Annotated in this window: 57 protein-coding genes and 1 tRNA gene (1 of these 58 cut by a window edge); 34 read left to right on the forward strand and 24 right to left on the reverse strand. The window is 63.8% G+C overall.

Going from position 1 to position 56,042, the window contains the following annotated elements; translation table 11 throughout:
• Window positions 1-71 precede the first annotated feature (71 nt).
• From M9955_18145 to M9955_18155, 3 genes are all read right to left on the reverse strand, one after another.
• Window positions 72-794 (reverse strand): sigma-70 family RNA polymerase sigma factor, encoded by a 723-nt coding sequence (locus M9955_18145; protein ID MCO5083565.1) that lies wholly within the window; start codon window positions 792-794, stop codon window positions 72-74.
• A 100-nt stretch (window positions 795-894) separates the two neighbouring features.
• Entirely contained in the window at window positions 895-1,140 is a 246-nt protein-coding gene (locus M9955_18150) for a hypothetical protein (protein ID MCO5083566.1), read from the reverse strand.
• 91 nt (window positions 1,141-1,231) lie between these two features.
• Window positions 1,232-3,604, reverse strand: a complete 2,373-nt coding sequence (locus tag M9955_18155; protein MCO5083567.1) for a hypothetical protein — start codon at window positions 3,602-3,604, stop codon at window positions 1,232-1,234.
• Here M9955_18155 and M9955_18160 point away from each other — a divergent pair.
• Entirely contained in the window at window positions 3,491-5,362 is a 1,872-nt protein-coding gene (locus M9955_18160; GenBank protein ID MCO5083568.1) for a Z1 domain-containing protein, read from the forward strand. The two genes, M9955_18155 and M9955_18160, sit on opposite strands and share 114 nt — an antisense overlap.
• A gap of 353 nt (window positions 5,363-5,715) precedes the next feature.
• Here M9955_18160 and M9955_18165 read toward each other — a convergent pair.
• A tRNA-Ser gene (locus tag M9955_18165) sits at window positions 5,716-5,806 on the reverse strand.
• A gap of 131 nt (window positions 5,807-5,937) precedes the next feature.
• On the opposite strand from M9955_18165, the gene M9955_18170 reads away from it, so the two are divergent.
• On the forward strand, window positions 5,938-6,258 hold the full coding sequence (locus tag M9955_18170; GenBank protein MCO5083569.1) for a hypothetical protein: 321 nt from the start codon (window positions 5,938-5,940) through the stop codon (window positions 6,256-6,258).
• 228 nt (window positions 6,259-6,486) lie between these two features.
• Complete coding sequence (locus tag M9955_18175; GenBank protein MCO5083570.1) at window positions 6,487-7,545, forward strand: porin; 1,059 nt, start codon at window positions 6,487-6,489, stop codon at window positions 7,543-7,545.
• Window positions 7,546-7,678: 133 nt separating this feature from the next.
• Here M9955_18175 and M9955_18180 read toward each other — a convergent pair whose 3' ends face one another.
• On the reverse strand, window positions 7,679-8,569 hold the full coding sequence (locus tag M9955_18180; protein MCO5083571.1) for an alpha/beta hydrolase: 891 nt from the start codon (window positions 8,567-8,569) through the stop codon (window positions 7,679-7,681).
• Window positions 8,570-8,698: 129 nt separating this feature from the next.
• Window positions 8,699-10,771: a lytic transglycosylase domain-containing protein gene (locus M9955_18185; GenBank protein ID MCO5083572.1), complete on the reverse strand. Its 2,073-nt coding sequence runs from the start codon at window positions 10,769-10,771 to the stop codon at window positions 8,699-8,701.
• Window positions 10,772-11,008: 237 nt separating this feature from the next.
• Between M9955_18185 and dapA the strand changes: the two genes are divergently transcribed.
• Together dapA and smpB are read left to right on the forward strand one after the other, a co-directional pair.
• On the forward strand, window positions 11,009-11,890 hold the full coding sequence (gene dapA, locus M9955_18190) for a 4-hydroxy-tetrahydrodipicolinate synthase (protein ID MCO5083573.1): 882 nt from the start codon (window positions 11,009-11,011) through the stop codon (window positions 11,888-11,890).
• A gap of 23 nt (window positions 11,891-11,913) precedes the next feature.
• Window positions 11,914-12,393 (forward strand): SsrA-binding protein SmpB, encoded by a 480-nt coding sequence (smpB, locus tag M9955_18195; protein ID MCO5083574.1) that lies wholly within the window; start codon window positions 11,914-11,916, stop codon window positions 12,391-12,393.
• A 30-nt stretch (window positions 12,394-12,423) separates the two neighbouring features.
• Here smpB and M9955_18200 read toward each other — a convergent pair whose 3' ends face one another.
• On the reverse strand, window positions 12,424-13,086 hold the full coding sequence (locus M9955_18200; GenBank protein MCO5083575.1) for a uracil-DNA glycosylase: 663 nt from the start codon (window positions 13,084-13,086) through the stop codon (window positions 12,424-12,426).
• A gap of 128 nt (window positions 13,087-13,214) precedes the next feature.
• Window positions 13,215-13,796 carry an NYN domain-containing protein gene (locus M9955_18205; protein MCO5083576.1) on the reverse strand — a complete coding sequence of 194 codons (582 nt, stop codon included), beginning with the start codon at window positions 13,794-13,796 and terminating at the stop codon, window positions 13,215-13,217.
• Here M9955_18205 and M9955_18210 point away from each other — a divergent pair.
• The 12 genes from M9955_18210 to M9955_18265 all read left to right on the forward strand — a co-directional run bounded on the left by M9955_18210 (window position 13,795) and on the right by M9955_18265 (window position 25,681).
• Window positions 13,795-14,100, forward strand: coding sequence for a hypothetical protein (locus M9955_18210; GenBank protein ID MCO5083577.1), 306 nt, complete (start codon window positions 13,795-13,797; stop codon window positions 14,098-14,100). The two genes, M9955_18205 and M9955_18210, sit on opposite strands and share 2 nt — an antisense overlap.
• 12 nt (window positions 14,101-14,112) lie before the next feature.
• A complete protein-coding gene (gene rpoZ, locus M9955_18215; protein ID MCO5083578.1) occupies window positions 14,113-14,520 on the forward strand; it encodes a DNA-directed RNA polymerase subunit omega in 408 nt (135 codons plus the stop codon).
• Window positions 14,521-14,627: 107 nt separating this feature from the next.
• On the forward strand, window positions 14,628-16,859 hold the full coding sequence (locus M9955_18220) for a bifunctional (p)ppGpp synthetase/guanosine-3',5'-bis(diphosphate) 3'-pyrophosphohydrolase (protein MCO5083579.1): 2,232 nt from the start codon (window positions 14,628-14,630) through the stop codon (window positions 16,857-16,859).
• 10 nt (window positions 16,860-16,869) lie between these two features.
• Entirely contained in the window at window positions 16,870-17,448 is a 579-nt protein-coding gene (gene pyrE / locus M9955_18225; protein ID MCO5083580.1) for an orotate phosphoribosyltransferase, read from the forward strand.
• On the forward strand, window positions 17,445-17,849 hold the full coding sequence (acpS, locus tag M9955_18230; GenBank protein MCO5083581.1) for a holo-ACP synthase: 405 nt from the start codon (window positions 17,445-17,447) through the stop codon (window positions 17,847-17,849). The genes pyrE and acpS overlap by 4 nt, the downstream gene beginning before the upstream one ends.
• A gap of 99 nt (window positions 17,850-17,948) precedes the next feature.
• Window positions 17,949-18,698 carry a signal peptidase I gene (lepB, locus tag M9955_18235; GenBank protein MCO5083582.1) on the forward strand — a complete coding sequence of 250 codons (750 nt, stop codon included), beginning with the start codon at window positions 17,949-17,951 and terminating at the stop codon, window positions 18,696-18,698.
• Entirely contained in the window at window positions 18,698-19,417 is a 720-nt protein-coding gene (rnc, locus tag M9955_18240; protein MCO5083583.1) for a ribonuclease III, read from the forward strand. The genes lepB and rnc overlap by 1 nt, the downstream gene beginning before the upstream one ends.
• Window positions 19,414-20,349 (forward strand): GTPase Era, encoded by a 936-nt coding sequence (gene era / locus M9955_18245; GenBank protein ID MCO5083584.1) that lies wholly within the window; start codon window positions 19,414-19,416, stop codon window positions 20,347-20,349. The genes rnc and era overlap by 4 nt, the downstream gene beginning before the upstream one ends.
• Before the next feature lie 98 nt (window positions 20,350-20,447).
• A complete protein-coding gene (locus tag M9955_18250; GenBank protein ID MCO5083585.1) occupies window positions 20,448-21,449 on the forward strand; it encodes a Gfo/Idh/MocA family oxidoreductase in 1,002 nt (333 codons plus the stop codon).
• 67 nt (window positions 21,450-21,516) lie between these two features.
• Window positions 21,517-22,278 (forward strand): DNA repair protein RecO, encoded by a 762-nt coding sequence (gene recO, locus M9955_18255; protein MCO5083586.1) that lies wholly within the window; start codon window positions 21,517-21,519, stop codon window positions 22,276-22,278.
• Entirely contained in the window at window positions 22,275-22,796 is a 522-nt protein-coding gene (locus M9955_18260; GenBank protein MCO5083587.1) for a PaaI family thioesterase, read from the forward strand. The genes recO and M9955_18260 overlap by 4 nt, the downstream gene beginning before the upstream one ends.
• Window positions 22,797-22,879: 83 nt before the next feature.
• Window positions 22,880-25,681, forward strand: a complete 2,802-nt coding sequence (locus M9955_18265; protein MCO5083588.1) for a DUF2339 domain-containing protein — start codon at window positions 22,880-22,882, stop codon at window positions 25,679-25,681.
• Here M9955_18265 and M9955_18270 read toward each other — a convergent pair.
• A complete protein-coding gene (locus M9955_18270; GenBank protein ID MCO5083589.1) occupies window positions 25,665-26,903 on the reverse strand; it encodes an MFS transporter in 1,239 nt (412 codons plus the stop codon). The two genes, M9955_18265 and M9955_18270, sit on opposite strands and share 17 nt — an antisense overlap.
• 167 nt (window positions 26,904-27,070) lie before the next feature.
• On the opposite strand from M9955_18270, the gene M9955_18275 reads away from it, so the two are divergent.
• A complete protein-coding gene (locus M9955_18275) occupies window positions 27,071-27,589 on the forward strand; it encodes a sigma-70 family RNA polymerase sigma factor (protein ID MCO5083590.1) in 519 nt (172 codons plus the stop codon).
• Window positions 27,586-28,365 carry an anti-sigma factor gene (locus M9955_18280; GenBank protein MCO5083591.1) on the forward strand — a complete coding sequence of 260 codons (780 nt, stop codon included), beginning with the start codon at window positions 27,586-27,588 and terminating at the stop codon, window positions 28,363-28,365. Before M9955_18275 ends, M9955_18280 begins: the two co-directional genes overlap by 4 nt.
• A gap of 4 nt (window positions 28,366-28,369) precedes the next feature.
• Here the strand turns inward: M9955_18280 and M9955_18285 are convergent, their stop codons facing one another.
• Window positions 28,370-28,984, reverse strand: coding sequence for an HD family hydrolase (locus tag M9955_18285; GenBank protein MCO5083592.1), 615 nt, complete (start codon window positions 28,982-28,984; stop codon window positions 28,370-28,372).
• A complete protein-coding gene (locus M9955_18290) occupies window positions 28,984-29,850 on the reverse strand; it encodes a folate-binding protein YgfZ (GenBank protein ID MCO5083593.1) in 867 nt (288 codons plus the stop codon). Before M9955_18290 ends, M9955_18285 begins: the two co-directional genes overlap by 1 nt.
• A 65-nt stretch (window positions 29,851-29,915) precedes the next feature.
• Between M9955_18290 and M9955_18295 the strand changes: the two genes are divergently transcribed.
• A complete protein-coding gene (locus M9955_18295) occupies window positions 29,916-31,247 on the forward strand; it encodes a dihydroorotase (GenBank protein ID MCO5083594.1) in 1,332 nt (443 codons plus the stop codon).
• A gap of 10 nt (window positions 31,248-31,257) precedes the next feature.
• Here the strand turns inward: M9955_18295 and M9955_18300 are convergent, their stop codons facing one another.
• From M9955_18300 to M9955_18315, 4 genes are all read right to left on the reverse strand, one after another.
• Complete coding sequence (locus M9955_18300; GenBank protein ID MCO5083595.1) at window positions 31,258-31,974, reverse strand: hypothetical protein; 717 nt, start codon at window positions 31,972-31,974, stop codon at window positions 31,258-31,260.
• Window positions 31,975-32,144: 170 nt separating this feature from the next.
• Window positions 32,145-32,408: a hypothetical protein gene (locus M9955_18305; GenBank protein MCO5083596.1), complete on the reverse strand. Its 264-nt coding sequence runs from the start codon at window positions 32,406-32,408 to the stop codon at window positions 32,145-32,147.
• Between the two features lie 129 nt (window positions 32,409-32,537).
• Window positions 32,538-32,906: a TIGR02301 family protein gene (locus M9955_18310; protein MCO5083597.1), complete on the reverse strand. Its 369-nt coding sequence runs from the start codon at window positions 32,904-32,906 to the stop codon at window positions 32,538-32,540.
• 24 nt (window positions 32,907-32,930) lie between these two features.
• A complete protein-coding gene (locus M9955_18315; protein ID MCO5083598.1) occupies window positions 32,931-33,356 on the reverse strand; it encodes an NUDIX domain-containing protein in 426 nt (141 codons plus the stop codon).
• A 127-nt stretch (window positions 33,357-33,483) separates the two neighbouring features.
• Here M9955_18315 and M9955_18320 point away from each other — a divergent pair, with 127 nt between their 5' ends.
• On the forward strand, window positions 33,484-34,245 hold the full coding sequence (locus tag M9955_18320) for an SOS response-associated peptidase (protein MCO5083599.1): 762 nt from the start codon (window positions 33,484-33,486) through the stop codon (window positions 34,243-34,245).
• Between the two features lie 36 nt (window positions 34,246-34,281).
• On the opposite strand, the gene M9955_18325 is transcribed toward M9955_18320, so the two are convergent.
• A complete protein-coding gene (locus M9955_18325) occupies window positions 34,282-34,428 on the reverse strand; it encodes a transcriptional regulator (protein ID MCO5083600.1) in 147 nt (48 codons plus the stop codon).
• Between the two features lie 407 nt (window positions 34,429-34,835).
• On the opposite strand from M9955_18325, the gene cysS reads away from it, so the two are divergent.
• The 8 genes from cysS to M9955_18365 all read left to right on the forward strand — a co-directional run bounded on the left by cysS (window position 34,836) and on the right by M9955_18365 (window position 42,076).
• The gene (gene cysS, locus M9955_18330; protein ID MCO5083601.1) at window positions 34,836-36,281 is read left to right on the forward strand and encodes a cysteine--tRNA ligase; all 1,446 of its coding nucleotides are present in this window, start codon (window positions 34,836-34,838) and stop codon (window positions 36,279-36,281) included.
• Window positions 36,282-36,402: 121 nt separating this feature from the next.
• Window positions 36,403-36,795, forward strand: coding sequence for a VOC family protein (locus M9955_18335; protein ID MCO5083602.1), 393 nt, complete (start codon window positions 36,403-36,405; stop codon window positions 36,793-36,795).
• Window positions 36,792-37,277, forward strand: a complete 486-nt coding sequence (locus tag M9955_18340) for a GFA family protein (protein ID MCO5083603.1) — start codon at window positions 36,792-36,794, stop codon at window positions 37,275-37,277. Before M9955_18335 ends, M9955_18340 begins: the two co-directional genes overlap by 4 nt.
• A gap of 2 nt (window positions 37,278-37,279) precedes the next feature.
• On the forward strand, window positions 37,280-37,756 hold the full coding sequence (locus M9955_18345; protein ID MCO5083604.1) for a GFA family protein: 477 nt from the start codon (window positions 37,280-37,282) through the stop codon (window positions 37,754-37,756).
• Window positions 37,753-38,715, forward strand: a complete 963-nt coding sequence (pip, locus tag M9955_18350) for a prolyl aminopeptidase (protein ID MCO5083605.1) — start codon at window positions 37,753-37,755, stop codon at window positions 38,713-38,715. The genes M9955_18345 and pip overlap by 4 nt, the downstream gene beginning before the upstream one ends.
• 41 nt (window positions 38,716-38,756) lie before the next feature.
• Entirely contained in the window at window positions 38,757-40,373 is a 1,617-nt protein-coding gene (gene cimA / locus M9955_18355) for a citramalate synthase (GenBank protein ID MCO5083606.1), read from the forward strand.
• 90 nt (window positions 40,374-40,463) lie between these two features.
• Complete coding sequence (gene rarD / locus M9955_18360; protein ID MCO5083607.1) at window positions 40,464-41,381, forward strand: EamA family transporter RarD; 918 nt, start codon at window positions 40,464-40,466, stop codon at window positions 41,379-41,381.
• Between the two features lie 8 nt (window positions 41,382-41,389).
• Window positions 41,390-42,076 carry a glutathione S-transferase gene (locus tag M9955_18365; GenBank protein MCO5083608.1) on the forward strand — a complete coding sequence of 229 codons (687 nt, stop codon included), beginning with the start codon at window positions 41,390-41,392 and terminating at the stop codon, window positions 42,074-42,076.
• Between the two features lie 25 nt (window positions 42,077-42,101).
• Here M9955_18365 and M9955_18370 read toward each other — a convergent pair whose 3' ends face one another.
• Entirely contained in the window at window positions 42,102-42,713 is a 612-nt protein-coding gene (locus M9955_18370) for a TIGR00730 family Rossman fold protein (protein ID MCO5083609.1), read from the reverse strand.
• 451 nt (window positions 42,714-43,164) lie between these two features.
• On the opposite strand from M9955_18370, the gene M9955_18375 reads away from it, so the two are divergent.
• The 5 genes from M9955_18375 to pssA all read left to right on the forward strand — a co-directional run bounded on the left by M9955_18375 (window position 43,165) and on the right by pssA (window position 48,785).
• Window positions 43,165-44,847 carry a LysM peptidoglycan-binding domain-containing protein gene (locus tag M9955_18375; GenBank protein ID MCO5083610.1) on the forward strand — a complete coding sequence of 561 codons (1,683 nt, stop codon included), beginning with the start codon at window positions 43,165-43,167 and terminating at the stop codon, window positions 44,845-44,847.
• 67 nt (window positions 44,848-44,914) lie between these two features.
• Entirely contained in the window at window positions 44,915-45,235 is a 321-nt protein-coding gene (locus M9955_18380) for a metalloregulator ArsR/SmtB family transcription factor (GenBank protein ID MCO5083611.1), read from the forward strand.
• A gap of 5 nt (window positions 45,236-45,240) precedes the next feature.
• Window positions 45,241-47,127, forward strand: a complete 1,887-nt coding sequence (locus tag M9955_18385; protein ID MCO5083612.1) for an ABC transporter ATP-binding protein/permease — start codon at window positions 45,241-45,243, stop codon at window positions 47,125-47,127.
• Window positions 47,128-47,228: 101 nt separating this feature from the next.
• Window positions 47,229-47,927, forward strand: coding sequence for a phosphatidylserine decarboxylase (locus M9955_18390; protein MCO5083613.1), 699 nt, complete (start codon window positions 47,229-47,231; stop codon window positions 47,925-47,927).
• A gap of 9 nt (window positions 47,928-47,936) precedes the next feature.
• On the forward strand, window positions 47,937-48,785 hold the full coding sequence (gene pssA, locus M9955_18395; protein MCO5083614.1) for a CDP-diacylglycerol--serine O-phosphatidyltransferase: 849 nt from the start codon (window positions 47,937-47,939) through the stop codon (window positions 48,783-48,785).
• 6 nt (window positions 48,786-48,791) lie between these two features.
• On the opposite strand, the gene M9955_18400 is transcribed toward pssA, so the two are convergent.
• From M9955_18400 to M9955_18430, 7 genes are all read right to left on the reverse strand, one after another.
• On the reverse strand, window positions 48,792-49,679 hold the full coding sequence (locus M9955_18400; GenBank protein ID MCO5083615.1) for a DMT family transporter: 888 nt from the start codon (window positions 49,677-49,679) through the stop codon (window positions 48,792-48,794).
• 163 nt (window positions 49,680-49,842) lie between these two features.
• Window positions 49,843-50,469 (reverse strand): hypothetical protein, encoded by a 627-nt coding sequence (locus M9955_18405; GenBank protein MCO5083616.1) that lies wholly within the window; start codon window positions 50,467-50,469, stop codon window positions 49,843-49,845.
• A gap of 97 nt (window positions 50,470-50,566) precedes the next feature.
• Entirely contained in the window at window positions 50,567-51,313 is a 747-nt protein-coding gene (locus tag M9955_18410; GenBank protein ID MCO5083617.1) for an SDR family NAD(P)-dependent oxidoreductase, read from the reverse strand.
• Between the two features lie 162 nt (window positions 51,314-51,475).
• On the reverse strand, window positions 51,476-52,942 hold the full coding sequence (gene purF / locus M9955_18415; GenBank protein MCO5083618.1) for an amidophosphoribosyltransferase: 1,467 nt from the start codon (window positions 52,940-52,942) through the stop codon (window positions 51,476-51,478).
• Between the two features lie 58 nt (window positions 52,943-53,000).
• Window positions 53,001-53,633: a CvpA family protein gene (locus M9955_18420; GenBank protein MCO5083619.1), complete on the reverse strand. Its 633-nt coding sequence runs from the start codon at window positions 53,631-53,633 to the stop codon at window positions 53,001-53,003.
• A 29-nt stretch (window positions 53,634-53,662) separates the two neighbouring features.
• Window positions 53,663-55,063, reverse strand: coding sequence for a DNA repair protein RadA (radA, locus tag M9955_18425; GenBank protein MCO5083620.1), 1,401 nt, complete (start codon window positions 55,061-55,063; stop codon window positions 53,663-53,665).
• Window positions 55,064-55,108: 45 nt separating this feature from the next.
• Window positions 55,109-56,042: the 3' portion of a replicative DNA helicase gene (locus M9955_18430; GenBank protein ID MCO5083621.1), read on the reverse strand. 557 nt of this gene lie beyond the right edge of the window; only the last 934 of its 1,491 coding nucleotides appear in the window; its start codon lies beyond the right edge, outside the window; it ends in the stop codon at window positions 55,109-55,111.

Here is a 56,042-nt window from a genome sequence, read left to right on the forward strand (position 1 = left end):
CGGTTGGAGGGAAGGCGCTCGGGGCGCTCGAATGGGAAAAGCCACCGGCGGGACCGGATCGGGACATCGGGTCAGGGGATTTCCTCGAGGGCGTCGTGCAGCCGACGCATCGCGCGCTGGTACCGCTTGCGGGCGGCGGCCTCGGTCAGGCCCAGTTCCACGGCGACCTCGGCTTGGGAGAAGCCCTCGATCGCTACGCGGATCACCAGCAGGGCGTCGTCGCCGAGCAGCTTCCGCACGGCGCCGTTTAGTCGCGCGTACCCGGCCGCGCCGATCCCGCTGTCACCGCTGTCCGCCACCTCGTCGGGGTCGGCGCCGCTGGCGAGATGTTCGCGCGTCTGGTCGCGCTGGCGCGTGCGGATCATGTCGCGCTCGACGTTCCGCAACACCGTGGCCGCGATCCAGTTGACGCGCCCGAGGTCGAGGCCGCGGACAGCCTCGGTGGTCCGCGCCAGTACGTCGGACGCGACCTCGTCGGAGGTGCCGAGCCTGCGCCAGATCGACCGGCGACGGATGGCGTCGAGGCCGGGCCAGAGCGCCAGCAACAGCAGCGTCAGGGCGCAGTCGGACGCGGGGCCGTCGCCCTGCGCCGCCCTGACGAGAGCGGATAGGATCAGGTTCTTGCGGGCGGGATCGCCGGGGGTGCGATGCAGCCCGTCCAGCAGGGCCGCCGGATCCCGGAACGGCGCGAGGGCGGCCTGCGTGCGCCGGACGGCGTCGAAACTGCGCTGGAAGTGAAGCTTGGAGGATGAATGCATGAGGTGATCACGGATCGCGTGCCACGCGAGAGACATCGGACGCCTGCCTTGCGGCCAGGCGTCCGGCGCCTTCTCGTGGCCAGGTCAGGACGTCGCGCGTCTCTGCGTTTTCAGGGGGGTTGGGTGAGTGCGCGCGTCAGCGCGCGGGCGCGGTCGTGTGGTTCAGCGTGCCGCAGCCGCGGCAGGTGGCCTGGACCGGAAAGCCCACAAAATACTCGTGCCCCCGCGCAAAGCGCAGGTGCATGCGGCCGTCTCGGCAGACACCGAGCAGCTTGTCACAGCGCGTGCAGCGCCATTCCGAGTTGGAGGTGGTGGGCTTGGTCTTCGCCACGCCGGACCAGCTCGTCGGGGCTGCCTGGCGCGGGGGGAAGGGAGTCGGCATCGAAGTGCTCCTCTGATGTGGAGCACTCCCATTGGCCGGGGGAATCGGAGCTAGTCAGACCCCCCAATCGGAGCCGGATCGGAGCCAGCCGTCAGACGGCGATCTCCCACGGCCCTTTCGGACCAAGATTTCTCAGGAAGTTAGCCTTCAGCTTGTCCCATAGCGGTTGCTTGAAGATGTTTGCAAGGGACTGGTCTTCGGCGATGTCCTTGACAAGATCTTTGGTTGCCATTGGCATTGGGCCATTGTTGTGTGCATCAACCAGCCGCTTGATGACCGCGATGCGGTTCTCGCCCTTGATGTCGATGCTGCCTTTCCCTGGGACGAACAGGGTCGCCATATTTTCCCCGCTAGACGTGAGTTCGACAGCCTGGCCACCGCGGGCCAGTATCCGATGGCGTCGGAACACGGACCGGAGCTTGTCTGCGACCAACGAGATTTCGGCTTGCTTGGTGTCGATCTGATCGACAAGCGGCGTCAGAACGTTGGCCGCCAGACACGGTCCGGGAGCGTTGCCGGCCTGCAGGACAAGCCCGATACCGAGATTATGGCGCGCCCGAAGCTCTGTATCGACTGCCGACCGGACCTTCTCCCGGTCGAGACCGCGCGCGAGGTAGATCGGAACATTCCCGCCATCGACATCGAGCGTTCCGAGGTAGAGGAGGTGATCGGTCAGCTTCTCGATCGCCGGCGCATCAAGCGCTTGTTCGAGACGTGCCTTCAGGTGTTGCGCGACCCAGCCGTCGCGCACCCGATATATCCTGTAGCGATCCGGGCTGCCCGCAGGCGTCACCTGTCCCTCGGCGACCTTGAGATCGGCCACCTTGCGGTCACCTTCCTCCGCATCTCCCTTGTCGACCCGAACGACCACTTCGGCTGCGACCGGGCCGATTTCGTCTTCATCGTCGATCAGGTCGTCCCCTTCCCAGCCGGCGGGCACGAGGAAGCCCAGATCAATCAGGAGGCCAGGATCGACACCACGAGCTTGGAGCCATGCTCCAGTGACCCTGTCTGCTCCAATGTCCCAGATCGCCAACAAGGCGGGCATGACCGCCATACTCTCATCATCGCCCGGGGCGCGACCATCACGAAGGATCTTCCAGTGCCTGAGCAAGCGATGCCCCAGAACGCGCTCGTAAGGGTCGTCGATGCTGAGAAGGCTGCTCGTGTTGCGGTCGGTGAGCGTGAAGTTGAGGGTTTGTGCCTCATCGCGTTCCGCGCGGAAATACCGGACCGCAATCTCGACAAAGCGGATTGCGAGCGCCCGCTCGAAAATCCTCTGAAGGCCCGGCTGGCTGTCGATGATCTCTGCGATGTCCTGGTCGATCGTGGTGGAAAGCGAAAGGCGGTTTGCGAGATTGCCGATGCTGATGTCGGCGCGGATCACCTGCGCGCGGTCGATCACCACGTCGTCGAGTTCCGGCGGTTCAAGATCGAGTCCTTGCAGGAACTGGGAAATGTCGTAGGCCTGGAAGTCGACGGGCTGGTTGGAATAGGTCTGATCGAGAGCGGTCTCGATGAAGCATTCGGCGACTGTGTGTCTCAGCTTTCGATTGGCCGCACGGACATGCACCCGCCCGGTTGACGGCGTATACACGATCATTGCCTCTCCGGGCGGCCGAAAGTAGATGCTCGACCGATTGCCATCGTCATCGATCTCCCGAACGCTCGTGGGGGGATCGGGATGGAACAGCAGGTACATCTCCGCCGCCGGTTCGTCGCCGTCCTCGGGGATGTCGAACTTGTCGATGCTGTAGCCGTCGCCGCGATCGAGGCGCTTGTTGAGGTCGGCCAGAAGCGCTTCGAGCAATGCGCTGCCGGCGTCCGGGCCCCCGTCGACCGAAGGCTCGGCCATGAAGGTCTGGTAGTGCTTGTCATAGCGCCGGTACAGATGCAGGTGCAGGCTGTTCTCCGCCGCTTCGAACAGGCCGTGTTCGTTGGCGAAGGCATAAAGACTTCGGGCGAGTTCGTTCCGCTGGGTCAGAAGTACCTTGGCGCGTTCGGGTTCGAGCTTGGTCTTTGCGAGACCTTCGAGGACGTACTCGCCGCGGTCGCTCGCGATTGTGACGATCCGGGCTGCTTCAGCTTCAAGCGGGCCCAACCGATCCTTCTTTTCCTGCAACAGCATATTTCTGGCAGCCGACGGACCGTCCGGATTGTCCGGGTCGAACTTGTAGGTCGCGAGCCAGCTCAACCTCTCGAAAGCCTTGCTCCTGAGAAATCCGGACAGCAGTTTCGCCTCTGCATCATCGAAAAGGGGACACGCACTCTCTCGCAACAAACCGTCCGTCGCATCCAGAAAGATTTCCAGACGTTTCGGGCCGGTGAGGAACTGGAAGTCTACGACATCATGGCGGTGCCCGATCTCTCGGCCTGGGAGATCGACGAGCAGAAGCTGATCTTCGTGGCCAAGAAGGAGGCGAACAACATGAAGCGCCTCCTGAAGCTGTTTCAGGAGACGCACCGGGCGCTGCTGGCCAAGCGCGTGTTGATCATCGACGATGAGGCGGATTTCGCCAGCATCCGGTTCACCAAGAAGAAGGGGGAGCCGGATGTCGAGCAGGGGCGCATCGCCGACCGGATCGACGAACTGCGGCGCGAACTCGCGGGCTGCGCCTTCCTCCAGGTGACCGCAACGCCCTATTCCCTTTACCTCCAGCCCGAGGACTATCCCGTTCAGCCTGGGGCCAACTTTACCTTCGAACCCAAGCGGCCGGCCTTCACCAAGCTTGTGCCGATCCACGGCGGCTACGTCGGGGGAGATCACTATTTCGGCGAGCACACCGAGGATAAGCTGGAGTACTACCTCTGGCATCCAGTCGCAGACAATGAGCTGCTGGCACTGCGCAAGGAAGATCGGCGGCGGGTCAAGAAGGATCAGGTTCTGACCCATGCCAATATCGCCGGCATCCGTCAGGCCCTGATCACTTTCGTTACCGCGACGGCAATTCGCCGGCTTCAGCAGAAGGTGGCCGGTTATCGGCCGGATCGCTACGCGATGATCGTCCACGTCGAGACGTCGCGCACTGCTCACGCTTGGCAGCATACCGTGGTTGGAGAGTTGATCGAGGCGCTTCAGGAGGCGATTGAGAAGAAGTTGCCGATATTTGCCGACCTGGTGAACGCGGCGATCGATGACCTAACCCGTTCAGTCACCGCTTGTGGCCTGACGATGCCGGACCACAAGACGATACTCGATAACGTCCGGGATTTCTTCAAGAAGGGCGCGGTGGCGACCGAGAAGGTCAACTCGGACAACGAGGTCCAGAAGCTCCTGGACGACAATGCCGAACTCAAGCTCCGCACTCCGTGTAACGTGTTCATTGGCGGCCAAATCCTCGATCGTGGCATAACGGTTCCGCATCTGATCGGCTTCTATTACGGCAGGTCGCCGAAGCGAATGCAGCAGGACACTGTCTTGCAGCACGCCCGCATGTACGGTGCCCGTCCGCGAGAGGACCTCGCTGTGACGCGCTTCTACACCACCGCTCACAATTTTCAGGCCCTGCGCTCGATCCACCAGTTCGATTCTGCTCTGCGCCACGCCTTTGAGACGGGAGCGCATGACCGCGGCGTCGCCTTCGTCGTCAAGGATCAGGCTAACCGGGTCATTCCCTGCGCCCCGAACAAGATCCTGGTGTCGGATATCGTCGCCCTCCGCCCGGGCGGCGCGCACCTGCCAGTCGGCTTTCAGACCAAGGCCAAATCCACCTTGGCTCCGATCATGCAGAAGCTGGAAAAGCTCATTCCCCAACAGCAGCTGGATGCCGGCGAGATCGTCACAGTCAAAACCGAAACTGCCATCGAGATAATTACGTTGATCGAGAGCTGCTTCAATTTTGAGCCTGGGTATAATTTCGACTGGGAGGCATGTCGTGCCGCGATCGAGTACTTCTCGACCATCGCGCCACCACCTGCCGAGAAGGGTGAATGTCTGATACTAGGCGGCACAGGGCGGCGATTGAGCCGGCAGCGTGCTGGAGGGCGTTTCTCGGACGCCCCCCACACCATGCAAGATCGCGCCGCCGTTCGAGGGATCGCCGGACATCAGCCCATTCTTGTGCTTTCCCAGCAGGATGGGCGTGAGGAAGACGGATGGCGCGGGGCGCCGTTCTGGTGGCCGGTTCTGTTCTCGCCAGCCAGTGCGGCACCAAGTGTGTTTGCCTCGACCGTCAGGGACGACGGTGCCGCGAACGACGTCGACGAAGACGAAGACGAGTAGTCGCAAGGCAGGTCATGGCGCATCAGCCGCTAAGGGGCACATACCCACAATCCAAGAGCGCAGAAGACAAAGGGGGCTAATAGACAATTGGTTCGACACCGGTCGCGAAAGAGTCGAAAGGGACTGAGATCGGAAGAATGAGGGTCGGGCAGAAAAATGGTGAATCACCAACAGCTTACTAGCTGTTCACCGGAACGCAGCGGTTAACAGGTCTGGAGAATTTCGGCGCGGAGAGAAGGCGTGAGCGCCTTTCCGGGCGTGGGACGGTTAACAGGCCCAGCCGCATAACCCTCCAAAACAACGGAAAAATCCGGCCGCAGCCGGATCGGGAGAACGCTTTCGCGGGGGGCAAGTGGCGGAGAGGAAGGGATTCGAACCCTCGAGAAGCTTTTGACCTCTACGCCCTTAGCAGGGGCGCGCCTTCGACCACTCGGCCACCTCTCCGGGCGCCCGCATAACCCGGTGAACTATGATATTCAAGCGGTTTCCGATGAAGCCGCATTACTACGCCCCCGGATGCAGTTCCCGCGATTGCCATGCCTTATGGAATTGCGCTGTCCGCCGGGGCGGAAAGGATGGCGACATTTTATGACGTGGTCGGGCTTTTCTGCAAAGCTCCCCCGGATGACGCAATATCAGGCGCCGGCCATTTTCTTTGCGACATGCGCGGACCCGACGACGCGGCGATACAGGTGTTTTTATGCGGAGCCGTGTTGGTCTTCAGCAGCCAGGGGCCGAGATCCCGATTGCTGGCGCTAGCGATGCGCGTCGGAACGGATGCCCGGGAATCGGACGTCGCTGCCGTTTCAGCAGTGCGAATCGCGGATCTGGCCGATGTTCGAGCTTGTCCACGGCTGGGAAGCGGCAAGCTGGAGAGCATGGTTACCGGACAGTGAATAGTTGGGCTAAAACGTGTCTTTTTCGCAACAGCGGCAGGGCATAGAACCGAGGGTATCGCCACAATCCGATCACCGAGGGTTGAACGGCGCATTTGCTTCGGTAATTGTGATTTGGGAAAGGGAGCGCATGGCGGGCCTTTTTCAAGTGGGGATGGGGCAGGGAAAGCTGTCCTTCAGCAAAATAACCCAGACCCGGTACTTTAACTTTTGACTGGAGGTCAGAAAATGAACATTAAGAGCCTTCTTCTCGGCTCGGCTGCGGCGTTCGCCGCAGTGAGCGGCGCACAGGCTGCTGACGCAGTTGTCGTCGCCGATCCGGAGCCGGTCGAATACGTCCGCGTCTGCGACGTCTACGGCACCGGTTACTTCTACATTCCGGGCACCGAGACCTGCCTGCGCATCGGCGGCTATGTCCGTTATCAGGTGTCGGGCGGCGATCTGTGGGAGCGCACCCGCGTTCACGACGACACCCTTCTGGGTGGCGAGGATCGTACCGACGAGACCTACAGCCAGTATTCGCGTCTGTCGCTCCAGACCTGGACCGGCACCGAGACCGAACTGGGCACCCTCAGCACCTACACCGAGACCCGTTTCCAGTGGGCTAACGGCGGCGGCACGACCACCAGCCTGAACTTCGCCTGGATCCAGCTCGGCGGCTTCCGCGTCGGTAAGGACGAATCGGCCTACACCACCTTCGCTGGTTACGCCGGCGGCGTGATCGCCGACGATATGGTGCCCTACGGTCCGTTCGACACCAACCTGATCAGCTACACCTTCTCGGGCGGCAACGGCTTCTCGGCGATCATCTCGCTGGAATCCGGCAACAGCGGCTCCTACGGCCATGCGTATGACATCACCGACTACATGCCGCATGTCGTCGCCGGTGCGAAGTTCACGCAGGGCTGGGGTGGCGTCACCCTCGTCGCTGGTTATGACAGCATCCACGAGACGTGGGCTGCCAAGGCTCGCTTGGACGTCAACGCGACCGACACGATCTCGGCCTTCATCATGGCCGGCTACGGCGATGACGACGACTTCAACTTCTACAAGCCTTGGGGCGGCGAGTGGGCTGTCTGGGGCGGTCTGACCGCCAAGGTTTCGGAGAAGGCGGCCGTCAACCTGCAGCTGTCCTATGACGACAGCGAGCAGTTCGGCGCGGCTTTGAACGTCGCCTACACGCTGGTTCCGGGCTTCCGGATCACGCCTGAAATCGACTACTACGACGCCGGCAACGGCGGCGACGACGCCTTCGGCGCGATCATTCGCTTCCAGCGCAGCTTCTAATCAGCTCTGCTGACAGAGAAAGAACCCGGCGGGTGACCGCCGGGTTCTTTTTGTTTGTTGGCCCATATTTCGGACTGGCGCTGTAGGGATTTGCCGAATCGGATCTGCAACTCCGGCCGGTATCGTTCTCTGGTCAGCGTATTGCCTTTTCGGCTCGTTCGAGGAACGAGGCGATCTGCTCCGGGAGATTTCCGGTTTCAAGGAAAGGCGCATGTCCCTGACCTGCAACCGTGACCGTCTCGACCATCGGGCCGCGTTTTCTCATTTCGTCCAATGTAGCCGCGGACAGCAGCAAAGAGTTTTCGCCGCGAACGACAAGAACCGGCTTTTGCGCCAGGGCATCGAACTCCTTCCACAATTGCGGCAAAGGTTGTTCAGGGTCGACTGAGACAAGCGTCCTGACGAGATCGGGATCGTAGTTGGGCACCGGCTTTCCATCATCGAGACGATAGATCGCCTCGGCCATGGCTCTCCAATCCTCGTCGGTGAGCGCGGGGAAGGCAGGCCCGTGTACCGTCTTTTGCAGCTCGATCGCCTCGGCGACAGACGGGATTGCTGCGGAAGGCGCAAGATAACGGCGGATGTGGTCGAGCCCTTCCCGTTCTATGACCGGCCCGATGTCGTTCAATACCGCCGCGGCGATGCGTGCGGGTTTGATCGCGGCCATCACCTGCGTGATGAGGCCGCCGCGCGACGTGCCGATGAACAGGGCGCGCTCGATTTCGAGCGCCGCGAGCCCGAGCAGGATGTCGGAGAGTTCGGTGCCGACGGTATAGTTCTGCCAATTGGGATCATATGCAGACTGCCCGCGGCCACGATAATCAAAAGCAATCACTTGGCGCGGAATCTTCGCGTGTTTTGACAGGAAAAGCGCCAGCCGGTGAAAGTCGCGCGCATTGCGCGTCAGCCCCGGAAGGCAGACGACCGGCAGGACATGGCTGTTCGCGTCGCCATAGACGCGGGCGTGAAGCCGCAAGCCGTCGGCCGAATCATAGAAGAAGTCGGTGAAGTTCTCGCCCGCCATGTTCTTCGCCCTGTTCGTGGCTGTCTGTGCTGTTCAGACAGCATCGTCTCAACCCGTCGGACATTGCTCTATCACGCGGGAGAGGGGAACAACGAACGGCATGGATTGCACCGCAACCGGCCGTCCGGTTCAACTGCGGCCGTTCAGCAGGTCGCCGGCGATGTCGAACTTGCCGGTCAACCGCATCTTGTAGACCTGATAGTTCTCCATGACGCGCTGCACGTAGCTGCGCGTCTCGGTGAAGGGGATGCGCTCGATCCAGTCGATCACCGTATCGAGATCCTTGCCGCGCGGATCGCCGTAGCGCTTGACCCAGTCGGCGGCGCGGCGTGGGCCGGCGTTGTATCCGGCGAAGGTCAGGATGTAGGAGCCGTTAAAGCGGCTGAGCTGCTCGCCGAGGAAAGCGGCGCCGAGCGCCGCATTGTATGCCGCGTCCGTGGTCAGCCGGGAGGCGGAGTAGGGCATGCCGCTGCGTCTGGCGACATCTTTTGCCGTGCCCGGGAGAAGCTGGAGCAGGCCGCGCGCACCGGCGCCCGAAACCGCGCCGACGTTGAACTCGCTCTCCTGTCGGGCGATGGCGTAGGCAAGCGCCTGGCCGGCGCCGCCGATGTCTGCGATCTCGGGAATGGCGCCAAGCGGATGCGACAGCCCGCCGATCGCGATACCCCGGTTGGCCGCAGCCTTTGCGACCTTGAGGGCAAGGAAGTGATTGCCGCGAGCCTCCGCCTTCGCGGCAAGCAAAGCCAGCTCACCGGGGCTGTTCAACTGATCGGCGAGGTCGCGATAGAGCCGGTCTGCCAGATCGGCGTGGCCGGCATCCTCCAGCCGGTCGATCGCCACGACCGCCTCGCGCCGCGCAAAGTTTGCGCGATCCGCCGCGTTCGGCTCCGGCGCGCCGACGTCGATATTGACGAGGCCGAGCTTTTCCGCCGCGAGCTGACCGTAGAACGCCGTGCCGTAGGCGGCCGCCTTCTCATAATATGCTCTGGCGTCGTCCGCGCCGTCGGCTTCGGCGGAACGGCCGAGCCAGTAGTAGGCGCGCGACAACGAGATCGGACCGCCTGCGATTTCCGAGATCCGCGAAAAGTGCTTCGTTGCGGCGGCGGCGTCGCCCAGGGCGCGGAGCGCATACCAGCCGGCATGGAATTCGGCGTCGACGGTGTTGGCGGGAGATTCGGCGCTGTGTCCGGCGACGACCTCATATGCCAACCCTGCCTTGCCCTCGTCCATCAGCTCACGCGACAGCACGCGTCGCTCAACCCACCAGGCGTCCGGATCGACCAGCGCATCCCTGTCTTTGGGCGCCTTTCCCACGACCGAAGCCGCAGCCGAAAACTGTTTCGCGCGCCGCAGTTGCTTGCATTCGGCGAAGAGGAAGCCGGCTGTTCGCTGATTGGCAGGCACCGCGGCAAGAAGTTTCAAGGCGTCCTTGTCCCGCCGCAGCACGCCGGCCCACGCCTTGAACAAAGGCTCGGCCTGAGCATAGGTCGCGACATGCTCCGCGGACTTGATGCGCTCCGCATAGAGCATCCTTTCCATCCGGAAGCGATGATCGGCCTGAGGAATGAGCGTTCCGAATTCCGCCAGGATGGATGTTTCCTGCTTCGGGTCGAGCTCCGTCGTGCGCCAGAAGGGACCAATGACCCGGCGCGCGGCTTCCGCGTCACCGAGCGCGACATGCGCACGGGCCGATATGATGGCGCCCTCGGCGGTCAGCGGCGATCGGTCCCTGAGGGCAGCGATGACGGCAGTCGGGGGCGCGTTCTCGCGCGCAAGAGCCCGCTCCATGTTGCGCAGCAGCGTCTCCCGTCCCGGCCAGCCGCGCAAATCCCTTTCGGCGGCGGCGATCTCCGTGCTGGATGCCCGGTTGCCGCCACGTATGGCGATCGTCCATTCGAGGATGTGGCGGTCGAGTGTGCCGTCGGCAAGCCCGTCGCGCACGGCTCGCGCGGCAACGATGTCGCCGGCGCCGACCGCGTCGAGACCGCGTTTCAGCGCCGCGCGATCCGACGGGACGGTTTCGTCGATGAACGCCATGACACCCGGGATCGCTGCGGTGGTGCTGCGATCGAGACGATCCGCCTTGGCGTCGGCGCGTGTGCTTGCGGTCGGTTGGGTCGGTGCGAACGCACTGCCCCCTGCCGCTGTCAGCAGAGACGCGGCGGCGACCAGCATGAGGGAGATGCGCCACGGAACCGGCATCAGGCCTGACCTGTCTGCATACGAGACGAGGAAGAACGGACGGGGACAACGCTACATGCCGGCGGTGAAGAGCTGGTAAACAAATGGTTGATCCTCTCGGCCCCTGCCGCGCGCCAGGCCGGGCCGTGGCATATTGCGGCCCGCAGGTGTCAAGACTATGGTGCGCGGCCTCGCGTTCCGCTAAAACGCCGCGTCGAAAAAACAAATGTCCGCGAGGACTTGGGAGTTGGTGCAAAAATGCTCAGAGGTTCGTTGACCGCGCTCGTGACGCCTTTCGACAATGGCGGCGCTTTCGACGAGAAAGCCTTCCAGGCGTTCGTCGAATGGCAGATCGCCGAAGGCACCAGCGGTCTCGTGCCGGTCGGTACGACCGGGGAGTCGCCGACCCTTTCGCATGAAGAGCATCATCGGGTGGTGAAGGCCTGCATCGAGGTCGCGAAGGGCAGGGTGCCGGTCGTGGCGGGTGCCGGGTCGAACAACACGGCGGAGGCCATCAGCCTCGTGGAACATGCCGAAAAGAGCGGCGCGGATGCCGTGCTGGTGGTGACGCCTTATTACAACAAGCCGACGCAGCGCGGCCTCTACGCGCATTTCGCGGCGGTCGCCAAGGCCACCAGCCTGCCGATCATCATCTACAATATCCCGCCCCGTTCGGTCGTCGACATGACGCCGGAGACGATGGGCAGGCTTGCGCACGACTTCAAGAACATCGTCGGTGTCAAGGACGCGACCGGCAAGGTGGAACGCGTGTCTGAGCAGCGCATCACCTGCGGAAAGGATTTCATCCAGCTTTCCGGGGAAGATGCTTCCGCGCTCGGCTTCAATGCCCATGGCGGCGTAGGCTGCATCTCCGTGACCTCCAATGTCGCGCCGCGGCTCTGCGCCGAATTCCAGGCGGCGACATTGGCCAACGACAGGGACCGCGCGCTCGAATTGCAGGACCGCCTGATGCCCTTGCACAAGGCGATCTTCATCGAGCCGGGTCTGGCCGGCTCGAAATACGCGCTGTCGAAGCTGGGCAAGGTGGAAAACAACGTGCGCCTGCCGTTGACCACCGTCGAAGCGTCGACCGCCGAGAAGATCGACGCCGCCATGAAGCACGCGGGATTGATCAACTAGGCGGGTGACGCCATCTATTCCCCATGGCTCCCGGCAAGAAATCAGACCCGAACAACAAGATCGCGGCCGAGAATCGCAAGGCGCGTTTCGCCTATGAGATTCTCGACACGATCGAGGCCGGGCTCGTGCTCACCGGCACCGAGGTGAAGTCGCTGCGTCAGGGACAGGCCAACATCCAGGAATCCTACGCTTCCCTGGAGGATGGCGCGATCTGGCTGATCAACTCCTACGTGCCGGAGTATCTTCAGGGCAACCGCTACAACCACGAGCCGCGCCGGCGTCGCAAGCTCCTGCTGAACAAGCGCGAAATGGCGCGGCTCGGTCAGGCGGTCGATCGCGAGGGCATGACCATGGTGCCGCTCAAGATATATTTCAACGACCGTGGCCGCGCGAAGCTGTTGCTGGCGATCGCGCGCGGCAAGAAGCTTCACGACAAGCGTGAGACCGAGAAGCAGCGCGATTGGGCGCGGGAAAAAGGCCGGTTGCTCAAGCAGCACGGGTAGCACGGGCGCTCGACAGCGCCATCAATTGGCTTAGTCGGTCAAGTGCCGGTGGATGGCCTCGAAGACATTGACGAACATTTGCTCGGTGAGCACGCCCGTATTCGTGTTGTATCGGGAGCAGTGGTAGCTGGAGAAAAGCGTCGTTTCGCCGATACAATGCTTGCCGCCGTGCTTGAACGGATGCGCGGACACCCTTCCGCCGAGCGCCCGCACCGTCGACTGATGTGCGATCGCGCCCAACGCCAGAACGGCTTCCAGCCTGGGAAAGCTCGCAATCGTTGGCGAAAGGAACTGCCGGCATGTCGCGATCTCGCCGCCCGTCGGCTTGTTTTCCGGCGGCACGCAGCGCACGGCATTTGTGATGGCGGTGCCGACCAGTTCCAGACCGTCATCCGGTCGTGCGCGAAACGTCCCCCGCGCGAAACCGAAGCGGATGAGCGTCGAATAGAGCAGATCGCCGGCATAGTCGCCCGTGAACGGCCGACCAGTCCGGTTGGCGCCCCTTAGCCCTGGCGCCAGTCCCACGATCAGAAGGCGCACGCTTTGCCGGCCTGCCATGGGAAGAAACGTCGGCACCGGACCGTTGAACCAGTCGGGCTCGCGGACACGCCACATCGCAATGAAGTCGTGCAGTCGCGGACAGAGGGGACAATCGTGACTCGGTTCTGGCGACTGGATCGCTGGCACAGGCATATGACACTTTCGCTGGCGGCGGGTCTGCCGGAAGCCGTGAGGTGGCGTGGCGGAAATCGCTTCTCCGAAGCTACGCCACGATTCCCGAGAATCTCACATTCGCGGCGGGGCGGCGAAATGCAAAGGCCTTACAGATCGTCCGGTTCCTGCGGCTCCACGCGCCGCACGGGCCGCTCCGCCGGATCACGGCCGATGTCGGCCTTCAGCGACATCAGGTCGATGAAATGATCTGCCTGCCGCCGCAGGTCGTCGGAGATCATCGGGGGTTGCGACGCCATGGTGGACACGATGCTGACCTTGCGCCCGCGCCGCTGCAGCGCGTCGACCAGCGTGCGGAAGTCACCGTCGCCGGAAAAGATGACGAAATGGTCCACGGCTTCCGCCCACGCCAGTTCCAGGGCGTCGATCGTCAACTCGATGTCCATATTGCCCTTGATCTTGCGCCGTCCGGCTGCGTCGGTGAACTCCTTCGCCGGCTTGGTGACGACCTTGTAGCCATTGTAGTCGAGCCAGTCGATCAGGGGGCGTATGGACGAGTATTCCTGATCTTCGACCAGCGCCGTGTAGTAGTAGGCCCGCAGGAGATAGCCCTTCTTCTGGAAAGTACCCAACAGCTTGCGATAATCGATATCGAATCCGAGGGAACGCGAGGTCGCGTAGAGATTTGCGCCATCTATGAAAAGAGCGATCTTCTCTCGTGGATCAAACATGCCCCAAACCCCTGAATACACTGCGCTAAAAACTGTTTCCGTCTGCCTGTCCAACGCGCGCCCGGCCTTCAATCTGGGCGCCGCGGACGCATCTGCTTTTGCAGATAGCGCCTGCCCGGCCTTCGGCAAGCTATACCTTTGGCGATGCAGGGAAACGCACTTTCGCGCCGTGCGGGTTGCGACGCGGGGCGTAAAGGTTGCGACGCAGACGGGCTTCGCGACGCCTCGTATATCCAATTTACTTGAATTCGACGGCGCTTCGGTTTATGGACCGCGCCAGTTTTCCGAGAAATCCAAGCTTTGAAAGGGGCGTTCATTGGCCCGCGTTACCGTTGAAGACTGCATCGACAAGGTCGACAACCGCTTCGAACTGGTGCTGCTCGCCAGCCATCGCGCACGGCAGATTTCGCAGGGCGCGTCGATCCTCGTCGACCGCGACAACGACAAGAACCCGGTCGTCGCGTTGCGCGAGATCGCCGATGAGGTGCTGTCGCCGGGCGATCTGAAGGAAGATCTGATCCATTCGCTGCAGAAGCATGTCGAGGTCGACGAGCCCGAGGCGCAGGACGCGCCGGAGGTTGCCGACAAGGTCGGCGTGCCCGCCGTCGCCAGCGATGCCGATCAGGACGATGACAGCAACATCGCTTTCGACCGCATGTCGGAAGAGGATCTGCTGGCCGGCATCGAAGGTCTCGTGCCGCCGGAAAAGAGTGACGACTACTGATCTCTGGATCAGTGGGCCGCCACTTTCGTGGCGTACGATTCGTGACTAAATAGCAGGCGCTGCGGGTCTCTCGCGGCGCCTGATTTGCTTTGCCCGGGACCCCGCCTATGATGCGTCAATATGAGCTTGTCGAGCGCGTGCAGCGCTACAAGCCCGACGCCAACGAAGCCTTGCTCAACAAGGCCTATGTCTACGCGATGCAGAAGCACGGGCATCAGCGTCGCGCCTCCGGCGATCCGTATTTCTCGCATCCGCTCGAAGTCGCGGCGATCCTGACCGACATGCATATGGACGAGGCGACCATCGCGGTCGCCCTTCTCCATGACACGATCGAGGACACGACCGCGACGCGGCAGGAGATAGACGAGCTTTTCGGACCGGATCTCGGACGGCTGGTCGAGGGGCTGACCAAGCTGAAGAAGCTCGATCTCGTATCCAAGAAGGCGGAGCAGGCAGAGAACCTGAGAAAGCTCCTGCTGGCGATCGCCGAGGACGTCCGCGTCCTCCTCGTCAAGCTCGCCGACCGCCTGCACAACATGCGGACGCTGGATCATATGCGGCAGGACAAGCGCCTGCGCATCGCCGAGGAGACGATGGAGATCTACGCGCCTCTCGCCGGCCGCATGGGCATGCAGGGCGTGCGCGAGGAACTCGAGGATCTGGCCTTCCGCCACATCAATCCCGAGGCCTACAAGACCGTGACCGAAAGGCTGGCGGAAGTGGTCGAGCGCAGCCAGAGCGTGATCGGCGAGATCGAGGCCACGCTTTCGCGGGTTTTCGAGAAGTACGCGATCAGGGCGTCCGTGAAGAGCAGGCAGAAGAAGCCATGGTCCGTTTTCCGCAAGATGGAGACGAAGGGTCTGTCCTTCGAGCAACTGTCCGATATCATCGGTTTTCGCGTGCTCGTCGACACGGTCGAGGATTGCTATCGGGCGCTCGGCGCCATCCACACCTCGTGGTCCATGGTTCCGGGCCGCTTCAAGGATTACATCTCGACGCCGAAGCAGAACGACTACCGCTCGATCCACACCACCATCGTCGGTCCGTCCAAGCAGCGCATCGAACTCCAGATCCGCACGAAGGAGATGAACACAATCGCCGAATACGGCGTCGCCGCCCATGCCGTATACAAGGATACGCCGCCGGAAGCGCTTGGCATTGGCCATACCCTGTCCAAGGACACCAACGCCTATGCCTGGCTGCGGCATACGATCGAACAACTGGCTGAAGGTGACAATCCGGAGGACTTCCTCGAAAACACCAAGCTGGAGCTTTTCCAGGATCAGGTGTTCTGTTTCACGCCAAAGGGACGGCTGATCGCCCTGCCGCGCGGGGCGACGCCTATCGACTTCGCCTATGCCGTCCATACCGAGGTCGGCGATACCTGCGTCGGCGCCAAGATCAACGGCCGCACCATGCCGCTGATGACCGAGCTCAAGAATGGCGACGAGGTCGAGATCATCCGTTCCAGGGCGCAGACGCCGCCGGCGGCCTGGGAGTCGATGGTCGTCACCGGCAAGGCCCGCGCCGCGATCCGCCGGGCGACCAAGAATGCCGTGCGCAAGCAGTACTCCGGCCTCGGCGCGCGCATCCTCGAACGGGCTTTCGAGCGTGCCGGCAAGACCTTCCAGAAGGAGCAGCTCAAGCCGGTCCTGCATCGTCTGGCGCGCAGGGACATCGAGGACGTGCTGACCTCGGTCGGACGGGGCGAACTGGCTTCGGCGGACGTGCTCAGGGCGGTGTTCCCGGACTACAAGGACGAGCGCGTGACGCCGTTGCCCCAGAAGCCGCGCGAGGAAGGCTGGTTCAACATCCGCAACGCCGCCGGCATGCTGTTCCAGCTTCCCGGCCTGGCGAAGAGCCGCAGCCGGAGCGACGGCCGCGAAGACGGCGCCGTGCCGATCCGCGGGGTGAGAGGCGATCTGCCGGTGAAATTCGCTCCCGAGGGCGCGGTGCCGGGCGACCGCATCGTCGGCATACTGCAGCCCGGCGCGGGCATCACCATCTACCCAATCCAGTCGCCTTCCCTCGTCGCCTTCGACGACCAGCCCGAGCGCTGGGTCGATGTGCGGTGGGACATCGACGAGGGTATGAAGGAGCGTTTCCCGGCCCGCATCTCCGTCACGGCGATCAATGCGCCGGGCTCGCTTGCCGAGATCGCGCAGGTAATCGCGACCAACGACGCCAACATCCACATGCTGTCGATGGTGCGCACCGCTCCGGATTTCACCGAGATGCTGGTCGACCTCGAAGTGTGGGACCTGAAGCACCTCAATCGCCTGCTTTCTCAGCTCAAGGAAAACTCGGCCGTGAGCGGCGTGCGGCGCGTGAACGGCTAGGAAAGAGTGCATGGACACGACTGAAGTTCTCGACATCTTCCGTTCGGCCGGAGCGGTGCTCGAAGGCCATTTCATCCTCACCTCCGGCCTGCGCAGCCCGGTGTTCCTGCAGAAGGCGCGGGTGTTCATGCATGCCGACAAGACGGAGCGGCTCTGCAAGGCGCTGGCGGAAAAGATCCGCGCGAACGTGTCCGGCCGCATCGACTATGTCGTTGGGCCTGCGGTCGGCGGTCTTATTCCGGCTTACGAAACCTCGCGCCATCTCGGCGTACCCGCGATCTGGGTAGAGCGCGAGGCCGGGGAGTTCCGCCTGCGGCGCTTCGAGATCGAGCCCGGCGCGCGTGTCGTGATCGTCGAGGACATCGTGACGACCGGCCTGTCGATCCGCGAAACGATCGACTGCCTGCGCAAGCTCGGTGCGGATGTGGTCGCGGCGGCCTGCATCATCGACCGCTCGGCCGGCAAGACCGACGTCGGCGTGCCGCTGATCGCGCTCGCCGAATATGAGGTTCCGGCCTATCCGGCGGACCAGCTGCCGCCCGATCTGGCGAAGATACCGCCCGTAAAACCCGGCAGCCGCAACATATGATCCTCGGCATCGGCAGCGATTTGATCGACATCAGGCGAATCGAGCAGACGCTGGAGCGCCACGGCGACCGCTTCATCGCCCGCGTCTTCACCGAGATCGAGCGAGCCCGTTCCGAGCGCCGCAAGCAGCGCGCGGCTTCATACGCCAAGCGCTTCGCCGCCAAGGAAGCGTGCTCCAAGGCGCTCGGCACCGGTCTGGCGCGCGGCGTATTCTGGCGCGACATGGGCGTCGTCAACCTGCCGGGCGGCAAGCCGACCATGCACCTGACGGGGGGCGCGGCCGACATCCTGGCCCGGCTGACGCCGCCGAGACACCGCGCGCTCATCCATCTGACCATCACGGATGATTTCCCTCTGGCGCAGGCATTCGTGATTATCGAGGCGCTGCCCGTCGAAGAATAGCCATCATCGTCTGTGACCTCGCGCCCGCGTGAACGGGAAGGCGTTGCCCGCGACGGTCCGAGCCGCTAAGACGAACCCCACCCGGAAATTGAGGAAGATATGAGCGTGGCCGAAAAGACCCAGAAGAAGGCCGGCGGTTTGGGCGAAACCGTCAGCGTGATCCTGCAGGCGCTTGTTCTCGCGCTCATCATCCGCACCTTCCTTTTCCAGCCCTTCTCGATTCCGTCCGGTTCCATGCGTCCGACGCTGCTGGAAGGCGACTACCTCTTCGTCACCAAATGGGCATACGGATATTCGCGTTACTCGCTGCCGTTCAGCCCGAATCTCTTTTCTGGCCGCATCTGGGGCAGCGAGCCGGAGCGCGGCGAGGTCGTGGTGTTCAAATACCCGCCAAATCCGTCGCTCGACTATATCAAGCGCGTTATCGGCCTGCCGGGCGACGTTATCCAGATGCGCGGCGGCCAGCTCTTCATCAATGGCGAGGGCGTTCCGCGCGAAAAGACCGGGCAGATCGACAATCCCGATATCACGGAGACGACCGGGCCGGTGGATGTCTATCGCGAGACGCTGCCCAATGGCGTGAGCTACGACACGCTCGACCTGACGCCTAACGGCATCGGCGACGACACGCGCGAATATGTCGTGCCGCCCGGCCATTATTTCATGATGGGCGACAACCGAGACAATTCGACGGACAGCCGTTTTGCGGTGGGCTTCGTGCCTTATGAAAACCTTGTCGGTCGGGCAAACATCATCTTCTTCTCGATTGCGGGTGGCTCCAGCCCGCTCGAAATCTGGAAGTGGCCCACCGAGATGCGGCCGACGCGTTTGCTCAACTTCGTCAAGTGATGGCGCTCAAACGGCCAAAGGGCGATGCGCTGGCGGTGGAGATTGCCGCCCGCACCGGATACGCTTTTCGCGACGTCGGCCTGCTGCGACGCGCGCTGACGCATTCCAGCGTGCGCGGCAAGGTCGGCGACGACAACGAGCGTCTCGAATTCCTGGGCGATCGCATTCTCGCTTTGGTGGTTGCGGACATGCTGTTCCGTGCCTATCCGAATGCCGCGCAGGGTGAACTTGCCGTGCGGCTCAGCGCGCTGGTCAGCGGCGACGCCTGTGCCGAAGTGGCCGAGGAGATCGGTATCGTCGATTTCATCCATGCCGACGCGGCCGTTAAGGGCGCTCAGGGCCGCAAGGCAAAGAACGTCCGGGCCGATGCGGTCGAGGCGCTGATCGCCGCGATCTATCTGGACGGAGGGCTGGAAAAGGCTGCGGCCTTCATCCTCGGCATCTGGGAACGACGCGCGCAGAAGGCTGTACGCGCGATCCGCGATTCCAAGACCATGCTGCAGGAATGGCTGGCGCAGAAGGACAGTGCGCGACCGGTTTACGTGATCGTGGGTCGCGAGGGGCCGGATCATGAGCCGGTCTTCACCGTCGAGGTTCAGGCGCCGGGTTTCGTTGCGAGTGTCGGCAGGGGCCGTTCGCGGCAGGCGGCGGAGCAGGCGGCCGCCGCTGCCTTCCTCGCACGCGAGGGCGTGACCGCCGAAACGGAAGAGCCCGCATGAGCGACCCCGAAGCAGATCTGCGAGACTTTGCGGAAAAAGCCGGGACCCGCTCCGGTTTCGTCGCCCTGATCGGCGCGCCGAACGCCGGCAAGTCGACGCTGGTCAACCAGCTTGTCGGCGCAAAGGTTTCCATCGTCACGCACAAGGTGCAGACGACCCGCGCCATCGTGCGCGGCATCGCCACATACGACAATGCGCAGATCGTCTTCGTCGACACGCCGGGCATCTTCAAGCCGCGCCGCCGGCTCGATCAGGCGATGGTGACGACCGCCTGGGGCGGCGCCAGGGATGCCGATGTCGTGCTGGTGCTGATCGATGCCGAGCGCGGCATCCGCGGTGACGCGGAGGCGCTTCTGGAAAATCTCGAAGGCGTGCGGCAGCCGAAGATTCTGGTCCTCAACAAGATCGACCGCGTCAGTCGCGAAACCCTGCTTGCGCTCGCAGCCGATGCCAATCAGCGCGTTCCGTTCGAGCGCACCTTCATGGTCTCGGCGCTGACCGGCTCCGGCTGCGGCGACATCCTCGATTATCTGGCGAAGACGCTTCCGGCCGGCCCCTGGTACTATCCCGAGGATCAGATTTCCGACCTGCCGATGCGCCAGCTCGCGGCCGAGATCACACGAGAGAAGCTCTATCTGCGGCTGCATCAGGAATTGCCCTATTCCTCCCATGTCGAAACGGAGAAATGGGAGGAGAAGAAGGACGGCTCGGTGCGTATCGAGCAGGTCATTTACGTCGAGCGTGACAGCCAGAAGAAAATTATGCTCGGCCACAAGGGCGAGACCATCCGCGCCATCGGGCAGGCGGCGCGGCAGGAGATCGGCGAAATCCTCGAACAGAAAGTCCATCTCTTCCTGTTCGTGAAGGTTCGCGAAAACTGGGGCGACGACCCCGAACGCTATCGCGAGATGGGGCTGGAATTTCCCGGCTGAGGCGAACCTCGACGCTCTGCGAGGTAACTCCATCGCGAACCGTCTTGTCGCGTCGCCGCAGTCGCTTATGGTGACTCGCCGAGTTCAGGGGAGCGAAAATGACCATCAGAATCGGAGTGATCGGCACGGGCGTCATGGGCGCGGGACACGCATCCATGCTCGCCTCGCAAATCGCCGGATGCGAGGTCGTTGCCGTCGCCGATGCCGACGAAGCGCGCGCAAAGGTCGTGGCCGGCAAGGTTGGCGCGGCTCGTGTCTTCAGCGACGGAAAGGCCCTGATCGGCGATACGGGCGTGGATGCAGTGGTGGTCGCATCGCCTGATCCCACACATCACCCGCTGGTCATGGAGTGCCTGCGTCAGGTGAAGCCGGTGCTCTGCGAAAAGCCGCTCGGCACGAATTCGACGGAATGCCGCGAGATCGTTGAAACGGAGATGCGTTCCGGCCGCCGGCTGGTGCAGGTGGGCTTCATGCGCCGTTTCGATCCCGGATATGAAGCGGTGAAGGCGGCGCTGACGGAAGAACGCCATGGCTTGCCTCTGTTCCTCCATTGCATCCACCGCAACGCCGTGGCTGCGTCCTACACGACTTCGGAAGCGATCATCCTGAACACGGCCGTGCATGAAATCGACGCCGCGCGTTTCCTGCTGGGCGAGGAATTCGTCAGCGCGACCGTGCGAGGGACGCGCGCGACCCGTTCGGCGCCGTCGCGCACGCCCCAGTTCCTGCTGCTGGAAACAGCCTCCGGCGTTCTGGTGGACATAGAAGCCTTCGTCGATGCGCAATATGGCTACGATGTCCGGGCCGAACTGGTTTGCGAGAAGGGCGCCATGTCGCTTGCCCAGACGCATGCGGTGCGGACGTGGTCCTCCGGTACTGTCGGCAACTCGCTCTATGCGGACTGGATGGGCCGTTTCGACGACGCGTACCGCCGCGAGTTGCAGGCCTGGGTGCAGTCGATTCGCTCGTGGAAGGCCGTCGGAGCCTCCGCCTGGGACGGCTATGTTTCGACCCGCACGGCGGAACTCTGTCTCGAAGCCTATCGCAGCCGGCAGACCGTGACGATCGATATCGAGGAGAGACCGGCGTTCTACGCCTGACCTCGCGGAGCTTGCATCCGCGCCGTCTAAGCTTGATTTGCCGCCCCGCCGGTGAAAGGCTCTGTTCATGGAGTGGCGCGACGAGGGAATCGTTCTCGGTACGAGGAAGCATGGCGAGTCCAGCGCCATCCTCGAAGTGATGACCCGTGCGCATGGCCGGCACCTCGGTCTGGTGCGGGGAGGGCGCTCCAGAAAGCAGCAGCCGATGCTGCAGGCCGGCAATCTGGTCGAGATTATCTGGCGTGCGCGGCTGGACGAGCATCTTGGCATCTTCCAGGCGGAACCGCTTGAGCTCAACGCCGCCCGGCTCTTCGACAGCGCCTCGGCGATCTATGCGATCCAGACGCTTGCCGCCCATCTGCGGCTTTTGCCGGAACGCGATCCTCATGCCGCGCTATACGAGGCGTTGAAGGTGATGATCGGCCATCTGGACGAACCTGTCGCCGCCGCCGAACTCGTCGTGCGCTTCGAACTGCTGATCCTCGAGGAACTCGGCTTCGGGCTCGATCTCCTGACCTGCGCGGCGACGGGCGCACGGGAGGATCTGGCCTATGTGTCTCCGAAATCCGGACGCGCGGTCAGCCGCTCCGCCGGCAGGCCGTGGCATGACCGGATGCTGCCGCTTCCAGCCTTTCTGCGCGTGGGTTCGGGCATGCGCGCCGACCGGCAGGCGCTCGAGGAGGCTTTCCGGATGACCGGTTTCTTCCTCGACCGCAGCGTTTACGAACCGCGCGGCATCAGCCCGCCGGAGGCGCGCGCCGGCTTTCTCGGCGCGCTCGCCAGGCATTTCTCGCGACAGAATGCACTCGACGGAAACACCGCCGCATGACTCCGGTTGAACTCTATCCCGGCCGCATCGCGCCGATGGGCGTGGGCACGATTCCTCTGGGCGACCTTGCGCTCTATGGCGGGCTGGAATTGCTGCAGCGCCTGATCGACGGCCGCTATCCGGCCCCACCGATGGCGGCGACGTTGGGCTTCACGCTCACCGGCGCATCCGAGGGGCGCGTCGTGTTCCATGGCATGCCCGGGGCAAACCATCTCAATCCGCTGGGCGGCGTGCATGGCGGCTGGGCGGCTACGATCATGGACTCGGCGCTGGGCTGCGCCGTGCACTCCACGCTCAATGTCGGCGAGGCCTATACCACGGCCGAGTTCAAGGTGAATCTCACGCGGCCCATCACGCCGAATACCGGCGAAGTGGTCTGCGAGGGCAGGGTGGTGCATCGCGGCCGGACGCTCGCCGTGTCGGAGGCGACCCTCAAGGACAGGGACGGCAAACTACTCGCCTTCGGCACTGAAACCTGTTCGATCTTTCCTGTCGGCAGCCTTCCGCCGCGGTCCTAGACCGCCAAACGGAGAATCCGAATCTCGACATCTTCCTGTATAGGATTGTCGGGGGCTCAGGATCTTACAGGCGGAGGGGTGCCATGTTCGAGAGTTTCATCGGACTGGTCTTGATCGTGGCGCTTATTGCCGCGGCGATCTGGTTCAACGTGCGTCTCACACGCATGGAGCGCGAGCACAAGGCGCTGTTGTCCTTCGTGCTGTCGAGCCAGCATCCTGGTCCGCAGCCGGCGGGGAACGTTTCCCACGCCAGTGAGACGGCCGCCGTGTCCGAAGCCCAGCCGGAGCAGGTTTCGCATCAGGCGGCCGCCCCCGTGCAAACGCCGCCATTGGAGCCGGCCGAAACCTCTTTGTTTGACGTGCCGCCGTCGGAAGCCCCGGCTTCGGCAGGAGCCGCGCCGGTCGAGCCGGTAGCACCGGACGCGCCGATCCCCGGGACTTCCGGCAGTGCGCCGACCGCCCCCTTCATGCCGCCACGGCCGAAGCGTGACGTGGAAACCGCGCTCGGCACCCGCTGGGCGGTCTGGGTCGGCGGGCTCGCGCTGGCGCTCGGCGGCGTCTTTCTGGTGCGCTATTCCATCGAGGCAGGCTTCTTCGGTCCCGCCGCGCGGCTGATCATGGCCGTGATTTTCGGCCTTCTGCTTCTGGCCGGCGGTGAATTCATCCGCCGCACCGGGTTCAAGGTGCCGATAGAAGGCGAGGTCGGCGCCTTTATTCCCGCCATCCTGACGGCGGCCGGCGCATTCACGCTGTTCGCCGCGATCTATGCGGCGCACGGTATCTACGGCTTCATCGGACCGGCGACGGCGTTCATTCTGCTTGGCGTGGTCGGGGTCGCAACCGTCGTGATGGCGCTCATCCACGGTCAGGCGCTCGCCGGGCTCGGGCTGCTCGGCTCGCTGGTCACGCCGATCCTCGTGGCGTCGGACGCGCCGAATCACTGGGCCCTGTTCGGCTACCTCGCGATCGTGCTCGTGGCCGCGACGGCGGTCGCGCGCGTCCGCCTGTGGGCTTTCCTCGCAATTTCGGCCTTCGTCGGCATCGGCATCTGGACTTTGCTCTACCTCGAAGGAACGGGCGTCGGCGAGACCAGCCTCTCGATCGTGCTGTTCATCAGCGTCGTCAATCTGGCCACGCTTACCCTGATCTGGCTCGGCGACGTCGTCGGCGAGCGGGGCAAGGGCCGCCCGGATACAGACGGGCCGTCCATCGCCGCCGCGCTGTTCCTTGGCCTCGGTCTGCTGCCGCTCTGCAACGACACGTCGCTCCAGCCGGGCGGGATCGTCCATGCCGGGATCATCGTCGCGGGCATGGTCGCGGCGGCCGTCTGGCGAAGCGCCGCGCTGCCGCTGTTCTTCGGCGCCGGAACGGCGATCGTGCTCACCTATCTTCGCCCGGTGCTTTCGGGCACCTTCTCGTTTGACCTCTATGGCGAGACGCTCACGATCTATGGCCTGCCTTCCGTGCCTCCGGTCGAGCGGGTAAGCCTGTTCGGCTGGCTTTTCGCGGCATTGTTCCTGGCGGCGGGCGTCTATAAGGCCCGTGCGCTGGTTGCCGGGCAGAGGAAGCGCGCCGCTTTCTGGGCAGGCTGGGCGGCTGCAGCGCCGGTCGTCGTCGCCATCTGCCTCTGGATCACATTAGGCAATCTCGACCGCGATTATGTCTATGCGGCAACGGCGCTCGCGGTGACGTTGCTCCTTGCAGCGTCCGCAGAATGGGTGGCGCGCGCCGAACAGCCGCCGCTGGCGGGCGGCGCGGCGGTCTCGGCACTGCTGGCAGGCTCGGCCGCAGCGGCAGCGGCTTTCTTCCACATGGCGTTCGGGGCGCTCCTCACCACAGTGTTGATCGGCGCCGCAGCTATCATTCCGGCATTGGCGACGCGCCATCGCTCCTATCCCGCGCTTGGCTGGCTCGCCGTCGGCGCGGCGATTGTGGTGATTGCCCCCGTGGCTTTCGACCCGACCATCGTCGGAGATATGGCGCTCGGGCATACACCCGTCTTCAATGCGCTGCTGCCCGGCTACGGCATTCCGGCGCTTGCCTTCGCCTTCGCCGCCTGGCAACTCGCACGCACAACGGATGGCCGGCCGCGTCTCGCTATGGAAGCCGCCGCGGTTCTGTTCGCCTTGCTCGCGGTCGGCATGCTGGTTCGCCATGCCATGAATGGCGGCGTCATCTACGCGCTGGAATACACGCTCGCCGAGCAGGCGATCTACACGCTGATGGCGTTCGGCGCGGGCGCGATGCTGATCGCCATCGATCGCCGCTCGCCGAGCGCGGTGATGAATTACGGCTCCATCGCCTTCGGCGTGATCTCGGTCGCAATGGCGGTGTTGCAGCACTTCCTGCTGCTCAATCCACTGTTCACCGACGAGTCGACCGGGGGTATCCCGCTCTTCAACCTGCTGCTCCTCGCCTATCTGCTGCCGGCGCTCGCTGCCGGCGGGCTGGCGCTCTATGCGCGGGGTAAGCGGCCTTACTGGTACGCCGCGATGCTAGGTCTGCTCGCGGCTGTGCTCGCCTTCGCCTATGCGACGCTTTCCGTTCGGCGATGGTTCCAGGGCGAGTTCATCGGCCTGTGGCGCGACATGAGCCAGCTTGAAACCTACACCTATTCTGCGGTGTGGCTGGCGCTCGGCGTGGCGATCCTGGTCGTCGGCGTGACGCTGAGGTCCTATGTGCTCCGTGTTGCGTCCGCCGTGCTGATAGCTGTGGCTGTCGCAAAGGTCTTCCTGTTCGACATGTCGGAACTGGAAGGCGTGCTGCGGGCGTTGTCCTTCATCGGGCTCGGCGCGGTGCTCATCGGCATCGGCCTGTTCTACCAGCGCTTGCTGACCCGCCAGAAGGTGGCGGAGCTCCAGCCGGATACTACTCCGCAGCAGTGAGCGCAGGTCGGTCGACCGGACGTTCGGCGATCGGCAGGTGCACGATCGCCGCGAACAGGCCGAGAATGACGCTCAGCCACCACACCGGATCGTACGATCCGAAATGGTCGTAGAGATAGCCGCCCAGCCAGACGCCCAGGAACGAACCGATCTGGTGCGAGAAGAAGACGATGCCGCCGAGCATTCCGAGGTGCCGCGTGCCGAACATGATGGCGACGAGTCCGTTGGTCGGCGGCACGGTCGACAGCCACAGCAGGCCCATGATGGCGGCGAAGACGATGACCGTCGTCGGCGTTTGCGGGAGAAGCAGAAACACGGTGACGAGGATCGAGCGGCCCAGATAGATGAGGCTCAGGAAATAAGGCTTCGAATAGCGTTGGCCGATGACGCCGGCGCTCAGCGAGCCGATGATGTTGAAGAAGCCGATCAGCGCCAGCGCGATGACGGCGTAGCGGGCGTCTATTCCGAGGTCGCCGATATAGGCCGGGAAGTGCGCCGTAATGAAGGCGACCTGAAATCCGCAGACGAAGAAGCCGGAGGTCAGGAGCAGGTAGCTGCGGTGTCTCAATGCCTCGCGCAAGGCTTCGCCTGCCGTCTGCTTGAAGGCGGTCTGGCCGACGACGCCGCTGCTTGAATTGCCGCGCAGCGGGATCGCGAGGAAGGGCATGACGAGCATCATCGCAGCCATGATGATCAGCGATTGATGCCAGCCGAAGGCCGAGATGAGTCCCTGTCCGAGAGGGGCGAACAGGAACATGCCGGCGGAGCCCGCCGCCGTGCCGAGGCCGAAGACGAAGCTGCGGCGCTCCGGCGCGACGTTGCGCGCGAAGGCGGCGAGCACGATGCCGAAGGACCCCGCCGCGACGCCGAGGCCGACCAGCAGACCGCCGCCGAGATGCAGCATTCCCGGTGTCGGCGACCACGCCATTATGACCAGCCCGGCGGCATACATGATGCCGGAGAGCGCAAGCACCCGCCACGTACCGTATTTGTCGGCCAATGCGCCGAAGAGCGGCGTGCCGAAACCCCAGGCGAGATTCTGGATCGCCATCGCCAGACCGAATGTGGTGCGATCCCAGCCTTTTTCCGCGAGCATCGGAAGCTGGAAGAACCCCATCGCCGAGCGGGGTCCGAATGTCAGCGCGGCGATCGCGCAACCACAGGCGATGATGAGCCACGGCAGGGAGCTACCCGGCTTGGATGTCGCGGTGGCAGTGGCCATGGTATTTCCCTTCGAACAATCAGTCAGGGTTTATCCGGAACGGCGCCCCTCCGACAAACGAATTGGTCTGCTCGGTGCGTCAATTTCGTTGATGCGTAGGCATGGACGCCCGGCTGGAATAATCTGGCGGCAAGACGCGTTTCAAGCATATCGCGCGGCGGATCGGCATGGACGACAGGAAATCGGCGATTCTTGCGGAGATACCGCGACTGCGGCGCTACGCGCAGGGCCTGGTGCGTGAGCGCGACAAGGCGGACGATCTCGTGCAGGACACGCTGGAACGGGCTTTGGCCCGCATGGATAACTGGCGGGTTGGCGAAAGTCCGCGACGCTGGCTCTTTACGATCATGCACCATCTTTTCATCGATCAGGTCAGGAAGATCGCGCGGCGCGGGGAGAAGGCGATGCTGCCGCTCGATTCCAACGAGGCGCTTTCCGCGCCGGCGGACCAGTTCGACGCCATGGCGACGCTGGACATTATGGATTCGCTCCAGGCGATCGCGCCGGAGCGGCGCGCCGCGCTTCTGATCGTGGGCGTCGAGGGTTTCTCCTACGCGGAAGCAGCCACCATCCTCGGCATTCCCGCCGGTACGCTGATGTCGCGCATCTCGCGCGGCCGTGACGATCTTCGCGCCCTGCTCGACGATGCCACGCGCCGCCGCAACATAAGGGTCGTCGAGAAATGACCCGGCGCGACTTCACCGAGAACGACATCCACCTGGCCCTCGACGGCGAGATGCCGGCCGAGGAGCGCGCCGCCTTCGACCATTGGCTTCATTCGAATCCCGAGATGAAGGCGCGCAGCCTGCGTTTCGCGGAGGATCGTGAGCGTTTGCGACAGGCTCTCAGCGGCATAGCGGGTGAACCCGTGCCCTACCGGCTTCAGCATGTGCTCAGCGAGGGTCGGCCCTCCGGCCGCGCAGGGCGATGGCTGCAGGCGGCTGCGGCGGCAGTCATCTTCGTGGCCGGTGCGCTTGGCGGTTACGGCGTCGGTCTCTGGCAGAGGCCGACCGCTCAACACGACCGCGCATTCGTCAACAGCGCGATACAGGCCCACGACATGTATGCAGCCGAAAAACTGCATGTAGTCGAGGTGAAGGCGGATCAGCGCGACCACCTGCTCGGCTGGCTGTCGAAACGGGTCGGTGTCCAGCTGGTCGCGCCGGACCTCTCCGCGCAGGGCTATGACCTCATCGGTGGTCGGCTGCTGCCCGACGCCGGCAAGGCGGCGGCGCAATTCATGTACCAGAACGCCGACGGCGAACGCGTTTCGCTCTACGTCACGAAGGAGCCGGAGCGCTCGCAGACAGGTTTCAAATCCGTCGTCGAGGGTTCGACGCGCGCCTTCTACTGGATGGATGACGACTATGGATGCGCCGTGGCGGGCGTTACGCCGGAGAAGACGCTGGCCTCCATCGCCGACAGCACCTACCGCCAGTATCTCGCAGCAGAATCGCGTTGAGGCGTCAGCCGCGCTTCCGATCCTTTTCGATCTGCTCGAAGCGCCGCAGAAAGGCGATTTCCATGCGTCTTACCGGCAGCGGCGCGAGATCCGTCGGTCCGAGCACGATGCCGGCCGGGCGACCAAAGAATTTCGTGGCCTCTCCGATGGCGAAGCCGGCGAGCAGCGTCGCCTCGAAATAGGCAGCGATCTGGTCCGCGCGCTTGATTTCCTTTCTGAGCTTTTCGCTCTCGGCCGCGGCGAGGGAAAAGCGCAGGTGGATCGCGCGATGCAGCCTCTCCTCGACCAGCTTGTAGCCGCCGCCGACCACGGCCTTGAAGGGTGAGATCATGTCGCCGATGACATATTCCGGGGCATCGTGCAGCAGCGCGACAAGGCGTTCTTCGGGCAAGGCGTCCGGCCGCCGCCGCGAGAAGATCTGTTCCACCAGCAGCGAATGCTGGGCCACGGAAAAGGCGTGGTCACCGACGGTCTGGCCGTTCCAGCGGGCGACGCGGGCAAGACCGTGCGCGATGTCGGAAATCTCGACGTCGAGCGGGGAGGGGTCGAGCAGGTCGAGGCGGCGGCCGGACAGCATGCGCTGCCACGCGCGCGGCGGAGCGGTGGGGCGATCCGGCATCAGGCGCCGTCCGCCGGGGCCGCTTCGGGGAAGGTGAAATCGGCCCAGGCGGGGATCGCCAGCGTGATGGGCACGTCCCCGGCGAGAACCGGCGTGCCGGCATCGATCGCTTCCTTTACCCGGTCGATGCGTACGATCGCGAGCGCATCGCCACCGACGACGCTGCCAAGCGTTCCGATCTCCCTTCCACCGGCTGTGACGGGCGTGCCGGAAGCCGGCAAGGTGGAACCGCTCTTCGCGATCAGCGCACGGCGGCGGGCAGTGCCGCGATGCTTCATGCGCGACACGACCTCCTGGCCGACATAACAACCCTTTCCGAAGCCGACGCCGTCATTCTGGTCGAGCAGCACGTCATGTGGGAAGGCGTCCGAGAGCGCGTAGTCGGAGCCGCTTTCGGTGACGCCATGCGCGATGCGTAAAGCGGTCCATGCCTCAATCCCGGACGTCGCGCCGGCTTGTCCATCATAGCTTCGCCGCACCGGCACGTCGCGGAAACGCGTGTCGACAAACCAGTGCGCGCTTGAATCATTTTCTGAAGAAGTGGAATCATTCTCCCATGCGACGGCGACATCCACCTGATCCTGCTTGATGATCTCCGCTTTCGCACGCAGCTTGTAGAGCGTCAGTCGTTTGGCGAAATCCGCCGCGATGTCAGCGCGGACGTCGAGGCGGAGCCCGTCTTCGCCCGCGCGGGAGACCAGAAAGTCGAACAGGATCTTGCCCTGCGGCGTGAGCAGGGCGCCGGGCTTCATCTCTCCGGCTTTCAGGGCATCGAGATCCGTGGTGATCACGTTCTGCAACAGATGCTCGGCGTCGGGGCCGGCAACGGTGACAAGGGCGCGGTCCGTGAGCCGGACGATGGGCATGGCGGCATCTCGCTTGCATTGGGGCCGGCCATTACGTAAGCCGCGTCAACTTCCGGAGCAAGGGCATGGCCGCGACCTATGATCTGATCCTGAAAGACGGCACCGTCGTCAATCACGACGGCAAGGGCGTGCGCGACCTTGGCGTGCGCGGCGGGCGGATCGCGGCAATCGGAGACCTCGGGCAAGCCAGCGCCGCCGAGACGATCGACTGCCGAGGCCTGCATGTGCTGCCGGGAGTGGTCGACAGTCAGGTGCATTTTCGCGAGCCGGGACTGGAGCACAAGGAGGATCTGGAGACAGGTTCGCGCGCCGCCGTGCTCGGCGGCGTCACCGCGGTCTTCGAGATGCCGAACACCAAGCCGTTGACGACGAGCGAGGAAGCGCTTGCCGACAAGGTGCGCCGGGCCACGAACCGCATGCACTGCGATTTTGCCTTCTGGGTCGGTGGAACGCGCGAGAATGCCAGGGACGTCGGGGAACTGGAGCGCCTGCCGGGTGCGGCGGGCATCAAGGTGTTCATGGGATCGTCCACCGGCGACCTGCTGGTCGAGGATGACGAGGGGGTTGCCTCGATCCTGAGGAACACGCGTCGACGCGCAGCTTTCCACTCGGAGGACGAGTTTCGCCTGCGCGAGCGTCTGGGCGAGCGCATCGACGGCGATCCGTCGTCGCATCCCGTGTGGCGCGACGAGATTGCGGCCTTGCAATGCACGCAACGGCTTGTCGCCATTGCCCGCCGTGCCCGCGCCCGCATTCATGTGCTGCATATCTCGACCGCCGAGGAGATCGCCTTCCTCGAGGATCAGAAGGACGTCGCTACCTGTGAGGCGACGCCGCACCATCTGACGCTAAGCGCCAAGCATTATGCCACGCTCGGCAACCTTATCCAGATGAACCCGCCGGTGCGTGACGCACGCCATCGCGACGGCGTCTGGCACGGTATCCGGAATGGCGTCGTGGACGTTCTCGGCTCCGACCACGCGCCGCATACGCTGGAGGAGAAGGCAAAACCCTATCCCGCTTCGCCCTCCGGCATGACCGGCGTGCAGACGCTGGTGCCGATCATGCTCGACCACGTCAACGCCGGTCGTCTCACCATCGAGCGCTTCGTTGACCTTTCCAGCCACGGCCCGCAGCGCATTTTTGGCATGGCGCTCAAGGGCCGCATCGCTGCCGGCTACGAGGCCGACTTTACCATTGTGGACCTGAAGCGTCAGGAGACGATCGCAAACGAGCAGGCCGGCTCACGCGCCGGCTGGACCCCCTATCATGATCGCACGGTCACCGGCTGGCCGGTGGGCACCGTCGTGCGCGGCAGGCGCGTCATGTGGGAAGGCGAGATCGTGACGCCGGGGCAGGGGCAGCCGGTTCTCTTTTCCGAAGCCTTGCCCGGCTGAGCCGCGCCGATCAATCGCCGGCGATGAAGAACGACCACTTGCCGTCGGGCGTGATGCCGATGCGGTAGAAGATATAGGCGCCATAGGCCTTCATGTCGTCGTAGTCGCCGGCGGTGATGATCTTGAACAGTTCCACGCGCTGCGGCGCCGTCAGCTTGTCCAGCGGCACGGCGAAGAAATACGGCCAGATATAGAGGTCGTTCGGCGTGCCGGCATCCATATGGACATAGCCCGCCGAAAGCACTTCCTCCAGAATGGCGAGGATTTCCTGCCCCTCTTCGTCGCCGGCAAGCTCCTTGAGGTAGGCGATCGGATCGCCACTGATGCCGCCGAGCGCCAGCTGAGTCTGCTCGTCGCCTGAACCGAGCAACGGACGCAGCCTTTCGAGGTCGCCGCTCTTCGCCGCTTCGAGAATCCGATCGCGCAGGTTTTGCACCGGTTCGGGCAGCTTTGTGAGATCGTACTGGATCTCCGGCAGCGGCTCGTCCGGTTCCGCCTCGGTCCCGTCGGGTTCCTGTGGCGGCTGCTGATCGTCGGGCGGGCTGGTTTCGGCGGGCTCTTCCGTATCCGGCTTCTCCGTTTCGGAACTGCCGGGCGGTTGCACGGGATCGGGCGTCGGCACCGTCTGCTCGGGCGCGGCCTGTCCCGGCGGCGTGCCCGTGGCCGGAGGAGGCAACTCCTCGCGCTGGATCTCGCTCAGGGCCAGTACCGGGGCGGTTGCACCCATGAGCGACGTGGCGAAGAGAAGCGCTGCGCCAGCCCACAAGGCCAGCCCCGCCCGAAATCTTCTGCAACGTCTCTCCGCGTTCATGCTTGCCGGCGTCATGGATCGCTCTCCGACCTCGTGACCTTCGATCGGATCGGAGCATACACGATTGGTGAAGGTATGAAGTCGCCCTAATGCCGCAACCGCTGCGGTTCGAAGTCTCCGGCGATGACTTTTTCGCGCATGCGGTCCAGAAGCAACAGTGCAGCGGCCTCGCCATTGCTGCGCAGGAATTCCGAGAAGGCGGTGGCAAGCGCCGCCTCGGCCACTATTTCGGGCTCGATTCCCGCCGAAATGCTGTCTGCCCAGGCTTCGCTGTGGCTTTCGACTGCAGTCAGACGCTTTTCCTCGCGGACGAGTGCGTCCAGTTCGCTGGCGCTCGGCTCGGCACTCAACTCATTCACCCTTTCATGCCCGGCGCCGGATCGGCGCAATTTGAGCAATCCCTTTAATGTCCCGTTAATACTTGTAGCACAACCGGCGTCGGACACATCCTCGACATTGCTGAAAAAGTAAACAGTGTCTTAATTGCCATATCTCGCGGCAACGTCCCGTGTCAGGGCCTCGCCCTCCTTCATGTAACGGCGGATGGATTCCACGGCCGAAGCCGTGCATGTGGCATAAACCGCTTCGAACGAGCGGTAGCCGCGATTGAAGCTAGCCACGAAACGCGCGCGACGCTGCGCGTCCGGATTCTCGGTTTCGAGCAGCCGCTCCATTTCCTTGCGCCAGGCATCGCCGGATTCCCCGCACAGGTTGCGCAGGTAGTGAAGGGAGCCGAGCACTTCGGCGAGACGAAGCAGGTTCTGCTCGTAGGGTGCCTCGACCGCCGCCGAAGGCTGCGTCATGCCGAGCGCGGCCAGCATTGCCAGAATGATCGAAGCCCTTGCCATAAGCCCTTGTGGAAAAAGAATTTGTCAGCCGCAAGGCGGCGCGGTCTGCGCCCCTGGCGTCAACAAGCGCTCCACGATCTCGAAAACACTGCCGGTCAGCGGCATGCCGCGCGCTTCCTCGACGGTAAAAAAGCCCGCCGATTCCGCGTCGTCGCCGACGGCGAGCTCGCCCGAGGGATCGAAGCCGCGAAAGACGGTCAGCCGGAAAGCATGTGGCGAATGGCCGCCTTCGGCCGGTATGGAAATCGACACGATGGGCTCGACGCGCGCGACTTCCAGCCCGGTTTCTTCCTTCAGTTCCCGGCGCGCTGCATCCTCGAGAGTCTCACCCGGCTCAACCTTCCCGCCGGGAAATGCGTAAAGGCCCTTGGCCGGCGCGCGGCCGCGCCGCACCAGGAGTGCCTTCCCGTGATGCGCCACGGCCACCGATACGGCCGGAATCTCCCGCATCCCGCTGCTCGTCTCTTTTTCCAAAGCCGCCAACTGCCCATTGCGAAGCGATGTTCGAGACACCACCATAGGGAGGCGCTGCGTTGCCGCAAGCCGGAAAGCGCAGCCGGCGCAGGGAGACGGAAACATGTGCGGACGATTTGCGCTGAGCCTCACGCCCACGGACATCGAAACCCTGTTCGGCGTTGCGGATGTCGAGCCGTTCCCGCCGCGCTATAATATTCCGCCGACCGAGCCGATCATGATGGTGATCCGCGATCATCCGAGACCGCCGGGATCGAATCTGCCGGAAAATCGCGTGATGCTCGTGCGTTGGGGCTTCATCCCCGCCTGGGCGAAGGACCCGAGGCAGTTGCCGCTGCTCATCAATGCGCGTTCCGAGACGGCCATCGAGAAGGCCACGTTCCGGGCCGCCATGCGGCACAGGCGGACACTGGTGCCGGCTTCGGGCTTTTATGAATGGAAGAGGGAGGACGGTGGAAAGGCCCAGCCTTACTGGGTGCGTCCGCGCAAGGGCGCTTTCGTCGCCTTCGCGGGGCTAATGGAAACCTATGCCGACCCGGGAGGCTCGGAGATCGATACCGGCGCGATCCTGACGACCGCATCGAGCGGCGAGATCGCGTCCATCCATGACCGCGCCCCCGTGGTGATCGAACCGAAGGATTTTGCGCGCTGGCTGGACTGCCGCAACTATGAGCCGCGCGACGTCGCGGATCTCATGCGTCCGGCCGCACCGGACTTCTTCGAGGCCATACCGGTGTCAGACAGGGTCAACAAAGTCGCCAACAAGGGACCGGACCTGCAGGAGCGAGTGGAGATTCCAAACCGCAATCCGGCGCCGAAAGCCGAAAAACCTCCCAGGGACGACGACCAGATGAATCTCTTCTAAAGATCGTCCGTCGACGGGAGATGATCCGTGCCGAGGTCAGGCCACTTTCGGCTTGCGGATCGGGCTCTTCTTGACGTGCATCAGCGCCGCTGCCACGGCGGCAGGGCCAATAGCGCGATAGTGCTTGGTGATCGAAGCCATTTGCTTGCGCAGACGATCTGCTTCGATTTTGGTCGGTGACATTTTTCTTCCCTGGCGTCAGTTGGGTACGTGCAACGGCAAATGGTGTCCGATTCCGACAAAATCGTGACATCGTATGTGTTTTGCCGGCGTCGTTCCCTTGTTCTTGTTCCTGCATGTTTAATCAAATCTTACCAATGCCGATTCCACCAGCCGTTCTCCGGGAAATCCGGCGATTGCGTCCTGGCGGCAACACTTGCGTCTTGACGACGACAACACGCCCGGCGATAACGCCGCCCATGAAGACGCCGCTCTGCATTTGCGGGATTTGCATTATTGGCTAGCGCCAGCGCTGGTCCGGTCGTTTTCGCCTTCTCTCGACAGATAGAACAAAACGCAGCGGGCCAGCCGGCCTGACGGTATTGCCGCTATGCTTTGCTGCGGGAACGCGGAACGCGACCGGGATTGCGATGTCTGAGACGCCACGGGAATTGCGCCTTTACAACACGCTGACGCGATCGAAGGAGGTGTTTCGCCCCATCGATCCGGCCAATGTGCGCATGTATGTCTGCGGCCCCACGGTCTACGACTTCGCTCATATCGGCAATGCGCGTCCGGCGATCGTCTTCGACGTTTTGTTCAGGCTGCTCCGCCATCTGTACGGCGGGAGCCATGTCACCTATGTCCGCAACATCACCGACGTGGACGACAAGATCAACGCGCGCGCGTTGCGGGACTTCCCCGAACTGCCGCTGAATGACGCCATCCGGCGCGTCACGGAGACCACCAACAACCAATACCAGAAGGACGTCGCGGCGCTGGGTTGCCTGCCGCCGACCTACCAGCCGCGCGCGACGGAATTCGTGCTGCCGCGCGCCGACGGCAAGGCCGACATGGTGACGTTGATTCAAAGCCTGATCGATCGCGGCCATGCCTATGTCGCGGCTGGAGAAGTCCTGTTCGACACGGCGTCCATGGCCGACTACGGCCAGTTGTCGAGGCGGCGGCTGGACGAGCAGCAGGCCGGCGCGCGCATCGAGGTGGACGCACACAAGAAGAACCCGGGCGATTTCGTGCTCTGGAAGGAATCGTCCGCCGAAGAACCTGGCTGGGACGCCAGCTTCCGGCTTGCCAGTGGCGAGACCGCCGCGATCCGTGGCCGCCCCGGCTGGCACATCGAATGCTCCGCCATGTCCGCCGCCTATCTGGGCGAGGTCTTCGATATCCATGGCGGCGGACTGGACCTGATCTTCCCTCACCACGAGAACGAGATCGCCCAGTCGCGTTGCGCGCATGGCACGCCGGTGATGGCGAACTATTGGATGCACAACGGCTTCCTGCAGGTCGAAGGCCGCAAGATGTCGAAGTCGGAAGGCAATTTCGTCACCATCAACGAATTGCTGGAAACCGAAAAATTCGGCGGCCGCAAATGGCCGGGCGAGGTGCTGCGGCTGGCGATGCTGATGACGCATTATCGCGAACCGATCGATTTTTCGGTGCGCAAGCTGGAAGAGGCGGAGAACACGCTGCGCAAGTGGAAACGCGCAGCCGATCTCGCGTCCGGTCCCGCCGGCGAGGTATCTGAGGCGGTGATCGCGGCGCTTTGCGACGACCTCGGCGCCTATGCCGCGTTTCAGGTGCTCAACGACCTCGCCGCGGAGGCGACGAATTCGCCCGAAGCGGCGCGTGAGCTGAAATCGAGCCTGGCGTTCCTCGGTTTCGATGTCGCTTCGGCGGTGGCCGACGAGACCGGCATCGCGCGAAAGATCGCCGATCGGCTGCGGCTTATCCGAGAGAAGAACTGGCCCGAAGCAGACCGCATCCGCTACGAGCTTCTGGCCGAGGGCATCCAGTTGAAGGACGGCAAGGACCCGGCGACCGGCGAGCGTGTCACGAGCTGGGAGATAAAGAGGTGAGGGCAGTGATGTTTGCGGAACAGTGCTTCCTTGCCGGCGGCCTTTGTCCGCATATCGTCGGGGCGCCGCAAATCCCGTTCGATGCTATGCTTGCCGCGACGCACGCGGAGGACTCTCATCCATGATCGACCATACCGGCATATCGGTTTCCGATTGGGCGAAATCGAAGGCTTTTTACGACGCGGCGTTCGCGCCTCTGGGCGCCAGCCTGCTCTATATGGTGCCCGAACAATACACCGGCGGCGTCAAGGCGGGCGGCTATGGCCGGGAACGCCCGGTGTTCTGGCTGCATGAGGGCAAGGACGGCGGCCCCGGCCGGCACTACGCCTTCACCGCGAATTCCCGGGCCGAAGTCGATGCCTTCTACGCTGCGGCAATAGCGGCGGGCGGCAGGGACAACGGCAAGCCGGGCCTGCGTCCGCACTACCACCCGGACTATTACGGCGCTTTCGTCTTCGATCCGGACGGCAACAACGTCGAGGCCGTCTGCCACAAGCCGGAGGGCGCCGCATGAGCCTCGACAATCGTCCGCACTACTCCGGCGGATGTCAGTGCGGCGCGGTGCGTTTTCGCGTCGAGGGCAAGCTCGGTGACGCCTCCGTCTGCCACTGCCGCATGTGCCAGAAGGCAAGCGGCAATTTTTACCTGCCTCTGGTTTCCGTTCGGCAGGCGACGCTGACATGGACGCGCGGACAGCCGAAGAAATTCCAGTCATCCAACGTCGCCTATCGTGGTTTCTGCGGCAATTGCGGCACGCCGCTCACCTACGAGGCGCCGGACGGCACGGCGCTGGCGATCGCTGCCTTCGATCACCCCGAGGAAATCCCGCCGACGATCCAGTGGGGCACCGAGGCGAAGCTGCCCTATGTGGACGGCATCCCGAAGCTGCCGGGAGAGGAAACCATGGCGGATCAGGAGGCGGCGAGCTTCCTCGCGCGGCTGGTTTCCTATCAGCATCCCGACCACGATACCGAAACCTGGCCTCAGGAGGACTAAACATGAGCGAGGAAATGGCGCGCGCCGGCGGTTGCCAATGCGGCGCGGTGCGCTTTCGCATCCGCGGCGAGCTCGGCCGGCGCTCGCTCTGCCATTGCCGCATGTGCCAGAAGCAGTTCGGCTCGTTCTTCGGCGCCTTTGTCAACGCTCCTGGCGGCGTCGAGTGGACCCGCGAGACGCCAAGCTGGTTCCAGTCTTCGGTGAATATCGAGCGCGGTTTCTGCGCGCGCTGCGGGACGCCGCTGTTCTACCGCAATCCAGAGGGTATCGACATCGCTATCGGCGCTTTCGATGAGCGCGACGATCTCGCCCCGACGATCCAGCTCAACCACAAATACCGCTTGCCATGGGTGGAGACGATCTTCGAACAGCCGATCCATGAGGACCCGAGCTATTACACGCAGCAGGAGAAGATCATTTCCTTCCAGCATCCGGACCATGAGACCGAAGGCTGGCCGACGCACGGAATGAAGCTATGAGTTCAGCGCTGCGCACGCTGTATCCTGAGATCGAGCCCTTCGACAGCGGTATGCTCGATGTCGGTGATGGCCATTCCATCTATTGGGAGCGCTGCGGCACGAAAGGCGCCAAGCCGGCAGTCTTCCTGCATGGCGGACCGGGCGGTACGATCTCGCCAAGGCATCGCCGGCTGTTCGATCCGGAGCTTTACGATGTGACCCTTTTCGATCAGCGCGGGTGCGGCAAATCCACACCCAATGCCTCGCTGGAAGCCAACACGACGTGGCATCTCGTGGCTGACATCGAGCGGCTCAGGGAGATGGCGGAGGTCGATAGATGGCTGGTGTTCGGCGGCTCATGGGGATCGACGCTGGCGCTTGCCTATGCCGAAAAGCATCCCGAGCGCGTCAGCGAACTCGTCGTGCGCGGCATCTACACGCTGACCAGGGCGGAGCTCGAATGGTACTATCAGTTCGGCGTGTCGGAGATGTTTCCGGACAAATGGGAGCGTTTTCTGGCCCCGATCCCCGAATCCGAGCGTGGAGACATGATGGCTGCCTACCGGAAGCGTCTGGTCGGCCCTGATCGTCGGGCGCAGCTCGAGGCGGCCAAGGCCTGGAGCATCTGGGAGGGCGAGACGATCACGCTTCTGCCGGAGCCAGCGACGAGCGATCCTTTCGCCGACGAGGACTACGCCGTCGCCTTCGCCCGTATCGAGAACCACTATTTCGTCCATGCCGGCTGGCTGGAGGAGGGGCAGCTCCTGCGTGACGCTCACAAGCTCAGGGGCATTCCCGGGGTCATCGTGCACGGCCGCTACGACATGCCCTGTCCGGCCAGATATGCGTGGCTGCTGCACAAGGCGTGGCCGGACGCGGAATTTCACCTGATCGAGGGAGCGGGACACGCCTATTCGGAGCCCGGCATTCTCGACTGCCTTATTCGTTCGACGGACAAGTTTGCCGGAAAACCAGCATAATATCGGGCCGCCAGGAGGGGGTGCATGTGCATCCCGGATCTATGACCAAGCAACGCCTCTATCTTTTCGACACGACCTTGCGGGACGGTCAGCAGACGCCCGGCATAGACTTTTCGGTCGACGACAAGATCGCCATAGCCGAGATGCTGGACGAATTCGGCCTGGATTATGTCGAGGGCGGCTATCCCGGCGCCAACCCGACAGACACGGAGTTCTTCAGGGAGAAGCGCACGCACGGCTCGAAATTCGTCGCCTTTGGCATGACGAAACGGGCGGGCGTCTCCGCCTCCAATGATCCGGGCCTCGCGGCCCTGCTGCAGGCGACGTCCGATGCCGTCTGCTTCGTCGCCAAGAGCTGGGACTATCATGTGCGGGTGGCGCTGGGTTGCACCAACGAGGAGAATCTCGATGCCATCCGCGCTTCGGTCGAGGCGGCAGTCAGCGCGGGCAAGGAAGCGATGGTCGATTGCGAGCATTTCTTCGATGGCTTCAAGGCCAACCCGGATTATGCGCTGGCCTGCGCGAAAGCCGCCTATGACGCGGGCGCGCGCTGGGTGGTTCTGTGCGACACGAATGGCGGCACCCAGCCGGTGGAAGTCCGGGAGATCGTCGCCAAGGTGATCGCCGCCGGCATTCCCGGTGCGAATCTCGGCATTCATGCCCATGACGACACGGGTCAGGCGGTGGCGAACTCGCTTGCCGCCATAGATGCCGGCGTGCGGCAGGTGCAGGGCACGCTGAACGGCATCGGCGAGCGTTGCGGCAACGCCAATCTCGTCACCATCATTCCGACGCTTGCGCTGAAGCCGTATTTCGCCGGGCGCTTCGAGCTTGGCATCGATGCGGAGACGCTGAAGGGCATCTCACGCCTGTCGCGTGCCTTCGACGAGCTTTTGAACCGCGCGCCGGAAGATCAGGCGCCTTATGTCGGGGCCTCGGCTTTTGCGACGAAGGCCGGCATCCATGCTTCCGCGCTGCTCAAGGAGCCGCAGACCTACGAGCACGTGCCGCCCGAAAGCGTCGGCAACCGCCGCAAGGTCATGGTGTCCGACCAGGGCGGCAAGGCGAACTTCATCGCGGAGTTGAATCGCCGGGGCATCGACGTGCCGAAGTCCGACTCCCGCCTCGATGCGCTGATCGCCGTGGTCAAGGAGCGGGAGGCGCAGGGCTACGCCTATGAAGGCGCGGATGCGAGCTTCGAGCTGCTGGCCCGGAGAATGCTGCACACCGTGCCGGATTTCTTCGCGGTCGAATCGTTCCGCTGCATGGTCGAACGCCGTTTCGACGCCAACGGCAATCTGAAGACGGTGTCCGAAGCCATCGTGAAGATCGTCGTCGACGGCGAGGAGCGCATGTCGGTTGCGGAGGGGCACGGCCCGGTCAATGCGCTCGACCTCGCCTTGCGCAAGGATCTCGGCAAGTTCCAGGCGGAAATCGCCGACCTCGAACTGGTCGACTACAAGGTGCGCATCCTGAATGGCGGCACGGAGGCAGTGACGCGCGTGCTGATCGAATCGCATGACGCCACCGGTACGCGCTGGCGCACGGTCGGCGTGTCCGACAACATCATAGACGCGTCGTTTCAGGCCCTGATGGACTCCATCGTCTACAAGCTGATGAAGAACCGCGAGATGGCCGGCCTGATCGCAGCCGAGTGACTGGCACGTTTTGATCCATCAGCGAGAGCCGCATGGACCATCAGAATTTTGCGATGGTCCTTTCCGGCCCGAAGGATCATACGGCCCTGCATGAGCAGCCCGACGATGACCGAAACCCAATCCGGCGAGGCGACACGCGGCCTCGCCTTCGCGCTCGGCGCATACCTGTTCTGGGGCCTGCAACCGATCTTCATAAAGGCGGTGGCGCATATTCCCGCGTTCGAGGTGGTGGCCCATCGCATACTCTGGTCGGTCCCCATAGCCGGCGTCGTCCTCCTCCTGCTCGGCCGCACGGCCGATCTCAAGGCGGCGCTGCGTTCCCCGCGCACGCTCGCCATGGCGGCCGTCACCGCAGCCATCATCACCGTCAACTGGACCATTTACACCTGGGCGATCGCGGTCGACCGCGCGGTCGACACAGCACTCGGCTACTACATCAATCCGCTCGTCAGCGTTCTGATGGGCGCCGTCCTGCTGGGAGAAAGGTTCACGGTGCCTCAGATCGTGGCGCTCGCGCTGGCTACCCTGGCGGTCCTGGTGCTCACGATCGAGTCGGGCGGCATTCCGTGGATATCACTGGCCCTGGCGATCACCTTCGCCGTCTATGGCTACCTTCGCAAGACATTGCCGATCGGTCCGAGCCAGGGTTTCTTTCTTGAGGTGCTGCTGCTTTCCGGACCCTGTCTCGCCTATATCGTCTGGATTCAGCTTAACGGAACGGGTCATTTCCTTCCCTCGAAGCCAGTAGACTTCGCTCTCTTGCTGGCCTGCGGGCCGATAACCGCCACGCCGCTGCTGCTCTATGCATTCGGCGCCAAGCTGTTGCGGCTCTCAACGCTCGGGCTGATGCAGTATCTGGCGCCGACCATGGTGCTGATGATTGCCGTCTTCGTCTTCGGCGAGCCGTTCGACATGATCCATGGCATCGCGTTCGGCCTGATCTGGCTGGCGCTCATCATCTATAGCTGGTCGATGCTGACGAGCCGTTCCGTCAATTCGGGAAATTGAGGGTCTTCATGTACACGCTGCACATGGCCAACAAGAACTACTCGTCCTGGTCGCTGCGGCCGTGGATCCTGATGCGCATGCTCGATATTCCGTTCGAGGAGCACATCGTGCCGTTTCCTTCGGAGAACAGTTTTCAGCTCTATCGGGCGTTCTCGCCGAGCGGCCGCGTCCCCTGTCTGGAAGACGACGGCTGGAAGGTCTGGGATACGCTCGCCATCACGGAATATCTCGCTGAGCGTCATTCGGCCGTCTGGCCGGCTGAATCCAGGGCCCGGGCCTGGGCCCGCAGCGCCGCTGCGGAGATGCACTCCAGCTTCGGCGCGCTACGCAACGATTGCGGCATGTGCTGCGGCGTGCGGGTCGAGCTGAAGCCGAGGTCTACGGCTCTGAAGCACGATCTTTTTCGGCTGAACGACCTGTGGAACGACGGACTGGCGCGGTTTGGCGGACCGTTCCTTGCCGGCGAGCATTTTACCGCCGTGGATGCGTTTTACGCGCCGGTCGCCTTCCGGGCGCAGACCTACGGCTTGGCCTTCGAGGGGGCCGCCGAGGGATATCCGCCCTTGCTGCTGGGCCTGCCGCCGATGCGCGAATGGTATGAGGCCGCACTTGCCGAAACCTGGCGAGAGCCCGGCCACGAGGCCGAGATAACCGCAGCCGGAACCATAATGCAGGATTTTCGGTCTGGTGCGTAGGGCGCCGGCGCAGTCGATACGCCGTCTACATCTTCTCAATCACGGAATCGACGCCGTCCTGCGGGGTGCCCGAGGCCGTAGCCGCCGCCATGACGGCAGGCACGACAGCCTCCGGACCATCCACGACGATGGGCCGCACCAGATGTCCGGTGTGAACGAAACCTTCGGCTCGCATGTGGTCGAGCATGTCGAGCATGGGCGTCCAGAAGCTGCGCACGTTGACGAACACCATGGGCTTGCGGTGATGGCCGAGCTGCGCCCAGGTCATGATCTCGACGATTTCCTCGACGGTTCCAATGCCGCCGGGAAGCGCCACAAAGGCGTCTGATTTCTCAAACATCTTGTGTTTGCGCTGATGCATGTTCTCGGTGACGATAACTTCGTCCAGACGGCCAAGCGCGGCTTCGGTGGCCTCCTTGTTGGTCAGGAAATGTGGAATGATGCCGGTAACCTTGCCGCCGGCGCGGCATGCGCCTTCCGCGACCGCCCCCATGATGCCCTTGGTGCCGCCGCCATAGATCAATCTCAGGCCGGCTTCTGCGATCGAACGTCCCAGTTGCCGGCCTGCGGCAGCGTAGACGTCGTCGCGGCCGGGCGAGGAACCGCAGTAGACGCAGATCGCGTGAATCGTGTTCATGCAATTGATTGGGGGTTGCGGGTGTGGCTGGTCAAGTGAGGAGCGGGCTTTTTCTTGTCGGTGCAGGAAAAACCAGCTAGATCGGCTAGGCGGCTAAGGGGCAATGGAAATGACCAATGCATTGAAAATTTTGCTGTTCTTGGCGGGTGGAACCACCATTGCCGCGGCCGGCGCCTATATGTCGGGTGCGTTGGACCCGTTTCTCAATCCTCAGCCGCCTGCATCCGTCGCGAACGTGCCTGCCGATGCCGGCTCACCGGCCGCTGGTGGCGAGACGACGCCGAAGGAGGATCGCGTCGAGACGGGCGGAAAGCCGGCTGAAGATCAGCCGGCAGCGACTTCGGAACCGCCTGCCGCTACGACTGACCAGCCAGCCGCCGTAGCTGACCAGCCAGCAGCAACCGATCAACCAGCTGCAACCAACCAGCCAGCGCCAGCCGAACCGCCGGTAGTGACTGAGCAGCCGGCCGCGACCGCCGAACAGGAAGCCACGCCTCCGCCTTCGACCGCCGAAAACGACAAGCCGCAGGATACGCAGATCGCCGCTGTCGATCCGAATACCCCCGCGGCGGAGGCGAAACCGGAGGCGACTCCTCCTGCCGTGACCGAGCCGCAGCCCGCCGCGCCGGTGGCGGAGCCCTCACTGCCGACATTCGACCTCCTGCGCGTCGAGGCGGACGGCTCCATGGTGATCGCCGGCAAGGCGGTGCCTGAGGCCAGGATCGAGCTTCTGACCAACGATAAGGTCATCGGCGCCGGCACCGCCGGAAATACCGGAGATTTCGTCGTGGTGCTGGATACGCCTCTCACGCCCGGCGACTATCAGATCACCATCCGGGCGACCGGAAAGGACAATGCCGTCCTGACGTCGGCACAGACCGCGATCGTCTCGATTCCCAAGGATGCGAATGGGCAAGTTCTCGCCATGATCGAGGAACCCGGCAAGCCGAGCGAGATCATCACCGTGCCGCAACCTGACCCCGCCAAGCCGGCGGAAGTCGCGGCGGCGGACCAGCCCAAGCCTGCGGAACAGCCTGCCGTGAACGAGGGCGACGCTGCTGCGGAAGCCGGTACGCCAGAAGAAACGGCGCAGCCGGCACCCTCTGCTGAACAGCCGAAGCCGGCGGAGACCGATGTCGCCGCCGCCCAGCCCCAGCCTCAGCCTGAAGCACCCGCTGCGAGCCCGCCGCCGGCGCTTCCGGCGATCGATGTCGCCGTCGAGGCGGTGGAGATCGAAGGCAACAAGGTCTTTGTCGCCGGCCGTGCGCCCGTCGGATCGATCGTGCGCGTCTACGCCAACGAGATATTTCTGGGTGAAAACAAGACATCAGCCGCCGGCCGCTTCCTTGTCGAGGCGATCCGCGATCTGCCGGTCGGCAGCTATATCGTGCGCGCGGACGTGATGGCGTCCGACGGCAAGGTGCTGGCGCGCGCCGCCGTCCCGTTCGAGCGGGAAGAAGGCGAGAACATCGCGGCTGTCGCATCCCAGCCCGGAACGGAGGAGGGCGCGTCGAAGCCTGTCGAGACGGCTGCCGGCGAACCCACGCCCGAAGCTTCCGCGCCTGCCGCAGAACCTTCCGCACCGGCTGCGAGCGCTGAAACGCAACCTCCGGCGTCGACGGCAGACAAGCCTGCGACGACCGCGGAGGCCGCCGCCCCTCCGGCAAATCAGACGCCCGCCGCCGACGAACCGGCGATCGCTTCTGACCAGCCCGCGGCATCTGAGCAGCCGACAGTTGCCGTTTCCGCACCGCCGGCTGCCGGAAACCCTCCGGCCGAGCAGCAACCGGCGACGACGGCCGCCGAGGCGGACAACCAGACGCCTGCTGCTGAAGATCAGAAGCCGGCCGAGATCGCGGCGGTCACTCCGCCGGCCGAAATCACGGCGCCGCCGCTTCAGAACGTCAACAGCGCCGTCATCATCCGCCGTGGCGACACCCTCTGGCGTATATCCAAGCGGGTCTACGGACGCGGCGTGCGGTATTCCACCATCTACCTCGCCAATCAGGATCAGATACGTGATCCGGACATGATCTGGCCCGGTCAGGTCTTCGGCGTGCCGGACCGTACCGAGGAAGGTGAGGCGGCCGATATGAGCAAGATGGGCGAGCAGGCAACGACCAAGGCCCAATAAGCCGGAACAGCCGGTTGCATTGGAGAGATTCATCGTATATCGCCGATAAACGATGAATCTTTTGCCGATGCAGCCTTCCTGTTGCGACGTCTTGCCGCCGGCCGACGCCGCATCCAAATTCGCCGCGCTTTCCCATCCGGTGCGCATCGAGATTCTCGCTCGGGTGGCGGGGCGCGGAGCCTGTTCCTGCAAGGATGTGGTGGCCTGCCTCGATCTTGCGCAATCCACGGTTTCGCAGCATCTCAGGATTCTGGTCGATGCTGGCCTTCTGAACTTCGCAAGCGAGGGACAGCGCTCGCGCTATCAGGTCAACAGCGCCGCCATGGCAGCACTTTCGGCGGAACTTTCGCGATTCGCCGACGCCTGCTGCCGCGAGCCAGAGCGGTAATAGCCATGTCGGAAAAGACCGTTTCGGCCGAGTCCGGCTCGACCCTGAAGACGCTTGTCAATCTGTGGCCCTATATGTGGCCATCGGACCGGGCCGACCTGCGCATGCGCGTCGTCTGGGCGACGGTCTACCTTGTCGTCTCGAAGCTCGTCCTGGTCGCTGTGCCTTATTTCTTCAAATGGGCGACGGATGCGCTGAGCGGTCATCCGGGTTCACTACCCTCCTTGCCGCCGATCTTGCTCGTCCCGGCTGCTCTGGTGATCGCATACAATCTCGTGCGTCTCGTTCAGGCAGGCTTCAACCAGTTGCGTGACGCGCTCTTCGCCAGCGTCGGGCAATATGCCGTGCGCCAGCTCGCCTACCGGACGTTCGTGCACATGCATGACCTGTCGCTGCGCTTCCATCTGGAGCGGCGCACCGGAGGCCTTTCGCGCGTCATCGAAAGAGGTGTGAAGGGCATCGAGGCGATCGTCCGCTTCACCATCCTGAATACGCTGCCGACGGTCCTCGAATTCGCCCTGACGGCGGTCATATTCGCCGTCGCCTATGGCTGGCTCTACGTGGCCGTCGTGGCGGCGACGGTCGTGGTCTACACCTGGTTCACCGTATGGGCCAGCGACTGGCGGATCGCCATCCGCCGCGAGATGAACGACAGCGACACCGACGCCAACACGAAGGCGATCGACTCGCTGCTCAATTTCGAGACGGTCAAGTATTTCAACAACGAGCGGATGGAGGCTGAACGTTTCGACCGTTCGATGGCGCGCTACGAAATCGCCGCGACAAAGACATGGACGTCGCTCGGCTGGCTGAATTTCGGCCAGGCGGCGATCTTCGGCGCCGGCATGCTGGCCGTCATGCTGCTCTCCGCGCGCGAGGTCGCGGCCGGCACGCACACGATCGGCGACTTCGTCTTCGTCAATGCCATGTTGATGCAGCTTTCCGTGCCGCTTAACTTCATCGGCTTCATCTACCGCGAAATCCGGCAGGGGCTCACCGATATCGAGAACATGTTCGATCTGCTCGACGTGAAGCAGGAAGTCGTCGACCGGCCGGGTGCGAAACCGTTGCAGGTAGGCCCCGGCAAGGTGGAATTCCGCGATGTGCGCTTCTCCTACGATCCGGCCAGGGAAATCCTGCGAGGCGTCAGCTTCGAGGTGCCGGCCGGCAGGACCGTTGCGATCGTCGGCCCGTCAGGCGCCGGAAAGTCCACCATCTCGCGGCTGCTTTTCCGCTTTTACGACATCCAGTCCGGCGCGATTCTCATCGATGGGCAGGATGTGCGCGATGTGACACAGGACAGTCTGCGCCGCTCGATCGGCATGGTTCCGCAGGATACTGTGCTGTTCAATGACACCATTGCCTACAATATCCGCTACGGCCGGCCGGATGCGTCGGAGGCCGAGATCCGCAAGGCCGCGGAACTGGCGCAGATCGGCATCTTCATCGAACAATTGCCCGAAGGCTATGACACCATGGTCGGCGAGCGCGGCCTGAAACTCTCGGGCGGCGAGAAGCAGCGTGTCGCCATCGCGCGCACCATCCTGAAGGCGCCGCCGATTCTGATCCTCGATGAGGCCACCTCGGCGCTCGACACACACACCGAACGCGAGATCCAGGCAGCTCTGGACATCGTCAGCGAGGGCCGTACGACGATTGTCATCGCGCATCGCCTCTCGACCGTGGTGTCGGCCGACGAGATCATCGTGCTCAAGGGGGGCGTCATCGCCGAGCGCGGCCGCCATGCGGATCTGCTTGCCGCGGGCGGCCTGTATGCCGACATGTGGAACCGTCAGCGCGAGGCGACCGAGGCCGAGGAGCGCCTCCGCATCGCACGCGAAACGGACGAACTGGGCGTCGTGGTGCGGCGACGGACGCCCGAAGTTCCCTGAAAGATGTGATTGGACGGGCTTGCACGCCGAGGCTTCATGCGTTGCCGTGGCGGCTGCTTTCCCCTAAGTAGACGGCAACCTTTCCGAGCCCGTGGGAGCAGATGAGCCTCGTCGACACAATCAAGCGGACCTTTGTGCCGATCCATCGCGAAGGCTATCCCTTCATTGCCGCTTTCGCCGTCGCGACCTTGGTCCTGTGGCTGATGTCGCCCTATCTTTTCTTCGTCGGCCTCGTGCTGACCGCCTGGTGCGTTTACTTCTTCCGCGATCCGCAGCGCGTCACGCCCGTCGACGACCGGCTGATCGTCAGCCCTGCCGATGGCGTGGTCTCGTCCGTTGGCCCCGCCGTGCCGCCGCAGGAACTGGGGCTCGGGGACGCGGAGATGACGCGGATATCCGTCTTCATGAACGTCTTCTCCTGTCACGTGAACCGTTCGCCGACCCGCGGCCGGATCACCGTCATCCAGCACCGCGCCGGAAAATTCCTTAACGCCGAACTCGACAAGGCGAGCGCAGAGAACGAACGCAACGGCCTCGTGATCGAAAGCCCCAACGGCATTGTCGCGGTGGTCCAGATCGCCGGGCTGGTGGCGCGGCGGATCGTCTGCTGGGCCAGCGCCAACGAGAATATCGGCACGGGCGAGCGCTTCGGACTGATCCGCTTTGGTTCGCGCGTCGATGTCTATCTTCCGGCGGGAGCGAGGCCGCGCGTGGCCGTGGGACAGACTGCCGTTGGCGGCGAGACGATCATCGCCGACATCGATGGCACGCCGACGCTGCCGCTCTATCGCGTCGCCTGAGGCGCACGCATGAAGCGGCGGTTCAAATCATTCGAGCCCCACGGGCGCGGCGGACCGCGCATCCGAGAAATTCCGTTGCGCATGCTCGTGCCGAACGTCATCACCGTTCTGGCGATCTGCGCGGGCCTTTCCGGCATTCGCCTGGCCTTCGAGAACAGATTCGAAACGGCGGTCGCCATGGTGCTGGTCGCCGCCTTCCTCGATGGCATCGACGGCCGCATCGCGCGCGCCCTGAAGGCGACGTCGCGCTTCGGCGCGCAGATGGATTCGCTCGCCGACATCGTCAATTTCGGCGCCGCGCCCGCAATGGTCATCTACGCCTTCCTGCTCGACGGAACGGGTCCGTTCGGCTGGATAGCGGCGCTCGTCTTCACCATCGCCTGCGGCCTGCGGCTCGCGCGGTTCAATGTCCTCGACGAGGAACTGGTGGAGCGGCCCGCCTGGCAAGGCGAGTATTTCGTCGGCGTGCCGGCCCCTGCTGGAGCCATGCTCGTGCTGCTGCCGACCTATCTCGTCTTCAACGGCGTCGTGCCTAGTCCGGCCTATGCGCTCGGCACCGCCATCTTCACCATCCTCATCGCGCTGCTGATGGTCAGCCGTCTGCCGGTCTGGTCCGGCAAGACGATGGGTCAGCGCATTCCGCGCGATTCGTTTCTGCTCGTCATCATGGCCGTGATGATCTACGTGCTGGTGCTGGTGAACTATCCTTGGGTGACGCTGACCGTCTCCGCTATCGCCTATCTCGCCTTCCTGCCTTTCAGCGCGCATGCCTATTCGCGGCGTGCGCGGGTGGAAGAGGCGACGGAGCAGGAGACTAGCGCGATCGCAGATGTTGCTGGCAGCGACGAGGAGGCCTGACAGCCGTCAGCGGCGCAGCCTTGCGCGCTCGCCCATCACCATCAACAAGCCGGCCACAAAGATCATCGCGGCGCCGACGAAGACCTCGGGCCGGGGGACGTCGGACCAGATCAGATAGCCGAAAAGAAACGCCCAGATCAGCGCCGCATACTCGAAACCGGCGACGATCGAGGCGTCGGCATGCTTCATTCCTTCGAACATCGCATATTGGGCGATGCCGCCGAGCAGCCCGACCGAAACGAGCATCGCCAGTTCCGCGAACGAGGGAGTGTGCCAGTTGCCGAGCACCGGAACGGTTGCAACTGCCAGGAAGAAAACATTGTTGAGCACGACCTGAATTGACGTTTTCTCCCTTAGCGCCAGCTTTCGGATGAGCACGATGGAGAACGCCCAGAACACCGCCGCGGCAAGCACCATCACGACGGGCCACGAAAGGCCCAGCGCGGTGGGGTTGCAGGCGACGAAGACGCCGGCAAATCCCGTCAGCACCGCTATCCATCGGATCGGCGGGACTTTTTCGCCGAGAATGACGATCGACAGAACCGTGACGATGACCGGCGCGGCGAAATAGATCGTGGTGAGTTCCGCGAGCTGCAAATATTTCGCCGCTGTATAGAAACAGATCCAGGCCGAGAGGATGAGGATGCTCCGCCCGACCATGGGAATGAGGATCGGAGAGCGGGCGGATTCGGCGAACACCGACGGGCCGGCATAGAGCGCGCATCCCGAAAGCACGACGACGCTGCGGACCAGCATGATCTGCCAGACGTCAACGGTCTCGACCAGCAGCTTGATCAACGCATCCTGGCCCGAGAACAGGAAATAGGCGAGACTCGTCAGCCAGATGCCGGTGAAGACACGATCCTGCGTGCCGGATTTGGCGATGTCTGGCATGAAACGATCCGCTGCAGACGCGGATGCGCCGCAAGATCCGCCCTATGACATCGGTTTTCGGATTTGGACAATGTCCAGCTTGGGCCAGCCCGTTGGGGCAGAGCGCCGCCGGCCCTTGGTGCAGCAAGAGCCGCGCCGTCCGTCCGGAGCGGCTCCCAAAAGGTCAGTTTGCCGCGAAGCAGTAGAAGAGCCCGTCGCCGCCTGTGCTCTGGAGGGCCTCCTGGCTGCAGCCGCCTCGCGAGGTGTGAGAGGAGTTCCACGATTTGGCCGCCGCCGAATCGTCCAGACCCGTGCGGTCGGAATGGCCGACGATCGCCTCGCCTTCCGCGCCGCTCATCGTCCAGTCGCCGCAGGTCTTGTCCGATCTGGTCCCGTCGGGCAGCGTGCCAGTCAGGATATCGTGGCGGTTCGGCGTGTCGCCGCGGCCGTTGATGGCCTCGCCTTTTTCGTTGAGCGCCGTCTGTTTGGTCAGACCGTTTGCTTCGCCATGCAGGGATGCCACGTCATCGGCGATTTTCTCCCCCTTGGCATTGTACCAGGGGCCGCTTCCGATCCTGTCTTTCGCATCTGTGTCTGACGTCGACAGATAGGCGTGCCATGTCTTGCCGGTGACGCCGGCTGCTTCGGCCAGCGACGTGCAATGGGCGTCGGCGCCCGCGAGACCACCGAGATCGGCACCCTTGCCGAGACCGGCGCTGGTGACGAAGAAACTCATCGACGTATCCTGCGCGGCGGCGCCTGAAAGTCCGGCGGCGAGCAGGGCTGCCGACAGAATGACCTTGTATTTCATCTATCTCCTCCGTTTTCGAACCCGCCCGACAGGCCGTGACCGCGTCATACGATCGAATACAGCTTGTGACGCTTATTCAACGAAGAGATGCGCTGCTTTATTCCGGCATCCGATAGCTGACGAAACGATCATGCGCGGCCTGATAGATCTTGCCGGTCTCGGTCAGAGCGGGATCTGCCAGTACGAGAATTTTTCTGGCGACATCGGAAGGGTGAGGCAGCGTGTTCGGGTCCTCGCCGGGCATGGCCTGCGCGCGCATCGCGGTGCGGGTCCGTCCCGGATCGAACGCGTTGACGCGCAACGCCATGTTCTGGGTCTCTTCCGCCCACGAGCGGGTGAGCGCTTCCACTGCAGCCTTCGAGGCGGCATAGGGTGCCCAGAACGCGCGCGCCGAATGTGCGGCGCCTGACGAAAGCGTGATGGCGCGGCCGGCATCCGAGAGCCTGAGCAACGGGTCGACCGAACGGATCAGCCGCCAGGTCGCGGTGACGTTGACCGTCATCACCTTCTCGAAGACCTTCGCCTCGACATGGCCGATCGGCGCGATGACGCCCAGCACCCCCGCGTTGGCGACCATGATGTCGAGCTTGCCCCAGCGGTCATGAATAGCGCCTCCCAGCCGGTCGATGGCCGGCATGTCGGTCAGGTCGAGCGGCACCAGCGTCGTGCCGCCGCCGCCGGCCTTGATCTCGTCGTCAAGTTCCTCGAGGCCGCCGACGGTGCGCGCGACGGCGATCACATGCGCGCCGGCTTCAGCGAGATGCTTCGCGGCGAAATAGCCGATGCCGCGCGACGCGCCTGTAACGAGGGCGATACGGCCCGAGAGATCAGGGGGAGGGGTCATTCGCCGTGCTTCTCCTTATGACTGCCGCCCTTGCGCGCTTGCCGGCCTGTTTTCCTTGCGGCGTGCCGGGATAGAGCGAAGCAATGCCCGTGCTGCCTCTCCAACGTCCGGAAGCGGCGAGGATGACAGGCAGCTAATATGATTTCGCGCGAAGTGGAAGCGTCAGCCGTTGCTTGCCAGCAGCGAGAGGGTGCGCACATTGTCCGACCCCTCGAAATCGGCGAGGCGGGTCGGATATTCGCCGGTGAAGCAGGCGTCGCAATATTGCGGCTGCTCGTTGTCGCGGCGGGCTTCGCCGACCGCGCGGTAGAGGCCGTCAATAGCAAGGAAGCCGAGGGAATCGACGCGAATGAAATCCGCCATCTCCTCCACCGACATGCGCGAGGCGAGCAGCTTGGCTTTTTCCGGCGTATCGACGCCATAGAAGCAGGAGGCGCGCGTCGGTGGCGAGGCGATGCGCATATGCACTTCCTTCGCGCCGGCGTCGCGGACCATCTGCACGATCTTCTGGCTTGTGGTGCCGCGCACGATCGAATCATCGACTAGCACGACGCGCTTGCCCTCGATCATCTTGCGGTTGGCGTTGTGCTTGAGCTTCACGCCCATATGCCGGATCGAATCACCTGGCTGGATGAAGGTGCGGCCCACATAATGGTTGCGGATAATGCCGAGCTCGAACGGTATGCCTGATTCCTGCGAATAGCCGATGGCCGCAGGCACTCCGGAATCCGGCACCGGCACGACGATGTCGGCGTCGACCGGGCAGTCGCGAGCGAGCTCCATGCCGATCTTCTTGCGGACGTCGTAGACGTTGCGGCCTTCGACCGATGAATCCGGACGGGCGAAATAGACATATTCGAAGATACAGAAACGCGGCTTGACCGGCTCGAACGGGAACAGGCTCTCGATACCCTTGGAAGTGACGATGACCATCTCGCCGGGCTTAAGGTCGCGCACAAAACGCGCTCCGATGATGTCGAGCGCACAGGTCTCGGAGGCCAGAATCCAGGCGCCATCGAGGTCGCCGAGCACCAGCGGCCGGATGCCGAGCGGGTCGCGGCAGCCGATCATCTTCTTGGCGGTCATGGCCACGAGGGAGAAGGCGCCCTCGACCTGCCGCACGGCGTCGATGAAACGGCTGTTGAGATCACGCTCCTTGCTGGTCGCGACAAGATGCAGGATCGTTTCGGTGTCGGATGTCGATGAGAAGATCGCGCCTTCCTTCTGCAGCTTGCGCTGCACGGTCATGGCGTTGGTCAGATTGCCGTTGTGCGCGACCGCGAAGCCGCCCTCGGCCAGTTCCGCGAAGAAGGGCTGTATGTTGCGAAGGCCCGCACCGCCGGTGGTGGCGTAGCGCGTATGGCCGATGGCGCGGCTGCCCGGCAGGCGATCGAGCACCGTCTGCTTGGTGAAGGTATCGCCTATCAGACCGACATGGCGCTCGACATGGAATTGCGTGCCATCATAGGAAACGATGCCCGCCGCTTCCTGGCCGCGATGCTGCAAGGCGTGCAGCCCGAGCGTGACGATCGCTGCGGCATCCTGCCGCCCGAATATGCCGAACACACCGCATTCGTCGTGGAAATGATCGTCAGCTTCGGCCGAAAGCACGTCGATTGCGTCTGCCATGGCTCAATCTCTCGCCCTAAAGCGGCTATATAGGGCGTCTTGCGCTAACGCGCCATGCTCAATTGTTTGCCGGCGCCTGCTCGGCGGGCGGCGTTGCCGCTGCGCCACCATCGGCTGGTGCGCCCTCGGTCGGCGGCTGCTCGGTTCCGGTCTCCGCAGGCACGTCTTCGGCATCGGCGCCGCTCGGCGAGAAGCGCTTCAGGATGGAATTTTCCGGGTCCTCCGGCAGCAGGCTTTGCAGATAATTGCCGACGCTCTCCAGCAGCGGCCGCGATTTGGCTTCCGTCACCCATGCGGGAGGGTTGGCTCCCACCAACCAGTTGAAGAACATGAGGCCTACCGCGACGACCAGGATGCCGCGCGCCGCGCCGTAGAGGAAGCCGAGCGTGCGGTCGAGCGCGCCGACCCGTGAGTCGATGATGAAATCTGCGATCTTCATGGTGATGACCGTCACCACGATCAGCGCGATGACGAACACCGCCGCTGCCGACGCGACCATGGCGATCTGTTCGTTGTCGATATGGGGCTGCACATAGGGGAGGACGGCGGGATAGAAGAAGAAAGCCGCCGCCGCCGCCGCCGCCCAGGAGGCGATAGAGAGGATTTCGCGGGAGAAACCGCGCACCATCGCCAACATTGCCGAGACCAGGGTGAAGCCGACGAGGATTCCGTCAAGCAGGGTGATCGGCATGAATTGGGCCTCGTTCCGACAAATTCGTGTCAGTCTTCCGGGCGGCTGCGTCGGGAGCCGGCTATCCGCGCCACGAGGTCTGAAAGAGTGGAAGGCTGGAAAGACCGGCTGACGATCGACCCTGCCGTCTCCTCGGACCCGGCGGGCATGACGGCCTGTCCAAAACCCAGCTTTTCCGCCTCCTTCAGCCGCTGTTGCGCGTGTGCTACCGGCCTTACCGCCCCCGAAAGGCTGATTTCGCCGAAATAGACGCAATCGGCTGGCAGGGCAAGACCGGTGAGGGACGAGACCAGCGCGGCCGCCACCGCCAGATCGGCCGCCGGCTCCGAAATGCGGTAGCCGCCGGCGACGTTGAGATAGACGTCGTTGGTGGCGAATCGAACCCCGCAATGGGCTTCGAGCACCGCCAGAACCATGGAGAGCCGCGCGCCGTCCCAACCCACGACCGCCCGCCGCGGCGTGCCGAGCGGCGAGGGTGCGACAAGCGCCTGGATCTCCACCAGCACCGGCCGTGTCCCTTCCATGCCGGCGAAAACCGCCGCGCCTGGGGCCTTTGCATGCCTTTCGCCCAGAAAAAGCTCGGACGGATTGGACACCTCGCGAAGACCCTTGTCCGACATTTCGAAGACGCCGATCTCGTCGGTCGGCCCGAAGCGGTTCTTCACCGTGCGCAGGATGCGGTAGTGGTGGCCGCCTTCGCCCTCGAAATACAGCACGCCGTCGACCATGTGCTCGACCACGCGGGGACCAGCGATCTGGCCTTCCTTGGTAACATGGCCGACCAGCACGACTGCGGAACCTGTGGATTTCGCATGGCGGATCACCGCCTGGGCCGACGCGCGCACCTGCGTGACGGTGCCCGGGGCCGAATCGGCAAGGTCGGTCCATAGCGTCTGGATCGAATCGAGAATGACCAGATCGGGCCGCTTTCCTTCCGCGAGTGTCGCCAGAATGTCCTCGACATTCGTTTCCGCAGCGAGTTCCACGGGCGCGGTGGCCGCGCCCAGCCGCTGCGCACGCAGCCTTACCTGTGCGACGGCTTCCTCGCCCGAAACGTAGACGACGCGATGCCCCTTTTGCGCTAGCGCGGCGGCCGCCTGCATCAGCAGCGTCGACTTGCCGATGCCAGGATCACCGCCGACGAGAAGCGCGGAGCCGCGCACGAATCCGCCGCCCGTCGCTCGATCGAGTTCTGCGATGCCGGAGGCGATGCGCGGCGCATCCTCGATCGCGCCGTCGAGGCTCGCCAGCGCCACCGGTCGGCCTTTGCGCGGCGACCTGAGACCCGCCGGTCCGCCGCCGATTCCTCCGCCCGACGTGCCTTCCTCGACGATCGTGTTCCACTCGCCGCAGGAATCGCATTTGCCCGCCCACCGCGTGGTGACCGCGCCGCAGGCCTGGCAGATGAAGGTGATGCGAGGCTTAGCCAAAATTCCCTCCCTCCGAGGGAGAGGAATCTGCGCCGACCTTGCCCACTACTCGAATCGCTCCGGCAGATGGCTGTCGTCCGCCAGATCGAAGAAGCGCGTGAATTCGCCCTGGAATCCGAGCGGCACCGTGCCGGTCGGCCCGTGGCGCTGCTTGGCGATGATGATTTCCGCCTTGCCGCGGGCGTCGTTCATCTCGCCTTCCCACTTGATATATTCGTCCGAACCCGGCTTGGGCTCCTTGTTCTTGAGGTAGTATTCCTCGCGATAGACGAACAGCACCACATCCGCGTCCTGCTCGATGGAACCCGACTCGCGCAGGTCCGAAAGCTGCGGGCGCTTGTCGTCGCGGCTCTCGACCTGACGCGAGAGCTGGGAGAGCGCGATGATCGGCACGCCCAGTTCCTTGGCCAACGCCTTCAGACCCGTGGTGATCTCGGTGATTTCCTGCACGCGGTTCTGCGATGATTTCGCGCTGGAGCCCTGCATGAGCTGCACGTAGTCGATGACAATGACGTCCAGCCCGCGCTGCCGCTTCAGCCGGCGCGCACGCGCCGCCAACTGGGCGATGGAAATTCCGCCGGTCGCATCGATGAACAGCGGCAGCTTCTGCATGGTCTGCGCGCAGCCAACCAGCAGGTCGAACTGTGCTTCGTTGATCTCGCCGCGCCGGATCTTGGACGACGGGATTTCCGTCTGTTCGGAGATGATACGGGTGGCAAGCTGCTCGGACGACATTTCGAGCGAGAAGAAGCCGACAACGCCGCCGCTCGCGGCCTTGAAAGTGCCGTCGGCCTGCGGCGCCGGCTCGTAGGCGTTGGCGATATGGAACGCCATGTTGGTGGCGAGCGATGTCTTGCCCATGCCCGGACGGCCGGCGATGATGATGAGGTCGGAGGGCTGCAGGCCGCCCATCCGCTTGTCGAGGTCGCGAAAGCCGCTGGCGATGCCCGACAGGTGGCCGTCGCGCATATAGGCGGCA

It is taken from the genome of Rhizobiaceae bacterium, from assembly GCA_023953845.1.
In the GTDB taxonomy this organism is placed as follows: domain Bacteria; phylum Pseudomonadota; class Alphaproteobacteria; order Rhizobiales; family Rhizobiaceae; genus Arvimicrobium.

What these genes read in the sequence shown, in the direction of transcription:
- M9955_18260 (MCO5083587.1), top strand. Translation starts at nt 22,275, where the DNA reads ATGACTCCGGTTGAACTCTATCCCGGCCGCATCGCGCCGATGGGCGTG.
- lepB (MCO5083582.1), top strand. Translation starts at nt 17,949, where the DNA reads ATGAGCGTGGCCGAAAAGACCCAGAAGAAGGCCGGCGGTTTGGGCGAA.
- M9955_18420 (MCO5083619.1), bottom strand. Translation starts at nt 53,633, where the DNA reads ATGCCGATCACCCTGCTTGACGGAATCCTCGTCGGCTTCACCCTGGTC.
- M9955_18325 (MCO5083600.1), bottom strand. Translation starts at nt 34,428, where the DNA reads ATGTCACCGACCAAAATCGAAGCAGATCGTCTGCGCAAGCAAATGGCT.
- M9955_18265 (MCO5083588.1), top strand. Translation starts at nt 22,880, where the DNA reads ATGTTCGAGAGTTTCATCGGACTGGTCTTGATCGTGGCGCTTATTGCC.
- M9955_18410 (MCO5083617.1), bottom strand. Translation starts at nt 51,313, where the DNA reads ATGACCCCTCCCCCTGATCTCTCGGGCCGTATCGCCCTCGTTACAGGC.
- M9955_18200 (MCO5083575.1), bottom strand. Translation starts at nt 13,086, where the DNA reads ATGCCTGTGCCAGCGATCCAGTCGCCAGAACCGAGTCACGATTGTCCC.
- M9955_18370 (MCO5083609.1), bottom strand. Translation starts at nt 42,713, where the DNA reads ATGAACACGATTCACGCGATCTGCGTCTACTGCGGTTCCTCGCCCGGC.
- M9955_18220 (MCO5083579.1), top strand. Translation starts at nt 14,628, where the DNA reads ATGATGCGTCAATATGAGCTTGTCGAGCGCGTGCAGCGCTACAAGCCC.
- pip (MCO5083605.1), top strand. Translation starts at nt 37,753, where the DNA reads ATGAGTTCAGCGCTGCGCACGCTGTATCCTGAGATCGAGCCCTTCGAC.
- M9955_18275 (MCO5083590.1), top strand. Translation starts at nt 27,071, where the DNA reads ATGGACGACAGGAAATCGGCGATTCTTGCGGAGATACCGCGACTGCGG.
- M9955_18300 (MCO5083595.1), bottom strand. Translation starts at nt 31,974, where the DNA reads ATGGGTGCAACCGCCCCGGTACTGGCCCTGAGCGAGATCCAGCGCGAG.
- pssA (MCO5083614.1), top strand. Translation starts at nt 47,937, where the DNA reads ATGAAGCGGCGGTTCAAATCATTCGAGCCCCACGGGCGCGGCGGACCG.
- acpS (MCO5083581.1), top strand. Translation starts at nt 17,445, where the DNA reads ATGATCCTCGGCATCGGCAGCGATTTGATCGACATCAGGCGAATCGAG.
- M9955_18160 (MCO5083568.1), top strand. Translation starts at nt 3,491, where the DNA reads ATGGCGGTGCCCGATCTCTCGGCCTGGGAGATCGACGAGCAGAAGCTG.
- M9955_18380 (MCO5083611.1), top strand. Translation starts at nt 44,915, where the DNA reads ATGCAGCCTTCCTGTTGCGACGTCTTGCCGCCGGCCGACGCCGCATCC.
- rnc (MCO5083583.1), top strand. Translation starts at nt 18,698, where the DNA reads ATGGCGCTCAAACGGCCAAAGGGCGATGCGCTGGCGGTGGAGATTGCC.
- smpB (MCO5083574.1), top strand. Translation starts at nt 11,914, where the DNA reads ATGGCTCCCGGCAAGAAATCAGACCCGAACAACAAGATCGCGGCCGAG.
- M9955_18295 (MCO5083594.1), top strand. Translation starts at nt 29,916, where the DNA reads ATGGCCGCGACCTATGATCTGATCCTGAAAGACGGCACCGTCGTCAAT.
- purF (MCO5083618.1), bottom strand. Translation starts at nt 52,942, where the DNA reads ATGGCAGACGCAATCGACGTGCTTTCGGCCGAAGCTGACGATCATTTC.
- era (MCO5083584.1), top strand. Translation starts at nt 19,414, where the DNA reads ATGAGCGACCCCGAAGCAGATCTGCGAGACTTTGCGGAAAAAGCCGGG.
- M9955_18150 (MCO5083566.1), bottom strand. Translation starts at nt 1,140, where the DNA reads ATGCCGACTCCCTTCCCCCCGCGCCAGGCAGCCCCGACGAGCTGGTCC.
- M9955_18345 (MCO5083604.1), top strand. Translation starts at nt 37,280, where the DNA reads ATGAGCGAGGAAATGGCGCGCGCCGGCGGTTGCCAATGCGGCGCGGTG.
- cysS (MCO5083601.1), top strand. Translation starts at nt 34,836, where the DNA reads ATGTCTGAGACGCCACGGGAATTGCGCCTTTACAACACGCTGACGCGA.
- M9955_18315 (MCO5083598.1), bottom strand. Translation starts at nt 33,356, where the DNA reads ATGCGGGAGATTCCGGCCGTATCGGTGGCCGTGGCGCATCACGGGAAG.
- M9955_18210 (MCO5083577.1), top strand. Translation starts at nt 13,795, where the DNA reads ATGCCCCAAACCCCTGAATACACTGCGCTAAAAACTGTTTCCGTCTGC.
- M9955_18250 (MCO5083585.1), top strand. Translation starts at nt 20,448, where the DNA reads ATGACCATCAGAATCGGAGTGATCGGCACGGGCGTCATGGGCGCGGGA.
- dapA (MCO5083573.1), top strand. Translation starts at nt 11,009, where the DNA reads ATGCTCAGAGGTTCGTTGACCGCGCTCGTGACGCCTTTCGACAATGGC.
- M9955_18205 (MCO5083576.1), bottom strand. Translation starts at nt 13,796, where the DNA reads ATGTTTGATCCACGAGAGAAGATCGCTCTTTTCATAGATGGCGCAAAT.
- M9955_18390 (MCO5083613.1), top strand. Translation starts at nt 47,229, where the DNA reads ATGAGCCTCGTCGACACAATCAAGCGGACCTTTGTGCCGATCCATCGC.
- pyrE (MCO5083580.1), top strand. Translation starts at nt 16,870, where the DNA reads ATGGACACGACTGAAGTTCTCGACATCTTCCGTTCGGCCGGAGCGGTG.
- M9955_18170 (MCO5083569.1), top strand. Translation starts at nt 5,938, where the DNA reads ATGGCGACATTTTATGACGTGGTCGGGCTTTTCTGCAAAGCTCCCCCG.
- M9955_18180 (MCO5083571.1), bottom strand. Translation starts at nt 8,569, where the DNA reads ATGGCGGGCGAGAACTTCACCGACTTCTTCTATGATTCGGCCGACGGC.
- M9955_18335 (MCO5083602.1), top strand. Translation starts at nt 36,403, where the DNA reads ATGATCGACCATACCGGCATATCGGTTTCCGATTGGGCGAAATCGAAG.
- M9955_18185 (MCO5083572.1), bottom strand. Translation starts at nt 10,771, where the DNA reads ATGCCGGTTCCGTGGCGCATCTCCCTCATGCTGGTCGCCGCCGCGTCT.
- M9955_18280 (MCO5083591.1), top strand. Translation starts at nt 27,586, where the DNA reads ATGACCCGGCGCGACTTCACCGAGAACGACATCCACCTGGCCCTCGAC.
- rarD (MCO5083607.1), top strand. Translation starts at nt 40,464, where the DNA reads ATGAGCAGCCCGACGATGACCGAAACCCAATCCGGCGAGGCGACACGC.
- M9955_18385 (MCO5083612.1), top strand. Translation starts at nt 45,241, where the DNA reads ATGTCGGAAAAGACCGTTTCGGCCGAGTCCGGCTCGACCCTGAAGACG.
- recO (MCO5083586.1), top strand. Translation starts at nt 21,517, where the DNA reads ATGGAGTGGCGCGACGAGGGAATCGTTCTCGGTACGAGGAAGCATGGC.
- M9955_18340 (MCO5083603.1), top strand. Translation starts at nt 36,792, where the DNA reads ATGAGCCTCGACAATCGTCCGCACTACTCCGGCGGATGTCAGTGCGGC.
- M9955_18320 (MCO5083599.1), top strand. Translation starts at nt 33,484, where the DNA reads ATGTGCGGACGATTTGCGCTGAGCCTCACGCCCACGGACATCGAAACC.
- M9955_18290 (MCO5083593.1), bottom strand. Translation starts at nt 29,850, where the DNA reads ATGCCCATCGTCCGGCTCACGGACCGCGCCCTTGTCACCGTTGCCGGC.
- M9955_18145 (MCO5083565.1), bottom strand. Translation starts at nt 794, where the DNA reads ATGTCTCTCGCGTGGCACGCGATCCGTGATCACCTCATGCATTCATCC.
- M9955_18365 (MCO5083608.1), top strand. Translation starts at nt 41,390, where the DNA reads ATGTACACGCTGCACATGGCCAACAAGAACTACTCGTCCTGGTCGCTG.
- M9955_18285 (MCO5083592.1), bottom strand. Translation starts at nt 28,984, where the DNA reads ATGCCGGATCGCCCCACCGCTCCGCCGCGCGCGTGGCAGCGCATGCTG.
- cimA (MCO5083606.1), top strand. Translation starts at nt 38,757, where the DNA reads ATGACCAAGCAACGCCTCTATCTTTTCGACACGACCTTGCGGGACGGT.
- M9955_18175 (MCO5083570.1), top strand. Translation starts at nt 6,487, where the DNA reads ATGAACATTAAGAGCCTTCTTCTCGGCTCGGCTGCGGCGTTCGCCGCA.
- M9955_18405 (MCO5083616.1), bottom strand. Translation starts at nt 50,469, where the DNA reads ATGAAATACAAGGTCATTCTGTCGGCAGCCCTGCTCGCCGCCGGACTT.
- M9955_18310 (MCO5083597.1), bottom strand. Translation starts at nt 32,906, where the DNA reads ATGGCAAGGGCTTCGATCATTCTGGCAATGCTGGCCGCGCTCGGCATG.
- M9955_18400 (MCO5083615.1), bottom strand. Translation starts at nt 49,679, where the DNA reads ATGCCAGACATCGCCAAATCCGGCACGCAGGATCGTGTCTTCACCGGC.
- M9955_18270 (MCO5083589.1), bottom strand. Translation starts at nt 26,903, where the DNA reads ATGGCCACTGCCACCGCGACATCCAAGCCGGGTAGCTCCCTGCCGTGG.